Here is a 56556-nt window from a genome sequence, read left to right as displayed (position 1 = left end):
GTGTCAGGGGGTTGTTAGTACTCAAGAGGCCCTGTGTAACTATTGTTTGGCAGATTTAAACGTGTTTGATTTGAATAAATACAGCAATTTATTACACCGCCCTGATATTGTAGAAATGTTTCCAAATTGCGAATTTGATAAGCTCTTTGCCTGCGCTTTTTACCAACCCCCTTTTGAGCACTGGCTTAAACGCCTCAAATTTAATAATCAAATTCATTATAAAAAAGCACTGCAACAAGTAATTAAATGCCAACTTGCTCTATTTTTTGAAAATTTAGCTACCCAGCCCGACATTTTTATCATTCTACCCTTGCATCAACGCCGTTTTTTAACACGAGGGTTTAATCAGGTCAGTCAAGTATGGCAGCCTTGTTTAGCCAAACACGCTTGCATTAGTAATGCGCTTACACGAAATAAAGCCACGCAAGCACAGTCCCGACTATCTAAAGCCAAACGGATTCAAAATGTAAAAAATGCCTTTGTATGTACACAAGATATGAGCGGAAAAACAGTAGCAATAGTCGATGATGTAATGACCACAGGCGCAACGCTCAACGCAGCTACCCGAGTATTAAAGGAAGCGGGCGCTAAACAAGTGTGGGCTTTTGTTACTTGTTTAACGCCACTTTAACAGTGTACTTAATCGCCTCTCACTCTAAATGTATGCCCAAAAAATAACGCATTACTGAGTAATCGACTTGTGCCGTACCAGTATCCTCTAAAAACGGGGTTATCGGTCATTGCAATAACACTGCCACGCCCGTATGAGTGAGCAATCATGGCTGCTGCACCGGCAATTTGCTGCTCATTTACGCCATCGGTAAACCCTGCTAGTAGTGGTTTTTGTGGGTAAGTGAGTATGTTTACGAACGGTGCGGATGATTTTTCTAATAACCAAGTGCTATTTTTAAATACTGGTAATGTTTCGCGATTAAGCGAAAATGTAAGTGGATGCGTGGTGTCCACATCGGTATTAAAAATAGCGCCGGCTATACGTTGTCGCCCAGCTAAATGATCTTTATCTGCGTAATTTAGCCCTTGAGTATTAAAAGCGCTGGCTACATCTTGCCTAGATAAATAATTAGCCTTAAGTAATTGCTGATCAGCTAAAAATTTAGCGCCGCCTTTGTGGCCCCAAATTACGCCGCCTTTTCTTACCCAGCTTTTAATGGCAACTTTATCACTATCAGGTAAGCCCGAATAATTGCCATTCGCTAGTACAATGTGGCTGTAATTATTTAAATCTAGGCTACCTAAACGCTCCATTTCTACTATGGTCGGAGAAATACCGACAAAGCGGTCTAGGTAATACCAAACTTCGCCTGCTTCGTATTGGCTTACACCTTTACCGCCCACAAGCAGTACTTTTGGCTCGTTTAATACTGCCATAGTGCGCGACCCTAAATCGGCGCCTTTACTAGTAAGACCGGTGGTAATAGGCTTTATCGCAATACCAAATTGGGTTTGCGCATCGTTTAAAATAGCCACCCAATCAGGGTCCGTTTGCAACCCAGCAGGAACGATAATACTGCCAGGTGCAAAGTCTATTTCGGTGGTGCTGCTTTTCGCTGTTAATGCGCTTAACGCTACACGCGCTTTAATGCCTTGCTTTAACAAGCTATTTAACATTTTAGGTGCTAAGTAATCATCCCAGGCAAAACCAAATGCATAGCTTTTCTTTAACGCAGCAAATGATGGTTTAACGGTTTTTTGCCACGCAGTACTTGCAACCTCTAAACCCCAACTACTTTTTACTTTTGCAAACTCTAAATTAAACGCATGGGCAAGGGTCCAGCCCGACACATCATAAAATGTGTTGTCGGCAAAGCTTTTTTGCTCGCTGAAAATAGCCTTAACTAATCTAAATTGAGGTTGTGCCAGCGGGACAAAGTAACTATTTGTAGAAAAGTTTTTACCATTGGCCTTTAGCGTTTTGGTAAGTGGGTAAGCATTTATTTGATGCTGCTTTAACAGGTTTAAAAATAGTTTAATGCGGGTGCTGTCTTTAGCGCCCTCAACCACATAGCCTTCAAAACTTTCATCATGTGCTAAATCAATTGCTTGGTTATAAAATTTTGCCTGATAGGTTAATAGCGCCTCACGGTTATCTACCGCTGCTTTAAAGGTTGATAGGCTGGTTAATAACTGATTTTTAATAGTAAAAGGAAAGGTAAGCGTACCGTTTATAGTGTCTTGTACATGCCCACGTGAGCTTGCTTGCTCAAATAAAATACCTATACCGCCGTTTACATCAGGGTAGGTTGAACCCTTGCCGTAATAAAAGTCGTCAAAGCTTTCTTCGGTAAAATAAAGGGCATTATTTTTGTCTAAGGTTTTAGCATGGTAATTGGCTATAGCTTTAGTAAGCGTTACGTTTTCATCTGGGGTGATTGGGTGCTTGCGACTAGCAATACCTGGTTGAAAAAAGTAGCTGCTGTTAGGGCCCATTTCATGAAAGTCGGTAAGGATATTTGGCTTCCATTGATGAAATTTAGCAATGCGTGCTCGCGACTCTGGGTGTTGTAGCAATAACCAATCGCGGTTTAAATCAAACCAATAGTGGTTTGTACGGCTACTTGGCCAGCTTTCTACGTGTTCACGCGTTTTTGGGTCGCTTGATAAGTTCATCCCCCGATTACTATTAGCCCAATTGGCAAAGCGAGCCAAGCCATCGGGGTTAAGTGAAGGGTCGAGCAAAATAACGGTATTATTTAATAGCTTTTCTATTTCTGGGCCTTGCGCTGCAGCAAGGTAATACGCAACCAATAAAGCGGCATTGCTGCCTGATGACTCATTGCCGTGCACACTGTATCCCATCCAAACTACAGCAGGCTCATTTTGTGTGTTTTTAGCTTGCTCACTGTTTGCTAAACGGGCTAAATGCGCTTGGCGAATTTGCTCTAAATTAGCGAGTTTTTCAGCGCTGCTAATACTTAGCATCACAAGCGGACGTTGCTCGTGTGTGCGCCCTATTACTTCAAAATTTATACGATTACTTTTTTGCGCTAATATTTCCATATAACGCACAAGTTGGTCGTGCCTTACATGCCACTCACCTACTTCGTAACCAAGTACGTCTTGTGGGGTGGGTATTGTTTTATCAAACTCTACATCTTGTTCAAAATAATACGAAAGTGGTTTTGCCATACTTGAAAAGCTAAGCATTGCCACCATTATAGTTACTATCCAGCGCATATAAATCACTCTAAAAATGTTTGTTATTTGCACGCTAGCATTGCTTAAAATAGATGCCAACTTTTTACGCTCAACACTAGCCGCAACACGATGAGCGGAGTATGATATGCAGTATCCGAGTAATTTAGTCAAGTATAGACGGTTTTATGATTTCTATTTCCGAAACAGCACAAGCGCATTTTGCTAAACTTTTAGCAGATCAAGCACAACAAACTAATATTCGAGTGTTTGTTGTAAACCCTGGTACATCACAAGCGGAATGTGGTGTTTCTTATTGCCCAGAAGACGCCGTAGAAGACAGCGATATTCGTCTTAACTTTAATGGTTTTGATGCCGTAGTAGATACAGAAAGCGCCCCTTTTTTAGAGGAAGCTGAAATTGATTTTGTTACCGACAAAATGGGCACTCAGTTAACGTTAAAAGCGCCTAATGCAAAGGCACGTAAACTAGGCGATAACGCATCGCTAAATGAGCGTGTTCAACACATGCTTGAAACCGAAGTAAACCCACAGCTAGCTAACCATGGTGGCCAAGTTAGCTTAGTTGAAGTAACCGCTGAAGGTATTGCTGTACTTCAATTTGGTGGTGGCTGTAATGGCTGTTCTATGATCGATGTAACCCTAAAAGAGGGCATCGAGAAAGAAATGGTTGCTAAATTTGATGAAATCACCGGTGTTGCCGATATTACCGAGCACCAAGCGGGCGATCACTCTTATTACTAAGCAATAATGTTAAAGCCGCTTATTTATCGCTTAGGGAGCAACCCTAAGTTGAGTTTAACGCGCTTTTTTCGCGGCTTAGCACTGTTTGTGCTAGCCGTGATATTTATTGCCCTTGGCTACTACACTCATTTTAGTTTGCAAATTATAGGCGTGGTTATTTTAATCCCGGCATTATTTTTTGCTGCATGGGGGTATAGCGGTATTTTTGCCAATCGTTTCTCACAAGTTTTAAAAGATATGGGGCCAAAAAATCACGACCCCGACCTATGGAAATGACGCGTTCGCTTAATCGAGTAGCTGATTCGTTGCTTTTAACTGCAAGTACTTAATAATTAACGTAACGCCGCGCATAAACATAAAGCAACTCATAGCCAGCCATAATGCATTATTTTGCCACTCTATAAACACCCAAAACACCCCAAAAAAGCCAACAGCAGCCGAAAGAATCATACTGTTACGCATATTTTTTGCCCGTGTAAGCCCTACAAATACGCCATCAAACAAAAAGCAGCTCATTGCTAACATAGGCAATACGATTACCCATGGTAAGTAATTTGTCGCCGCTTCTATTACTTCGGGCACATTAGTTAAAAGCTTAATAATAGCACTGCCAAACACAGCAAAAAATACGCTGTACAACACGCCAAAAAGCATTCCCCAAAACACACTTATTTTTACCCATAACCTGATATTATTAACGCTTTGCTGGCCTTTTGCTTGGCCAACTTTGGCTTCGCTAGCATAGGCAATGCCATCAAGCGCAAAGCTTACTAACATTAAAAAGTTAAGTAATACTGCATTTGCTGCAAGCGTTGTTTCGCCTAAGCGCGCACCATAAAAAGTCATAAAGCTAAAGCACAGTTGCAAAATTAAAGAGCGAATAAATATATCTCTATTTAAACTAAGTAGCTCTGTCATTTTGCTGATACTAAGCCAGTTTGGCACGCTTAGCGCCACGCCTTGCCTTTTAGCGAGCTTAATCACTAGTAACAACGCAAAAGCCAACGCGCAGTAATCTGCAATTAACGACGCCCATGCTGCTCCCGCTACTGCCCAGTCTAAATACACCACAAAATATATATCGAGCACTATGTTGGTAATATTGGTCACTAACAGCAAGTAAAATGGCCCACGTCCATAATGTACGCCAAGCATCCACCCTAGCAGCACTAAATTACACAGTGCGGCAGGGGCACTAAATATACGAATACTAAAATACTGATATGCTTGCGCTAAAACCTCGCTATTTGCGCCTGACAAAAAAGCGATTGCTTGTTTTATCAAGGGGGAGAAAGCAATAAGCGCTAACGCCACACACACAGCCAGCAATAAGCTACGTTTTAAAAGCGCAGCCAACTGTGTTAAGTTATTTTGCCCGTATGCTTGGGCTACTAACCCTGTGGTACTCATACGCAGAAAACCGGCGAGCCAAAATAAAATAGAAATAACAGTTGAGCCAAGTGCAATGCCCGCTAAGTAATGTGCACTACCTAAGTGGCCGATAACAGCAGTATCAACAATTCCTAACAGTGGGACAGTAATATTTGATAATATCATTGGTCCCGCTAGCAACAGCAAGCTTTTATGGTGTGCCTTATTATGTTTAAGAAATTGTTTCATTTAGTTTTAATTACTCTCATTTGTTTTTCAGTACGCGCTCATGCGGCGGTTATTCTACAGTATCACCATGTAAGCGAAACCCTTCCGGCTGTGACAAGTGTAAGCGCAAATACCTTTACCAAGCACATGAGCTATTTAAAAGAACACAATTTTAATGTTATAGCGCTAAATGAGCTAATAAACGCTATACAACAGGGCAAAAACTTACCTGAAAAAACAGTCGCTATCACCTTTGATGATGGCTATAACAACAACTACGAACAAGCAGCGCCAATTTTAGAAAAATTTGGCTACCCCTATACTATTTTTGTAAACCCTACCCTTATTGATGAAGGCAAAGGCTACATAATGGGGTGGGAAAAATTAAAAGAGCTCGCTGGCAAGGGAGCGTTAATTGCAAATCATACCGCCCAACATGACTACCTGCATATCAAGCTAAAAAATGAGAGCGATGCGCAATGGCGGGCACGTATAAAACAAGATATTTTGCACTCGCAACAACGCATTAAAGAAGAAATAGGTCACGACTACAAATACCTTGCTTACCCGTATGGCGAGTTTAACAACACACTACAAGGGCTTGTAAAAGAACTTGGTTTTGTTGGTATAGGCCAACACTCAGGCGCGGTTAATAGTAATTCTAATTTTACACGTTTGCCCCGTTTTCCAGCCTCTGGCTTTTATAGTAAATTAGATACGTTAATCACAAAATTAAACTCACGAGCGTTTAATATAAAAAATCTAGACTACCAAGACAGTGTAACCTCGCAAAATCCTCCAACACTGAATATTGAGTTTGAAATGGGCGATTTTCATAAAAGCCAGTTTGCGTGCTATGTATCAAGTGTAGGGCAGGCTAAATTAACGTGGATAAACGACAGGACTGTAAAAATTGACTCGCCAAAGGCGCTAAATAAAGGTCGCTCACGCTTTAATTGTACCGCGCCTTCTATCAAGCATGCTGGTAGTTACTATTGGTTTTCACAGCCGTGGGTTATTCAGTAGTAATTACAACCTATATTTAAAACGGTACGTAACAAGCTATAACTCGTCTTACACCTTTATAGCTTGATGCAATAAGCGCTGCGTTACTTTATCAAGCGCAACAATTTCATTAGCGGCACCTAAATCTACTGCCGCTTTGGGCATTCCCCACACTACAGAAGAAAACTCATCCTGGGCAATGGTGTAACCCCCCGCTTGTTTAATACTTAGTAAGCCCTTTGCGCCATCGCTTCCCATACCGGTGAGCAGCGCTGCCACAATGTTTTTTGCGCCACACTCAAGTAACGAGTTAAATAATACATCTACCGCCGGTTTATGGCGGTTCACCGGTTCAGAATCATCAAGTTCGCAATATAAACTCACCCCTCTTTTTTTTATGCTTAAATGCAAACCGCCTGGGGCTATATACGCACACCCTGCACTAAGCTTGTCACCGTGCTGCGCTTCTTTTACGTTAATGGCACAAGTGCGGTCCATACGCTGCGCAAACGAGGTACTAAATACCGGAGGAATATGCTGAGTGATCACAATTGGCGGGCTATTTACTGGCATTTTTATAAGGACTTCTTTTATTGCTTCTGTGCCCCCTGTCGAAGCCCCAATAGCAATAACCTTGTTTAATAAAAATTGTGCATTGGTGGGCAAAGGCTCGCTCACTGTCGTGGCTTTTTTAAAGCTTCTTACCCTAGCACCTGCCGCCACGCGCACTTTTTGCTGCACGACATACGCATATTGACTCATTTGCTGCTTAACATTCACAGTCGGCTTGGCAATAAAGTCCACCGCACCAAGCTCAAGCGCTTCTAAGGTGATAGGTGAGCCTTGCTGGGTTAATGTAGAAATCATCACAACGGGCATAGGTCTTAAGCGCATTAGGTTTCTTAAAAAACTAATGCCGTCCATTTTTGGCATTTCTACATCGAGGGTAAGCACATCTGGATTGAGCAATTTAATCATTTCTCGTGCTTGGTAAGGGTCTTCGGCACAGCCAACAACCTCGATATCGCTCGCCTGAGATAGTATTTCGCTCAACAAACGCCTTATCAGTGGTGAATCATCAATTATCAGAACTTTAACCATGAGGGCTCCTAAAACAGCTCTATGTTAGTCTCGGTGGCTTTATCTTGTTGCTTAAGGTTTTGCAGGTAGCGCACTTCGCGTTTTTCAATTGTATTGTTATGCAAATTCTTCAGCTTTTTTACGTGAACCTTGCCCGTATGCGGATGAAAAAAAATTTTCCGTGGCCACGGCCCTCCCATATCTTGTGCTACAAGATTAAGCGACTCTTCCTGAATATACGCATTGGCAAAGCTAATATTACCTATCCCTATGTCGGTCATGGCGCTAATTATTTTTCCGCCACCAAAGAGCTTTATTTTTAAATTTTTTCGTGCAGCGCCACCTTTTAACACTTCGTTGATCAGGTATTCCATTGCCCAATTTCCGTAGCGACAACTTAAACTATGTGCACTGTTTAACTCTAAACCTTTTTTTACCGGCAGCATAAAATGATTTACGCCTCCTATACCGGCTTTTTCATCATATACACACGCGGCTATACATGAGCCTAGTACTGTAGAAATAAGCTCATCATTTTTAGAGACATAAAATTCGCCAGGTAATATTTTTGCCACCACGCTTGTGCGCCCTGCATCCCAGTAACGTTTTATATGTTCAAACCCTGGGAGCACCGGCCTAAACTGTGCGTGCATTGTGTTGCTTTTGATACATAGTTTTCCCTAAATTTTTAAACTCAGAATGCTCTTTTCCCATACTCTCTGAGTGCCCTAAAAACAGATAGCCGCCTCGATTAAGTGCATTTGCATAACGTTTAAACAAGGTGTCTTTTGTTTCTTTATCAAAATAAATAACCACGTTACGGCATAAAATTAAGTCAAACTGCCCTTTCATAGGCCATTCTTGTAAAAGGTTAAGGCGTTTAAAAAAAATGTGTTTATTTAGTTGTGGTTTCACTTTATATGTTTGCCCATCTTTGCTTTTTAAAAACCACTTTTTAAGTACATTGTTTTCTAAGCCATTTACATTAGCCGCGGTATAAATACCCGCTTGTGCTTTGGCTAATACATTAGAATCTAAATCGGTTGCTAAAATTTTTACATCCCACGAACTTGGGAATAAATCGGCAAGGGTTATTGCTAAGCTGTAAGGCTCTTCGCCTGTAGAGCAACCCGCTGACCATACGCGTACTCGTTTTGTTACTTTATTACTGCTAAGTAACTGCGGCACTATGGTGTTTTTTAAAAACTCAAAGTGGTGGGGTTCTCTAAAAAAGGAGGTTAAGTTAGTGGTAATAGCATTAATAAATGCGTCAAACTCAGCCTCTTTATTATTGTTTAAGTACTCTAAATACTGCGAAAAGTTTTTAAGTTTATGCTCTCTTACCCTTCTTGCTAAGCGGGAATACACCATTTCGCGTTTATGATCGCCAAGCACAATTCCGCATGCGTTATAAACCAACGTGGCAATATCTTTAAAATCTTTATCGGTACATAAAAATTCTTTCATTGTTATACCATCCCTTGTAAAGCAGGCTTGCTGGCATCTTAACTAGCAAGCCAATAGTGACTAAAACTCTTCCCACTCATCTGCTGAGTCTATAAAGTTTTCGCCTTTGGGTTGGGTATTTTTTAAATAGCCACTAGGTTGACGCGCTGGGGGCGCTGAGCGTTCAAAGTGCGTATTTGGCAATGTATTCATACCTTGCTGCCCGAGAGAGAAAAAGTGCAGTAATTGGCGCATCTCATTGGCTTGCTCAGCCATGGACTCACCGGCAGCAGAGGCTTCTTCTACAAGTGCCGCATTTTGCTGGGTCATTTCATCCATTTGCGCAACGGCTTTATTAACTTGCTCAATGCCTGCGCTTTGCTCTTCAGAGGCCTCGGTTATATCCGAAATCATTTGCGTAACACGTTGTACGCTTGAAACAATTTCTCTAAGGGTTTCGCCCGACTCATTTACAAGCACAGAGCCATCGGTGACTTTTGCAACGCTGTCTCTAATGAGCTCTTTAATTTCTTTGGCCGCTCCTGCTGAGCGCTGCGCTAGGTTGCGCACCTCGCCAGCAACCACAGCAAAACCTCTGCCTTGCTCACCCGCTCTAGCTGCCTCTACAGCCGCGTTAAGCGCCAGTAAATTAGTTTGAAAGGCAATTTCGTCAATAACACCTATAATGTCAGCAATTTTTTTGCTCGATTCGTTAATAGCCGACATACTCGTTACTGCTCTATTAACCACTTCTCCGCCTTGAATTGCTTTGTCGCAGGTTTCTTCGGCCAAATCGTTAGCAACTTTTGCGTTATCTGCATTTTGCCTTACGGTACTGGTCATCTCTTCCATACTCGACGCAGTCTCTTCAAGCGATGAAGCTTGCTCCTCGGTACGCTGACTTAAATCTGCATTACCTTGTGAAATTTCCTCTGCACCACTGGCAACAAGTGTGGCTGAGGAGTTTATGCGATTTATAACATCTGTGAGTTTATCTGCCGTGGTATTAGCATCTTGCTTGAGCTTATCAAACGAGCCTTGATACTCTTTCTCTATGCGCTTTGACAGATCGCCATTGGCCATTGCATCAAGCATTTGAGCGGTATCGCTAACGGCATCATCCACAATTTCCACTAAGCTATTTAAACCCTGCGCCAAGCGTAAGAAAAAGCCTTCTTTACCTGTTTCATCTACACGCGTATCTAAATCGCCTTTACCAGCATTACTCACTAATTGCGCAATTTCTTTTTCTATGGCGACTTCACTTGTTCTATCTTCCCACTCAACTACGGTGCCTATACGTTCTTGTTCTGGTGTGAAAATAGGGTTTGCCACTAACCCAAAGGTTCGTCCGCCTACTTTTATTTCAGCGCGATATGTTGTTGTAAGCTTAGCTAATAAGTTTTGCTGGTGGGCCGGGTTTTTGTGGAATATATCTATATTTTGCTTAATTAAATTAGTGCTATCAAAGTTTGGCAGCTCTTTTTTCAAATCATCTTCAGCAATACTCATCATCGATTTAACCGCGTTGTTCATATAAACAATCACATTTGAGGCATCGGCTATCATGGTGTTTGTTGCTACGGTATCAAGCGCCTGTTTTACTCTTAAGTTTTCTTGAGCTTCAGCGCGCTCTTGCTCTGCTTTTGCTACACTATCGGTAATATCTTCCCACTCAACAATGGTGCCTAAGTGTTTACCTTCATGATTTATCCATGGTGTGGCAATCAAACTAAAAATAAGCCCTGCTAAACGTAACTCAGTTTTGTAAGGTTGCTTTAAGTTTTTTAATAGCTCGCGTTGATGAGCTGGGTGCTTATGAAAATCATCTACACAGGTGCCGATTAAATTATCGACAGAAAAACTAGGTAGCACACTTTGCAAGGCCGTTTCACGTGCTTTGAGCATTGACTTAACTTGATCGTTTACAAATACAATATTGAGATCTTTATCGGCAATCATTACATTGGCTTGGCAAACGGTTAACGCACTTGCTAAGTCCGCAGCCTTTTTAGACTCACGCTCTAGCTGTTTTTGCGCGGTGATATCACTTGCGTATTTAATCACTTTATAAGGCTTGCCATTTAAATCAAATATCGGGTTATAAGAGGCTTGAATCCATATTTCTTGCCCTTGTTTACCTATGCGCATGTACTCGCCCGAGTCGTATTCTCCACGCCCAAGCTTTTCCCAAAACTGTTTATACTTGTTTGTTTTAGCGTATTCTGGGTCCACAAATAATTTATGGTGTTGGCCTTTTATCTCGCTAAGTTGATAGCCTAAACCGTTTAAAAAATTGTCATTGGCCGTAATAATTGTGCCATCAAGATTAAACTCTATCACCGCCTGCGATTTACTAATTGCCTCAAGCTGACCTTGTGCTTCAGCGGCCTGTTTTTTTTGCTCGGTAACATCTGTGGCAAATTTAATTACTTTTAGCACTTGGCCTTGGCTATCAATAATCGGGTTATAGGTCGCTTGAATCCATACCTCACGACCTCCATTTGCAAGGCGTTTAAACTCGTCAGAAATGAACTCACCACCGCGTAAACGTTGCCAAAAATTTTTATACTCGCTGCTTTGTGCTTCGTCTGGTTCAACAAACATAGAGTGGTGCTGGCCTTGCACTTCTTCTAAGCGATACCCCATTGCATTTAAAAAGTTTGAATTGGCGGTAATTATTCTGCCACTCGGTTCAAACTCAATAACTGCTAATGATTTATTTAATGCATTAACGATTAAGTCATTACTTGATTCTGATTGCTTCGGATTAATAAACCATCCCATGCCCATCACCACCTTTATGTTTGTTTTTGTTGCTACATAGCACTGCGGCTATATATCCATTGTTCTTTGTAAGTCAATTAACGAGACCATTTTTTCACCTACGTTTACCAGCCCTGCCACATACTCACAATTACTCGAATCAGACAGGCTAGGGACGGGCTTGGCGTCTTGCTCTGCAATGCTGTAAACATCAGAAACCGCATCTACTGCGATGCCCATTACTTTTGAATCGTTTTCAAAAGTAACTTTTACAACAATAACAACCGTTAATGGCCCATATTCAGTACTTGGCAAACCAAAACGTAAGCGCAAATCTATTATTGGCACTATGGTGCCGCGAAGGTTTATCACTCCTTTAACAAAATCGGGAGCGTTGGGCAGTACGGTAATTTCTTCCCAGCTTCTGATTTCTTGCACGGTTAATATATCTACACCGTACTCTTCATCAGCCATAATAAAGGTTAAAAATTGCTTAACGCCTTGCTGTTGCTCTAAATCAATTTTGTTATTTAACTCGCTTTGTGCGCTAATCATGAAGCCTCCAGAGGTGTTTTAGAGTCTATGATTAGCTCTTGGCTACCTGGTTTTTTAAGCCCAGATAATTTTATTAAGCCGCTAATATCAACAATTAACGAGACACGCCCGTCGCCTAAAATAGTTGCTCCAGACACGCCATCCACTTTTTGATAATTCGCCTCTAAACTTTTTATTACTACCTGCTGCTGTGAAAGTAAGTCATCAACCAGCAAGCCCACTTTTTGGTTGTCGGTTTCAACAACCACCAGCAAGGTTTTGTCTAATGACTCTATGGCGTTTTGATGATTAAAAATTTGATACAAGCGTAAAATAGGGATGTATTCGTCACGCAGTCTTAGTACATCTAAGTCTTTACCCACTCGGCTTACTTTAGTGATATCAATCTGTAGCGATTCAACAATAGAAATAAGCGGAATAATATAAGTATGCTGCGCAACCTTAACTAATTGACCATCTAAAATGGCAAGCGTAAGAGGTAGCCTTATTGTAAAAGTAGAGCCAACGCCAGGTGCTGATGAAACCTCAACTGAGCCATTTAAAGATTGAATATTGCGCTTAACAACATCCATTCCTACACCACGCCCAGATAAGTCGCTAACCGCATCGGCGGTAGAAAAACCGGGCATAAAAATAAGCTCATTGATTTCATCATCTGTTAAATTGCAATCAGCGGTAATTAGCTCATTAGCAATGGCTTTTTCTTTTATTTTTTGCGTATTTAAGCCTTGTCCATCGTCCATTATTTCTATCACGATATTACCGCCTTGATGAAAGGCATTTAAGGTCACGGTGCCCACGGGGTCTTTACCTGCGGCAACTCGTTGTTCAATTGTTTCAAGGCCATGGTCGAGCGAGTTTCTGACAAGATGCACCATGGGGTCGGATATTTTTTCCATTACCGTTTTATCAAGCTCGGTTTGCTCGCCTAATAATTTTAACTCCACCTGCTTATTTAGTTTTTGCGCTATATCGCGCACTAAGCGCGGAAACCGGCTAAATACAAAGTTAATCGGTAACATACGAATACGCATAACATTTTCTTGCAGGTCTCGGGTATTGTGCGCCAGCTGCGCAAGGCCTTCTTGTAATGACGTAATGGTCGATTCGCTAATTTCTTGTTCGCTCAACTGATTTAACATGGCTTGTGTTATCACCAGCTCACCGACCATGTTTATTAATGAGTCTACTTTGTCTATTCCTACTCTTATGGATGTAGACTCCGGTGCTGATGTTGGCTTTTTATCGGCTATGGGTTTGCTTTTAGGTTTATCGGGTGCTTTTTTGGCATCGCTAATAGGCTGTGTTTGAGCTGTGCTGTGGTTGCTCTTTTCGTCCGTGTTTGCGGTGTGAGAACTGTCTTCATCAAATAACCCGCCACAGAGCTCTATTTTTATATCGGCATCATCCTCTACCCACTCAAACACCTCTTTAATGGCGGCTTCTTTTTCGCTGGTATTTAAAAAAAAGCGCCAGTGCAAGTAGCACTCGTCACTGCTTAAATCTTTAATATCTGGGATATCGTCTAAAAATGCCTGCGTTTCAAGCTCGCCGAGTTCAGCTAACTCGCTGATCATAAATAAAGGCTCGTTGCCTGTTTTAAAAAGGTGATGATGCGGTTTAAAATCAATTTGAAAAGTATTTACCTCAGCAGCAGCCGTTACTTCGCTTGCCTCGGTTGGGGCTGAATCGGCTTGCATTTCGAGTACAATTTCAAACTGTTTTTTTAAGGTCGTAGCGTGTGATAAATCAGGCTCTTGCTCAGCTTGCAGCTCACCAAGTAACCCGCGCAAGCAATCAACAGCTTTAAGCAATAAATTAACATGTTCGGTGGTTAGCTCGCGCTCGCCTTGGCGTATTTGATCGAGTAAGGTCTCAAGCACATGAGTAAACTCAGCGACAGAGTTAAAGCCAAAGGTGCCACTGCCCCCTTTAATTGAGTGCGCAGCTCTAAAAATAGTATTTATTGTTTCTAAGTCTTCTTCGCCGGGCTCTAAATTTAATAGCTCGGCCTCCATTGTATCTAGGCCTTCAAAACTTTCTTCAAAGAACACTTCAAAAAATTGACTTAAATCTATACTCACGCCGCACTCCTCAGTTAACGAATTACTTTTTTAAGCACCGCTAGTAACTGATCCGGGTTGAATGGCTTTACAATCCAGCCTGTTGCGCCAGCTGCTTTGCCTTCTACTTTTTTATCCAATCCTGACTCGGTAGTTAACATTAGCAGCGGCGTAAATTTGTAATCAGGAAGGCCTCTGAGTTCTCTGATAAGCGTAATACCATCCATAATGGGCATATTTACATCTGAAATGACCGCATCAAAACTTTGCTGCTTGGCAATCGCAAGAGCCTCGCTGCCATCTTTTGCTTCGGTAACATCAAAACCTGCGGTTTTAAGCGTAAAGCTCACCATTTGACGCATTGACGCAGAATCATCAACCGCTAAAATTTTCTTCATATAAACCTCTACCCTTTACTATCAAGTATTAAATATTGACTTAAGCCAAGTTGATTAATGGCGTTTTGAAGTGCATCACTGTTACCTACCCATACAATTTTATGATGTATGGTAAGTAGGTGTTTTTGCAAAGCACACAAAAGTTGAATTGACGCGGTATCGGCTGAAATAACCTCACTGACATCTAAACAAATATCGTTGTTGCTATTGAGTTCTTGTAATAAATCTTGGTGAAGAGTCTCTACATGCATAATTGCAAGTTCGCTTGGAAGTTTTAGCATTTTTTCAGGACTTTCCCTGTCAATTCAATTCATAACAAAAGCTTAGCCTTAGTTATTAAAATTGCCATAAAAGGCTCAAAAAAATTAATAAAACTTTTAAAAGTGGCGCTAAAAAGCAAAAAAGGAGCCTAAGCTCCTTTTAAAATTCGTGAAAAGTGAAAAACTAGTTTTTATAGTAATCCGCTATTTGTTTAAATTCGCTAATAAGTTGAGTGGTATTAATAAGGGGGACATTGCCCTGTTGGAACTCAGGCTTAAATATGGCTCTTACCGCTCCATTTGCATCAACTAAAGCCACCGAAGCACTATGATCGACCGCATATTCTGATTCTTGTGAGTCACTAATGGCATAAATTAAGCCAAGCTCTCTCACCACTGGGAATAAGTTTTTGTGCTCACCTGATACAGCTAAAAAATCAGGGTTAAAATAATCAATATAGGCCTTTCGTTTTACCGGTGTATCGCGCTGGGGGTCTACCGACATAAACCAAATTTGCAGTGGGTATTCGTTATGTAACTTTTTATACACGCTGTTTAGTTTAGCAAGCGTTAATGGGCAAATATCTGGGCAGCTGGTATAACCTAAAAATACTAAGTTCCACTGCCCCATAAATTGCGCCTTGGTAACTAACTCACCGTTTTGGTCATTAAGCGTAAAATCTGAAAGAGGCTTTGCTTGCTCATACACTAAAGCTTGCACATCGGGTGCACTATTTTGCTCTGAGCAAGCAACAAGTAAAAACGAAAAAATTACAACTAAGCTAATCCGTAACTGCTTCATAAAGGGAGCCATTTATCTATAAATAAGATCACGAAGAGTACCATTAAATGCACAATTGAAAAGCGAAATAAGTCCATGGCATTACTATTATCAGGGGCTAGCTTTAGCTTAACCGCTTTATATAAAAAGAGTGCATTGAGCACACATGCGCCGACTAAATAAATACCGTCCGACATACCAATTAAATACGGTAACACGCATACAAGCGCCAGTAATATGGTGTAAGCCACAACACACGTTTTGCAAAAATCGATACCATGAGTCACTGGCAACATGGGAATTTTAGCGCGTTCGTAATCGCTTTTGCGTGCTATTGCCAGTGCCCAAAAGTGCGGTGGGGTCCACGTAAATATAATCATTACAAGTAACCATGGTGCGGCTGCCATTTGATTTGTTTCAGAAACCCAACCCAATAAAGGCGGCATTGCGCCAGCTAAACCACCAATCACAATGTTTTGCGGTGTGGCACGCTTTAAAAAAGAGGTGTAAATAAAAGCATATCCCACTAATGCAAACAACGTAAGTACGGCCGTTAGGGTGTTGGCCCAAAGCATTAGCATTATAAAACCGGCAACCCCTATCACACCTGCAAAGCTTAATGCATGGGTTTTACTAAGCCGGCCTTTGGCTACAGGGCGGTGGCGTGTTCGCGCCATTTTTGTATCTATTTCGCTATCAACAACATGGTTTATTACCGCCGCAGCGCCAGAGAGCAACCCAATGCCTAATAAACTAATAAATTGTACTGCAATGCCTCGCCCTACATCAGGCGCCAGTGCCAAGCCAACCCAGGCAGTAAGTACCAACATAGCCACTACTTTAAACTTGCTAATAGCTAAGTAATCTTGCAGTAAATTATAAGCACGTTGAATAAAAGGGTGTGCGCTAATAACTTGTAGTTCTTTTTTGTCGAGTGTGAGTGCCATAATTATTCCCCTTTAAGTGCGTGCTTTTAGGTAGTAACACAACCTAACCATAGTCAATAACAAGATAGCTGCCATTAAATTGTGTGCCAGCGCCACTCCTAGCGGAAAATGCCAATGCACCACCGCAAGCCCCAAACTAATTTGGCACAGTAGCGCAACGAGCACGCTGACAGTACAGTGTTTTATTTTTGCAGATTGCGCCTGACTGTATATACGCCACATAATTAGCGCCAATACAACACATGTAACTAGCGCCCAAATTCTGTGTAATAGGTGAATAGACATACGCGCCTGTTGCGATAATACTCCGTACTCATAGTTACTGTGCTCAAGCGGTAGCTGAAACACACTACTGAGTGAAAATGGCTGCGCATAACTACACAGCGGTAAGCCATTACAGTGTGGCGCTGCATAATTTGCTGCAAGCCAACCACCTAATGCAATTTGAATAACCAATACAGCCAATGCAACTAAGCTCAATGAAAAGTAGCGTTTAGCGCTACTATCTCCGCCCTCTATGGGTTTACTGGTTAAACGCAGATATAAAAGAGTGATTAGCGATAAAATACTAAACCCCCCCAGTAAATGCCCCATTACAATGAGCGGTTGCAAGTTCATAGTAACGGTCCACATACCCAGCGCTGCCTGAAATATAACTAACAACAATAATGCTAGCGGTAATTTAACCGGCGTGTTTGAGTTATGGCGCTTTACAAAAGCCAACCCAAATAGCGCTAAAATAAGTAACCCCAGCGCACCTGCAAAGTAACGGTGGATCATTTCTTTCCACGCTTTGGCGGTTTCAAACATCATATCTGGGTAACTTTGGGTAGCCAGTGCGATATCGGCTTCATGTTTTGGTACAGTTAAAAAGCCATAGCAACCTGGCCAGTCAGGACAACCAAGCCCTGCGTCACTCAAACGTGTATATGCGCCTAGCCCTACCACTAATAATGCGAGCAACCCTGTTGCAAGTACCCAGTGTTTATAATTTTTATACATAGGAATCTCCCATTAACAATGCGCTATTAGTTAGCTTGAACGAGAATAATTAAGTAGTTTTTTTAAATCTTTTAATAACCCTTTTTGTACTAAGCGGTTTTCTTGAGGCTGCTCTTTAAAGGGATACTCAAGCACCACTAACCCCCTATGATCAATTAAATATAAGCTAGCGGGCTGTAAATTCTGTTGCGCGTTAAAGGTTTTCCAAGGCATGTTCTTAACATTAGGCGCCCCCATTACAGCCATATCAACCTTGCCTTGGTTTTTTCCTAAGGCGATATATAAGTTATCAAGCGCATTGAGCTGCTCATTACACGATGCACTACATTTATTGGAGTAATTAAGTGCAATTGTCCATTGCTTAGGGTTATGTTGCTGCCAGTTTTCAAGCTTTACTTCGTGCTGTAAAAAATCGCCATTATTGGTAATAGCGCTTGGCAACCAGTCTAGTTTTAGCGCACCGTATGCGAGTACGAGTGGTACAGCGCAACATACAACAAACAAAACTAAGGGATTATTTTTCATTGTTAGTCCTCTTTTTACTGGCAAAAATGGCCACCACCACACAGGCTAAGGCTATTAAAAACCATTGCACTGCATACGCTTGGTGCTTTTGCGGACTCATCACCACCGCTGTATAATGCGGTATTGCTAGCGCATCTCCAGTACCTTGACGATAAGCCATAAAGTTAAATAACGATTGATTACTCTGCTCACTTAGCTTTTGTAAATCTATTGATTGAATTCGTTTTTGAAAGTCTTGTTTTGTCGAATTGGTTTGTAAGTTAAAGCTCGCTAAGTTTTGCTCTTTTATTTGCGCTTTAAACGTAAGAGTACTTTTAGGAAGTTGGATGTTCGGTAATTCGCTGCGTGAAATAGGCGCTTTTACCCATCCTAAGTTAACGAGTAAAGCGCCGCTTGCTTGGCTTGGCTTAAATAAAACCAATAAATCGTAACCCACTTGCCCTTGGTAAACTTGGTTATCTAAAAGCCAGTATTGCTGATTTATTATTTTTCCAACAAGCTCAACCACTACACCTGTTTTATTCCATTTTGAAGGCATGGCCTGTAATTGCTGCCAGCTCATTACGCCTTGGGTTTGCATGTTAGCTATAGCTGTTAACTGTTGCTGCTTTTGCTCAGCCCTTGCTAATTGCCAATACCCTAAACGTACACATACCAGCACCACAGCTACCACAACGCAAAGTGCGATAAATGAGCTAAGCTTTTGTTTACGCCTTAAAATTAACTGCATAAAGGGTCAACCCAGTGATTATTAAAATTATTATTGTGCTGCTGTTACTATTTATACTTTTCAACTTGTTTAGAGCGCTATTTATTATGGTGACCGATAAATCTGGCGGTCGGCCTATGTCGCATTTTTTAGGCCGTCGCGTACTGTTCTCTGTGGTGGTTTTGGTGATGGTGATAGCCGCTGTAAAACTTGGTTTTATAAAGGCTAATCACTCACCAATCGCCGTTACAACACATACACAAAAACAAATAAACACAGCCACACCACATCAACAAAATGCCAATACCAAGCCGCTGCTTGAAACGCAAAGTGTTTATCTTTCGTAAAATGGCCTTTTAAAATACGCACAAATACAACAAACAAAATAATGGCGCCAAGGGTCACATGCATGCCATGAAAACCTGTCAGCAAAAAGAATGTGTTCCCGTAAATGCCTGCATCTAGTGTTAAGTTTAAGTCGTTGTAGGCATAAATATATTCTTCCACCTGCAATGCTAAAAAGCACACACCCAATAAAATGGTTGCCCCCAACATCACTTTTAGCGGTTTACGTTTATTGTTTTCAATGGCTACGTGAGCAAAGTGCAAAGTAACCGAAGACGCTAATAAAATAAGCGTATTAATAAGGGGTAAGCCTTGCCATCCCATTGCTTGAGTGGTTTCACCTGCTGGTGTGGTTAGTAGTGGCCATACGGCCTCAAAGGAAGGCCAGAGCACCTCGTTGGTCATCGCATTATTCCCAGCGCCGCCAAGCCAAGGCACAGACAAAACACGGGCGTAAAATAATGCGCCAAAAAAGGCCATAAAAAACATAACTTCAGAGAATATAAACCAGCTCATGCCCTGTCTGAACGAGCGGTCCATTTGCGCTGAATATAAGCCCTGGTCTGACTCGCTAATTACATTTTTAAACCAGCTAAAAATCATATACAGCAACACTGCAATGCCTGCATATAGCAAATACACACCGCTGCCCCCTGCACTTTCTAAATTCATGACTGTTAACGCCGCACCCACTGCAATAAAAAATAACGCCACCGCGCCCACTATGGGCCAAGGGCTTTGCTCGGGTACGTAGTAGTTTTCATAATCTTGATTCATGTTACTTGCTCCTAGTTTTACACTAGACATGCAGGCTAGTTATTACTTGCTACTAGCTGCTCACTAATATCAAATACGGTGTACGATAAAGTTAGCTCTTCTACATCGCTCGGCAATGCGGTATCAACATAAAAAAGCAGCTTAAACTCAAGTTCTTCACCCGCTTTAAGGGGTTGTTTATCAAAGCAAAAGCACGCTATTTTATGTAAGTACTTGGCTGCCTTTCCGGGCGATACAGAAGGTACCGCTTGCATTACTTTATCGATATCACTGGTGTTTTTTGCGCTAAACATTACCTCACGCATAGCACCCGGTTTCACATCAACACTGTATTCTTTAGATTTAACAATAAACGGCGCACCACTTTGCGCATGGGTTGTAAAGCTCACACCTATTTCTCGGTTTTCAGTGATTTGTGTACTTTGTTCAGCTTGCTCAAGCGACGGCTTGCCATTAAGCCCAGTTATGTCGCAAAACACGTCATATAAGGGCACTAAGGCAAATGCAAAAGCAAACATACCTATACAAATAAGAATTAGGCGCTTTAATAGCGGTGCGTGTGTCATTATTTAATTTCCGGCGGTGTAGAAAAAGTATGATACGGCGCAGGAGAGTCTACTTCCCACTCTAAACCTTCAGCACCATCCCATACTTTTGCAGGGACTTTATCGCCCCCTCGAGCACATTTAATTACCACAGCCACAAAGAGTAACTGCGATAAACCAAAGGCAAACCCACCTATGCTTATAATCGCGTTAAAATCAGCAAACTGCAGAGCGTAATCGGGAATGCGGCGCGGCATACCTGCCAACCCTACAAAATGCATAGGGAAAAACAGCACATTAACGCTTACCAACGATAACCAAAAATGCCACTTAGCCAAGGCAATGTTGTACATATTGCCCGTCCATTTAGGCAGCCAATAATAAGCCCCTGCCATAATAGAAAATATTGCTCCCGTAACTAACACGTAATGAAAGTGCGCCACCACAAAGTAAGTATCGTGATACTGAAAATCAGCTGGTGTTATAGCCAACATCAAGCCCGAAAAGCCCCCTAAGGTAAACAGCACAATAAAAGCAATACTAAATAGCATGGGTACTTCAAAACTTATTGAACCTCGCCACATAGTGGCCACCCAGTTAAAAACTTTTACCCCTGTAGGTACCGATATGAGCATGGTCGCGTACATAAAAAATAGCTCGCCAGCAACAGGCATACCGGTCGTAAACATATGATGCGCCCACACTATAAAGCTTAGTAATGCGATAGAAGAAGTGGCGTATACCATGGAGGCATAACCAAATAGTTTTTTACGAGAGAACGTAGGCACGATAGTCGAAATAATACCAAAGGCGGGTAAAATCATGATGTACACTTCGGGATGGCCAAAAAACCAAAATATGTGCTGAAACATTACCGGATCGCCGCCACCTGCTGCATCAAAAAAGCTGGTTCCAAAGTATTTATCGGTCAACACCATAGTAACCGCTCCGGCCAATACAGGCATAACAGCAATTAATAAAAATGCGGTTATTAGCCATGTCCAAACAAATAATGGTAGCTTCATCCATGTCATGCCTGGGGCACGTAAGTTAACAATGGTCACAATCACGTTTATTGCGCCCATAATTGAGCTAATCCCCATAATGTGCACTGCAAACACAAACATTGCGGTGTTATCGTTACTGTACGTTGTAGAAAGCGGCGCATAGAACGTCCAGCCAAATGCGGGGCCGCCTCCAGGCATTAATAACGATGCCAATAAAATTAAAAAAGCGAAGGGTAAAATCCAAAAGCTCCAATTGTTCATTCTGGGCAGTGCCATATCTGGCGCACCAATCATGAGCGGTACCATCCAGTTAGCAAGCCCCGTAAAGGCTGGCATTACAGCACCAAACACCATAATTAAGCCGTGTACTGTGGTCATTTGGTTAAAAAAGTGAGGATCTACCAATTGTAATCCTGGCTGAAATAACTCAGCCCGAATAACCATAGCCATTGCACCACCAATTAAAAACATCGTCAGCGAAAAAATTAAGTACATGCTGCCAATATCTTTATGGTTTGTTGTATATAACCAGCGTTTAAAACCTTTGGCTGGATGGTGGCCGTGGTGAGCGTCATTGGCGTGTGGTTGTTCTACTATGCTACTCATTAGTTCGCCTCCCCATCAGCATCAAGTGCTGCCTGAATTTCACTAGGTTGGATAACATCACCCGTATCGTTACCCCACGCATTGCGTTTGTAGGTAATTACTGCCGCAAGTTGCTTTATAGATAACTGCTTTGCAAATGCCTGCATTGCGGTGCCAGGACGGCCATGAATTACAATATCTATATGATCTTTTATATCACCAAGCACAATGGGGCTGCCTTTAAGCGCTGGAAACACACCCGGTAACCCCATACCTGTTGGCTGATGACACGCAGCGCAACTTGCCATATACACTTGCTCACCTAGCGTCATTAACTCTTCTTTAGGAATCGTTTTCTCAAGTAGGGCTGCATCGGCTAATGCCGCTTTCTGCTTAGCTTGCTTAGCATCTGCAAGCCACGCGTTAAAATCCTCTTGTGACTTAGCTTCAACTACCACGGGCATAAAACCATGATCTTTACCGCACAGTTCGGCGCATTGGCCACGGTAAATACCCTCTTCGTTGATGTTGGTCCACGTTTCATTAATAAACCCCGGGTTGGCATCTTTTTTAACGGCAAAATCAGGTACCCACCAAGAGTGAATAACATCATCAGAGGTCATTAAAAAACGCACCTTTTGATTAATTGGCAGTACTAAAGGTTTATCAACCTCAAGTAAGTAATTAGGGTTTTTATTAGCAAGGTTGGCTATTTCGTCTTGAGGGGTAGACAAAATAGAATAAAACTCCACGTCTTCGCCCATATATTCATAATGCCACTTCCACTGTGATCCAGTGATTTTAATGGTTAAGTCGGCCTTACTGGCATCTTCCATTGCAATCAAGGTTTTAGTGGCAGGGATTGCCATGGCAATTAAAATAACAAACGGAATGGCAGTCCAAAGAATTTCTACTTTGGTACTTTCATGAAATTGGGCAGGAACTGCCCCTTTAGATTTACGGTGATGAATTAGTGCCCAAAACATAATTGCGAACACTATCACCCCAATCACACAACATATTAAAAATATTGTCATGTGTAGCTGATATACATTATTACTTATATCGGTTACGCCCTTGCGCATATTGTATTGGCTATTAGCCAGCACTTGCTGCGGGAACATAATCAATACAAGCCACAAGGCAGAGGTCAGTTTACCCATGTGACGGCTCCTTTGATGCTATTGCGAATGCAAAGCGAAGAGGCATACGGCTTAAACGCCAATTCGTTATTTTTATTATTTAACCAACCTAATTTGTTTTGATTGGTATAGCTGCGTCAACAATGAATGTGTATTTGTGTGTTCTCAAAACCAAAAAGCTGTGAGTTATTGTTAGCCCAGCACATTAATGATTAGCTAAAAAACGTACAACAAGCAAGTTTTAGTATAAAAAACAAACAAGTTGTATTTTAAAATAAGCTTTAATTACGCCAGCTTAAACACAAGTTAGTTGCTAAATAGCGAGTAAAACTAGGGGGTGCATCATATAAAAGAGGAGTTAAGTGCGAGTGCAAAAAAGTTTACAGGCTAAATAATTTTAGGGCGCTTTGAGGTAGCGGAAGGTCTTTCTTAAAACAAAAATGCACACTTAAAAGTGCGCATTTATAAAAAGTTACTTAAAAATAGTTAAAAATTACATCCAGTCGGCATTTCTTATTACGCCAACAGCTAAACCTTCAATATTAAAAGATTCGTTTTCAAGGTCTACCTCTATAGGCGTAAACTCTTCGTTTTCGGCGTGTAATAATACTTTTCGGCCTGCTTTTTCGAGGCGCTTTACGGTTACGTCTTCATCTACCCGCGCAACCACAACTTGGCCGTTTTCAGCTGTTTGAGTACGGTGTACAGCAAGTAAGTCGCCGTCCATAATGCCTATATCTTTCATACTCATACCGTTAACACGCAGTAAAAAGTCAGCGGCAGGTTTAAACATAAGTGGGTCTATTTTGCAGTGGCTCTCAACATGTTCTTGCGCCAAAATAGGCGAACCCGCTGCAACTCGACCTATTAATGGCAGACCTAGTTGCTCTGGCTCTTCTTCTTCAACCAATTGAATACCACGGCTTGCGCCTGGCTTCATTTTAATAACACCTTTTTTGGCAAGCGCTTTTAAGTGCTCTTCTGCGGCATTAGCACTTTTAAAACCTAGTGTTTGCGCAATTTCGGCACGTGTAGGAGGCATACCAGTGTCTTTAATAAAAACTTTTATTAGTTCGAGTATTTGAGCTTGGCGTTTAGTTAATGGTCGCATACAACTGGTTTTCCATACAGTACATTTAACTGTGAGTATATACAGTTAAATAAAAATCGCAAATTTAAATTGCGCTTTAAAATAGCTAAACACACCGCACTTGGATATATTTTAGGTAATTACAGACGTTCAGTATTTAAAATGCTATAAATTTGCTTTCAACATAAAGGAGTAATTATGAGTATTTGGCACCAACCCATCACTTTAGCGCTTTGCAAACAGTTAGAGGAAGGCATTGACGGCCAAGGCACATTAATGAAAACCATGGGTATTGAAGTCACAGAAATTGGTGACGATTACCTAGTTGCCACAATGCCAGCAATTCCTGAGCATCATAATCCTATGGGGATGGTTCACGGTGGTGCAAATGTAGTACTTGCCGAAACAGTAGCAAGCTATGCTGCTAATTTTGTTGTCGATTTTACAAAGTTTTATTGTGTAGGGCAGGAAATTAGCGCAAGCCATTTAAAAGCATCTCGCAATGGTACTTTAACTGCAACCGCTAGGGCTTTTCATATAGGTAAACGTAGTTCTGTGTGGGAAATAAAAATAACAAATAGCCGCAATGAGCTGTGCTGCGTATCAAAAATGACCGCAGCAGTTGTAGAGCGCAGATAATTACTTATTGTTATTTTTCGATAGGATAAATAGTAATTTCCATACCTGCACCAATCGCAGATATACGTAGCAGTGTGTCTGCATGTAAGGCTTGGTTAAAACATTTAGGCGACGTGCCCGATTCAAAGCCAATATCAAACGTTCTTCGCGAGCAGCTGAGCCATTGTTTAAGCGCATTACGTGAACACGACTCAATAAGCTCGCACAAATGGTTAATCGCTTTATCTGGTGTTGATATTTCACCTGAGGCTTCAATACGCGCAAGTTGACGATATTCGTCTTTGTCATAATGCAAAACCGTCGCGTTTTTCTTTAAGTCTGCCACTAAGGCGCTAATATCATGTTTAGACTCAAGCTCTAGATCTACATTTAAAAATTGAATTTCCGACATTGTCTGCTTTTTACCCTCTTATAGTTTCATCGCAAACTTTAACGCAGTTTTACTTTTATACCAAATCAACTAAGCGGTAAACATGGCTTTATTAATAGAAAATACCTATTTAAACGCCATTGGCACCTAATTTGCCTTATTAAACGGGTTAGGCTAGTTAAGAACAAATTTAGCGTTTATGTATGAAAGTTATACACACACTGTGTAATTAAAAGCTGTAGGAGAACAATAATGGTAGATCATGGTCCGCAAATTAAAAATGATGAACAGTACGATGCACTTCGCGATGAAGGCATGAGCAAACAAAAAGCCGCGCGAATTGCTAATAGTAATACTCATAAAACCGCAGTTAAAGGCGGCAAAGCCTCAAAGTATGAGAAGCGCACTAAAAAACAGTTATACGATCAAGCAAAAGAGGTAGGCATTAGTGGCCGCTCAAAAATGAGCAAACAAGAGCTAATAGATGCCCTGCGTGAGCATTAAACGCAGCCTCACTGATTTTTTATCGCTCCTTTTTATTATTTTTATAAAGTTAGAGTAAGCTTATGAATAACTGCGACAAAATGTCGCAGTAAAAGCATGGGCAGCTGTAATACACTAACGCTAAAAATAATAAGAAGCACAAAATGAGAAAACAACTCTTTAAGCGCGCACGAAAACTTCATAAGTGGCTAGGCTATTTACTTGCCTTACAAATTTTAGCTTGGCTTTTAGGTGGCTTAGTAATGAGCGCGATACCACTTGAATACGTACATGGTAAGCACCTTGCAAAACGCACACTTACAAACCCATTTACACAAGCAGACTACTCCACATCACTCGATAATATTACGTCACAAGTGGCTAACCCCACTCAAATAATATTTGAGCACTTTTTAACTACCCCGCTTATTACTGTTATTAACAGCACCGAGCAGCAAAGCTTTAATGGCTTTACGGGCCGCCCTTTTAAGCCACCCACTAAAATACAAATCACCGCTAATGCACAAGCTCATTTACTCATCGACGCTAAACCAGTAAGTACCACATTTTTAAAACAAGGGACACGAGAGGTGAGATACAAAACAAATGTGTGGCAAGTACAATTTAACGACACCTTTAATACTACGCTGTATTTAAATGCAGTTAACGGCAAAGTTATTACCATTCGCAGCACGCTATGGCGCATCTTCGACTTTTTTTGGATGCTGCATATAATGGATTACGACGAGCGAGAAGATTTTAACAACCCGTTACTAATCAGCTTTGCAGCCACCAGCGTGCTATTTTGTTTATGCGGTATTATTTTATTAACACAAAACGTTAGGCTAAAAAAACTTACACGTGTTGGTCAATCAAAATAGGGTTTCCGTCTGGGTCGGTAATAATAAAACTTTTATCACCCACAGACTCAACGCTTATATTAGCGCTTTGAAAATACTCACTGAGAGCAACAACATCTTTAAAGTTTGTAACGGTTTGTGCATGCTGATCCCAACCTGGGTTGAAGGTCAGCATGTTTTTATCAAACATACCCGAGAACAAGCCTATTAAATGCTCACCATTTTTCATCACTAGCCAATTTTGTTCTATCTCACCTGCAAACTCACTAAAACCCAGTTTTTCGTAAAACGCTTTAGAGGCTCTCATATCTTTAACTGTTAAGCTTATTGAAAAAGCACCTAGCATGGTCATCTCCTCGCTATTTTTTATATCAGTATAGAGTGAACTAAACATTGCAGATTAAAATTTGTTCACGCTTTATCTTATAGCAGCAAAACTTTAAACTAGCGCCTCCTGTAGTTCACGTATGTGATGGATATGCTTAAATTTATTTTAGCCTTTGTGGCTTGTTGTATTTGTTTTTCGGCATCGAGTGAGGAATTTACCCGTTTTTCAACGGCTAAAAGGCACTTAATTAAAACCCTGCCTAATAACGCCAAAAGCCTCTACTGCGGCTGCGACATTAAAAAACAAGGTAAAAAACTAGTGCCAGATCCAACGGGTTGTGGTTATGTGCCTCGTAATACATTTACCCGCTCAGGCAAAGTAAACCAGCGCGCTTTACGTATTGAATGGGAGCACATAGTGCCCGCATGGGAATTTGGCCACCAGCTACAATGCTGGCAAAACGGCGGACGTAAAAACTGTCGAAAGGTCAGTGCCAAATTTAGAAAAATGGAAGCCGACATAAACAACTTAGCCCCCGCTATTGGCGAAATTAACGCCGATCGCTCTAACTACCGCTTTGGAATGCTGAGCGAAAATGCCACTCAATATGGCCGCTGCCAGGTAAAGGTTAACTTTAAACAACGCGTAGTAGAGCCGCCATTTTATGCCCGCAAACGCATTGCCGACACCTACGCTTATATGCAAAAAACATATGGCTTAAAAATATCAGCCAAACAACAAAAGCTATTTGATGCGTGGCAAAGGCAAGTGTTTGCTAATAAAAGTAGCGCAAGCAAGCTCTAAAAAAGCCTAGTTTGTACACTCATTTACATAAATCAGGGCCAAATACGTTGAATATATAAGCGGGTGTTGTAGTATTTTAAACAACTTATTTACAAAAAGTACCTTTGTATGTTTAAAAATAATAAAGCATCACTCGCTATTATCGCTGCACTTTCAGGCCTAACACTTGCTGGCTGTGGCGGTGGTAGCAGCATGAATGAAACGCCCGCTCCAGTCATCACACCTCCTGCAAGTACAGCCCCCACATGGACGGCAGGTGTATTTGAGCCATCGGATGAATTAAAAAATTTTTGCGAAAACCCACGCACAGGTAACGATCCGTTTAATAATAATGAGCCTTACCCAGACCAAGCCGGTTCAGCACTTTACGAAAAGCTTTGGCTTCGCTCGTGGAGCAATGAAACCTACCTTTGGTATGATGAAATAGCCGATAACGACCCTGAAAACTTTGCTGCAGTGGCCAGTTATTTTGCCCAACTAAAAACCGAAGAACTAACCGACTCTGGTGATAAAAAAGATAACTTTCATTTTTCAGAGCCCTCCGAGGACTACTTTCAAGAAGCACAATCAGGTGTAACCTCAGGCTATGGCATAAACTGGGCATTTATAGGCGACCCAGCTGATAGAATTTTGCGTGTTGCCTACCTAGAAGATGACTCACCAGCAAGCCAAATTGGTTTTCAACGTGGCGATACGGTGCTCGAAGTTGATGGCGTAAGCATTAATACCAGCACACAAGCAGGCGTAGATACCCTAAACGAAGGCTTATTTAGCCCCACTAATGGCGACTCGCACACCATCGTTGTGCGCAGTAACGATGGCGCTGAAAAAACCTTTAACGTAACGGCTGGCAACATAGAACAAACGCCTGTACAAAACGTAAAAACCATTACCACCGAAAATGGCACTAGCGTAGGATACATGCAGTTTAATAGTCATATAAGTATTGCTCAAGAAGGCTTAATTGCGGCGGTTAATAAATTTAAAACCGATAACGTAGAAGAACTTGTTATTGATTTTAGATACAACGGAGGCGGTTTATTAGCGCTTTCTTCGCAGCTTGCCTACATGGTAGCCGGCAGTGCTAATATCCAAAACCGTATTTATTACCAAACTCAGCGAAACGACAAGCAGCCTGTAGAGTCGCCTTTTCCGTTTATAGATGAAGAAATTGATTACTCAACCTTTTTTAGCACCGGTGATAACCTACCCGACTTAAACTTATCTAAAGTGTATGTGCTTAGCACATCAGGCACCTGCTCGGCATCAGAAGCCTTTATTAATGGTCTAAAAGGCATTGACGCCGAGGTAATACTCATTGGCGACACGACCTGCGGTAAACCATACGGTTTTACTCCAACACATAACTGTGGCACCACTTATTACACCATTCAATTTAGCGGTATCAACAGTAAAGGGTTTGGTGAATATGCAGCAGGGTTTACGCCTACGCCAACACCGCAGTTTGATGCGGATGTGAAAGGTTGTGTAGTGAGTGATGACTTCGACAATCAATTAGGCGATCCAAACGAAGGGTTACTCTCTACTGCGCTTTACCATATAGATAATAACGGCACGTGCCCTGTTAGCACCGCCTCTGCGAGTATCAAAACGCAAATACAAAGCGCGGCTGGCGATAGCAAGCAACTATTACCTCTAAACGGACCTAATGACTTTAACCGTGGCAATATGGATTTAACATGGCCTACGTTAAATAAGGATAAGTAATGGCTAAACTACTGGCAATATTAACCTTATTATTTATTGGAGGCTGTAACAGTATGAATACTGCCACTGCCAAGCCTGCACTACTTACCGAGGTAAACCCAGGCGTTATAGCCACGCTCCAGCAAGCGATTATACAAGCGAAAGGCGGCACACTAGTTACACTGGCCGACACCGTTTTTACTAAACGCAGCGAGCTGTTACTAAGCCATGGAAATAGTAAAGACTCAAATGGTATGCCCATAATGGGCGCGCATAATATAAAGTCTGAAAAGTTTGTTTTACAAATAATTGCCGAGCAGTGCGTGCTTTATTATCCTAAAAAAGATCTTACTATTGAGCTTAAAAACGTAAGTTGTAAAGCGCAATAAAATACTATTAAAAAGGCACACAGCATTAATACTGTGCGCCTTTATCATTTTTCACTTGGTTTATAAGTCTTGATGCGGACCAAACACTTCGTAATGAATATGCTCGTTTTTAACGCCTAGTGCCAATAACTGGCTTTTCACAAACGCCATAAAACCAGCGGGGCCACATAAGTAAAAATCACCATTTGTAAGGGGTAGCTGTGTTTGTATGACCGTTAAGTCCATCAACCCTGTAAAATCAGCCCCATCACTGCCTTGATTAAGCCATGTCACAGCTTGTAAACAGTTATAAACCGTACTTAATTCATTTAAATAGCGTGCAAACGCGTGCTGCTGGGTATTTTCGCATGCATGTAAATACATAATATTTTGCTTAGGGTTATCGCTTAATAACGTTTCGAGCATCGCAAGCATTGGCGTTTGCCCAACACCTGCTGAAATAAGTACTGCTGGGTTTGTGTTATTACGTAAAAAGAAATCTCCTGCAGGCGGGTATAATTCAACTATGTCACCTTGTGATAGTGAGTGTAAATAATTAGACACCACACCAGGCTTTGGCTGTAGTTCTTTTTTAACGCTAATACGGTAGTTTTTACCGTTACTTTTTTGCGAAATAGAATACTGGCGAATTTCTTCATATTCAGCGCCCTCTGGCTTAACTTTAATACCTAAATATTGGCCAGGTTTATGGGTAATAACGGCCTCGCCATCGACCGGCGTAAGTGTAAAGCTTGTTACTAGCTCAGATTCAATCTGCTTATTGGTTATTTCAAATTGACGAGTATCCGCCCAACCACCCAGTGTGTTTTTACTATGCTCATACAAAGCCGCTTCTTCGGTAATACAAATATCAGCAAGCAGTGCGTAAGCTTCACGCCATGCGTATTCTACATCTGGCGTAAACTGCTCTGGTATTAGCTCTTTTAAAGTGCCAATTAAATGAGCACCAACAATGGGGTAGTGCTCTGGTAAAATATTTAAACTGGTGTGTTTATGGTTAATGCGCGCTAATGCCTCTTTTAACACCGCTAAGTTATCAATATTTTGGGCGTATGCCGCTAAGGCGTTAAACAAAGCAAATTGCTGGCGGCCGGTGTCCTGGTTGGTCATATTAAAAATATTTTTAAGCTCTGGGTTATGGCTAAATAGTCGCTTATAAAAATGATCGGTCACAACCGTGCCAGCCTGTGCTAACAGCGGAACAGTGCTTTTAACGATTTCAATGGTTTTATCAGATAACATAAAATAGTCCTGTAGGTAAGCTAACCACGACGCCCATCAACACGACGCCGCGTTAATATAGGTGTGCAGTAAATTAAAAATAATAAAAAAGCCACTAACCACAGCAAGGCACTTATTTGCCAAGCAAAGTGTGGCCAAATAATTAAGGGGAGTATTGAGCGCGTAATCGCTGCTACCAGCACTAGCAAAAAAGCAACAGATATATATTTAGGAGTATTAAGCGTGCGCCCTGTATGACCAAGCGATACACGGGTCATCATAGATAAAATCATCATCCCTATTGTGCCAATATTGATAAGGTGGAGCGCGTCTTTGAAGGGGATTACGCTTGTGTAAAAGCTCAGTGCAATTAGCAATAGGCCAACACCTAAAGCAAGATAAGAAAAATGCAAAGACCATAATAAAGGCACTTTTAGCACGTTTGCATGCCACCAAAGCTTTGCACGAATTAAGTGAAGCGCAGCCACTATCGCAACAATGAATGCGGGGCTAATTGAGCTTAAAAATAACTTGCTGATAAAAAATAAAGTTATTGCCAGTATTGATAAATACAGCAGTGCTTTATCAATTTTAGGAGTGCGTATTTGCTCACTAAATGCTAAGCCCCTAGCAGTAAAAAAGGGAAGCACCCTTCCTGCAACAATGCCGACCAGTAAGCTAATAACGAGTACCGCAGTGTCAACCACAGCCAATGCAAGCTGCATGTTGTTATTTAAAACAAGGAGTAAATAAAGTGTATTGAGGACGCACAACACGCTTAAAATAGCTAAAAACTGATAGTTATTTTTACTGCGTGCTGTAAATAGCATATTAGCCAGTGCCGTAATTGCACCTACCCACCATGCTAGCTGTAGCAAAATGACAAGCCATAAATTAGCGTTAGCAAAATTTGGCATCTCTATAAAAAACGCTAAACGCGCACTTACCCATATTAAAGTAAGTAGCATAAGTGCTTTACCACTTATGCTTTCAACGCCCGTCCACGTTTGTGCCGCCGTAAGTAAAAAGCCTACAGCTACTACGCCAGCAAAGCCAAATAGCATTTCGTGCGCGTGCCAAAGTGTGGCTGGTATTGTTAAATGCCAATTAGCATGGCCTGTTAAAATAAGTAACCAATAACCTATTGATAAAAATGCCAGCAAACCGCCTGCTAAAAAGTAAGGTCTAAATGCAAGCATCCATAACGGCCATTTAGTAACTTGATAAATAGCTATGCGTGCCGGCACTGGCTCTGTTAAGTTTATTGGTCGCATTAGCGTACTTCCTGCCCTAAACCATGCTGGGCAACACAACGCAGTACATAACTAACTTTTAAAATAGCTGCCACTACAATAGTGCCAATATGCGCTGATATTTGTACCTGCATCGAAAAGTACTCTGCATATGGGTAGCTAATTAAAATGCTCACAACCATACAAACAGCGCTAAGCCCTAGTACGGCATTAGCAGTAAATAAAAGCGATTCAAAAAATGAGCCTAACTCAATATTGTTGCTTACATTATTTATTGTAAGTGTGTTCATAACGACCCCGTAACTATTAACGTTACTTAGCTACTACACATACTGTGCCAACATAATAAAGCTTTACTATTCAGTGCTTTAAATAAAAACACTTTACAATTTGAGTCTTTATGACACACTCCAATTTAATTCATAAAACACGAATAGGTCATTTTGACATGAACCAACAATTCAACCTTACCCAAGTGGCTTTAGAGCTTGCCCAAAGCACCCTGCACGAGCACAGCTTTGATCAATTATTGGCAACGGTTGAACGTGTAATACCTAGCGATGCCAGTGCATTACTTGTCATGCAGGGCGAGCAACTTAAGCCCTTAGCCATTAAAGGTCTGATGCCCGACAGCCTTGGCAGACGCTTTAAAATAGCAGAGCACCCACGATTAGCGGCCATTTGTAGCGCAAGCCACGCATTACAGTTTGCATACGACTGCCCCCTGCCCGACCCATACGACGGCCTACTGCTGGCTAAAACGGGCGATATACCTGTGCATGCTTGTTTAGGCTTACCCCTTTACGATAAAAATGCACTACTTGGCATACTCACGTTTGATAGCCTTAACGCACATGCCTTTAGCAGTATCAGCACAGATACACTAAGCACCTTACAAACACTGTGTAGTGCACATTTTAAAACGGCTCTAGAGCTTGCCCATTACAAACACCATGCGCAGCACTCAAGTGCACTTGTGCAAGAGTTAACGCGTGACGCGCTTACTCGCGATGGCGGTGAAATAATTGGCCAAAGCCCAGTAATGCAAACGCTTAAAAACGAAATAAAACTGGTTGCGGCCTCTAACTTTAGTGTGCTGGTGTTAGGAGAAACGGGCGTAGGAAAAGAGCTAGTAGCGCGCAATATTCACTTAAATTCTGCCCGTAAAGATCAGCCACTCATTCATTTAAACTGTGCATCACTTCCCGAAAACCTTGCAGAGAGTGAGTTTTTTGGCCACGCCAAAGGCTCATTTACTGGCGCACAAAATGCCCGCCAAGGTAAGTTTCAGCTAGCTGATGGCGGCACATTATTTTTAGACGAAATTGGCGAGCTGCCATTGGCTATGCAAAGCAAATTATTACGTGTACTGCAAAGTGGTGAAATTCAAACCGTTGGTGAAGACACACCAAAATACGTAGATGTTCGAGTAGTGGCTGCCACTAATCGTGATTTAAAGCATGAGGTAGCACAAGGCCGCTTTAGAGCCGACTTATACCACCGGCTAAGTGTTTATCCTATTACCGTGCCGCCACTTAATAAACGTGAGCACGACATAACCCTACTCGCGGGTTATTTTATTGAGCAAACAGCCCGTAAATTAGGTATTAAACAATTAAAGCTAAGCACTGAAGCGCAAGTATTGCTCAACCAATACAGTTGGCCTGGTAATGTACGCGAGCTTGAACATGTTATTAGCCGCAGCGCATTAAAAGCTAAGCAAAGCCAATGGCAAAACCCTATAGTTACGATTACTAGCAAGCACTGCGATTTAACCCCACAGCTAAGTAATACAGAGCAGGTTAGCACGCAAAGCACCGTTAACTCTGCCTTCAATCAGCCATTAAAGCAGGCCGTTGAATCTTTACAGTTTAAAATTATAACCGAACAACTAAAGCTGCATAATTATAACTGGGCAGCCACTGCACGCATGCTTGAGCTCGACAGAGCCAACCTTGTACGCCTTGCTAAACGTTTAGGTATTAAGGTTAAAAAAACCATTTAACCTGAATTCTGGTTAAGAGATTTAAAAACGCTATAAATAATAACGATATTTAAGCTTGTTTCTCTCTAGCTAGAAATTTTTGGTGAAAACAAGGCGAATTTACGCGTCAATAGCTGGCCTATTGCAAGTAAATTCAACGCAGTTAGCGCTAAAAATAGCTGCTTGAGATAGATTTATTATCCAGAACTCAGGTTATTTAAGGGTCTGGGATTTATTAAAGTGCGCTTTTAATAAGCTTGCAAATGCTTGTACTTTTGCAGTGCGATGCACTAAATGGTGTGTTACAAGCCATACATCAGTTTGCCAACTCAGTTCACTATGTAAAATAGGTACTAAATCAGTATATTGGGCTGCTACCCCGTGCTGTAAACCGCCTATACCTAAGCCTTTAATTATGGCCCGTGTTGCTTCGGAGGTTTCTGAAACCCGTAACTTTATTTGCTGCGCCGGAATGTGCTTATCAGCCCACTCAAAATAAGGAACACGTGCATTAAAACCCGCCACACCCGATACAAAGTTATGATGCTGTAAGTCATTTAATGTTTTAGGCATACCATACTTGTTTATATAGCGTTTGTTGGCGTAAAGGCTCGATGTAAGCTTAGTTAAATGCTGAGCGATATAATCCCCCTCATCTGGCCTTGGCCCTGCGCGCACTGCAATATGTGCTTGGCCATGATCTAGCCTTAACCGCTTTTGTTCTAAAATAACTTCAAGCTGCACCTGAGGGTGTAAAGCCTGAAACTTTTCGCACACATCGCCCAGCACATCCATAAACCCACTTACCGTGGTAAGTAATAAACTTCCGCGTAACATACTGTCGGCAGCGGCAATATCGTTATGTAATTGCTCAAGTGATGAATCTATAGTTTGCGCTGTAGTAAATAATTTAGCGCCAATTTCAGTTACCTTATAACCCCGAGCATGGCGATGAAATAAACGCGTATCTAAGTTTTTTTCAAGGTTATTAATACGCCTCAGAACTGTACTGTGGTGCACATTTAAAACCTCTGCAGCAGCTGTAAGCGTACCAAGCCTTGCCACCTCAAAGGCAACTTTTATGTCTTGCCAATCATCAAACTTTATTACCATGCTACCCGCCTTCTACTTATGTGCATATACGCACACAAGTGTTGCGTTTATTCGGGTTTTCTACAAGTTAAAGTTTGCTACATTAGTGTCACATCCAGCAAATAAAAGGTCTCAATTATGTCAGCACCAAAAATTATCGCGCTCGCGGGTAGTCTGCGCAAAGATAGCTTTAACCAAAAACTCATTAACGAAGCAGCACGTTTTGCTCTGCAAACAGGTGCCGAAGTAGAAGTAATTAAACTCGCCGATTTAAATTTGCCGTTATTTAGCGAAGACATTGAAGGGCAAGGTACCCCAGCCAACGCACAACGTTTAAAAGACAAGTTACGCGCTGCTGATGGTATTTTACTGGCAAGCCCAGAGTATAACGGCTCCATTACTGCTGCACTTAAAAATGCAATTGATTGGGCGTCACGTACTGAGCAAGGCGCTCTGCCTGCATTTCGCAACAAAGTAGTGGCATTATTTGCTACATCACCTGGTGGGCTTGGTGGCTTGCGCGGCCTAAACCATGTACGCGATATTTTAAGTGGTATTGGCTCATTAGTACTTGCCGATCAGCTTGCTGTGCCTTCGGCATTTACTGTATTTGACGAAGATGGAAAAATCACTGATCCAGCCACTGCTGAAAAAGTTAGCGTATTAACGCAACAGCTCGTTTCTGTTGCTAGTAAATTAAGCTAATTTTTACGATTGTGTCGCTGCTAATTTAGCAGCGATAAAATCAGTGTGCGCTACATATAAAAGCCCAGCCACTTTGCGTATTACATACTCTTCTTGGGGATCTATCTCCCCATCGGCATACGCCAATCGCCATAATAGCTCAATAATTTCAATGCGCTGCGCCGCACTGCAGTGATCGTTAATCTGCTTAGAAAATTGAAAGTAATCAATTGCCCCATCTAAGCTGCCTGCGGCATTCGTGGTCAGCTCCTCAACTTCTGAATCTGTTAAATTAAAGTATTTTTTTAAGGTTACAGTCAGGGTGTGTTGTTCATTATGGTCAAGCTTAGAATCAGCACGCATTACTTCAATAAGCAGCGCAGCAACCGCTGTTTTTAAATCATGCTGCTCTATGCTTGGCTGTTGCTCGTCAAAAGCGGCAAACAGTTGTTTTATTTGTTTGAACATCACATATTCTCTTTTTGGGTGTTAGACTTAACTTAAATACATCGTGCTTAATATTTTATTAATGGGTATTAAGTTCGCAAATTAAAGGATACATTTTTATGAAAGGCTTATACACACCGCATTTAATTGCTGGCGCTGCATTGCTAGCCTTTTCTGGTATAGGGAGCGCCTTTGCAGAAGTGGGCGAAAAAGAAAAGTCATACGACTTTGATAACAAAGTGCATTACTACCAAACCAAAATTGGTGAAGACAACTACAAAATAGAAATACAATCAGACGATTACAAACACTTTGCTAATCAAAGTATGTTTTTACTGCGTCACGCAGACAGACTATGCCGCGGCAGAACCTTTATGTTAAAAGTGCTTGAAGGCGTGCAAGAGTACGAACGTTTTCCTACTAAACCACGCGCTTATCAACCACCATTAAACGTTTTACTACAATGTGACGCCCCCGAGAAAAAAGAAAAATAGTTTATTTTTCGTAGCCCCACGGCGCAGCGGGTGGAGTAATTGGTTTAGTTAAATCAAAATCCACCTTAAACTCGCGCCCTTGGCGAATTAGCCTATAAGTAAACACCTCAGGATAAATATACATTTGCCATGTATTACCTGCCGACTGTGCAATACCTTGTGCTACAAATAACTCTTTAGAGTATTGATCGGCTGGGAACGACTGCATTTGTGCAAAACCCGCATCAAGTGTGTGACCGCCATACATAGTTGAAGCATCGTCGCTACCATCTTTATGGCGATGATCGTGCTTTAAGCTCAAACCACTACCCGTTTTAGTAATGATCCACGTACGTGATGCATCATCTCCCACATGAAATGGTACTTGCAGCTCGCTATCTGTACATTTACGTACATGCATAATTAATTTTTTATTTTCAAATGAGCTCGGGCCTTTTGCGTTATCTACGCTTACTTTGCCCTCAAACGCTTTACCACAATGCGCTGCAATATTATTAAAAAACGCATCATGTGTAGGTATAGACACCAAAGGCGCTGGGCGCGCAAAAGCTGCTGATGAGGCAAGTAATAAGGTTGCTGCCGTTAATAATTTCATAAAGTACTCTTATAATAGTTTTTTAATACCATAGCGGTTTAAGCTAATAATGGGAAATAGCTGCGGTGAGTGGCTTTTCTGCTCTGTTTTTCATTAATGTTAAAAGTGAATGATGGAAGTCTTGAAAAATTACCTCACCCCATATTCGCGAATAAACACCAAAATTTGTATTATCTTGCACGGTTGTTTTTAAAGTTAAAATGGTATTGCCGCTTTTATCTTCACTTAACGCATACCCACCGTAAAGAGGTGAGAAGTATTCGCCGCCTAGCTTTACGTGTTTATCGAGTGCGTCATCGGGAATGGCATCAGGGTCTATCTCAAATCTATAAAGCATCTGTTTATTTGGCTGCCAATCCGTAATCACTTCCTTAAATATAACCCCTTTTTGCCATTTACTGGTTCTAACAGCCCCAACACCCGTAGCATTCATATTTGCCTCTAAAGGTTTAGGTACACCTATTAATTGAGTGAGTGAAAATGGTAATTCTTGTGGCTCTATCTTGCTTACATTTGCAAGCTGCTGCCATACACGATTTATAGGCGCTTCAATAACTATAGAGTTGGTGACTTCATATGTTTTTGATAAGTGTAAATAATTCACCTCAATAGGTGAGAGCAATACAGGAAGCAAAGCAATTGAAAGTAAAGAGCGGTTAGCATTTTTTGTTTTACGGTGTTTAATAAAGCCTGCCAGTAAACCGCCCATACTTGCAAAGAGCATAAAAGCAGGTAATGCCATTGCCACGCAAATGCTACCTTCAAGTAACGTAATAACACTTACAAGTAAAAAAACAAAAATTGGCTGCCAAGCAATTGTCACCATTTGCCTTTTAGTTAATGTTTTTGAGCTTTTAAATTCAAAATGAATACGAATATAGCCAATTGCAACGGGCACTAAAAACATAAAGGAAATAGACACAAGGCTGCTTAAATTGTATGTATCAAGTAGATCTACAAACAGCCGCATAAATATGCCGTAAAGCGTACCGAGTAAAATACCAATTGATTTAGGGGATTGAATTTGCATTATATTTCTTATTATTTGAGTAACCATTGAACGTAGCAGATGCGCTATATCAGTTCAATTAAAATACACAGACCACTACTTAGACTAAAGGATAACAGCCCTACTTTTATAATGCTTCATCTAATTAGAACAAGCATAAAAAATATAAGCACTTGATTTAAAATAAAATAAAGTTAAGTTCATTTTCTTGCTGAGAAATTCAACTTGCAGGTTTAGCGTTAAATAACGCCATACACGACCTTTTGCCTATACATTCCTGAGTAAAAGCTGATCTACCCTGCTCCTTCACTATTCATTTGCTTTAACAAAAGCCGTATTAATAAATAAGCAACGAGTAACAGGAGGGACTATGTCAGTAACCCCAAAGGGTCACAATTCGGATCACAAAGATACATTGCACGACAATACCAACAGCTATCAAAACAACCATAAACCCAGCTCAGAGTTTAATACTCGCGACGAGTATCTCGAACATGAATTACAAATTATGCAGCCTAAGCGCTGGCGGCCTAATTTACCATTTAAAGACTACCGTTTTGAATTTGAAGACACAATTCCAGCCATGGCCGGCACCATTGGTAAAGTGGTTATGGTGGGGGCTATTGCCGCTACTTTTGCAGCGCCACTGGGTTTAAGCGATGCGTTTGTGTTAGAAAATGTACGCTATGAATTACTGATTGTTTCTATTTTTATTATTTTGTTTTCGGGCTTTATTTTACCCACGGCTAACTTAGCCGGTACTCACGGCCCACTTATTCCGTTAATCCCCATCGTTGTTGCCGCTGGCGGCCATCCTATGGCATTTGGCTTACTCATTGGTGCCTTTGGCTTTATTTTAGCAATAACCAAAGGAGGAAGTTTGCTCGCACGCTTAACCAGTAAAGGGGTATGCGGGGGCTTACTTATATACTTGGGCTTTATTGGTACTATTTCGCAAGTTAAAAAGCTGTTTGCATGGGCTGAGGCCATTGATATGGCGCACATTGCATTTATTGTTATTTTGGCAACCATTTTATTGTATGCGTTACTTGAGCATTTTAAAAAGCGCTGGCTAGCTGTGCCGCTTAGCTGCCTTATTGGCGGTGGAGTTGCCTTTGCACTCGGTGCGCCGTTTGAATTTAATACCGCGCCGGGCTTACCTAATATGAACCCAGCTTATTGGTGGGGCGAAAACACGGGTTGGATGCTTGGCCTACCAACACTTGAAAGCTTTGTGGTTGTGCTGCCGTTTGCGGTACTGGCTGTAGCTATGTGGTCGCCGGATTTTTTAGGACATCAAGTTTTTCAAAAAATTAGTTACCCGCAACGTACTGAAAAAGTACAAATGAACATAGACGACACCATGCTAAGTGCATCGGTTAGGCAAACCTTTGGTTCACTTGCTGGTGGCGCTAACTTTACCTCATCGTGGGGAACCTACATTGTCCCTGCCGCTATTGCTAAACGCCCTATACCGGCTGGCGCCATTTTAACAGCCGTATTTTGTATTATTGCGGGTTTATGGGGTTACCCAATGGATTTAGCCATTTGGCAACCTGTGCTGTGTGTTGCGCTTATTGTTGGTGTGTTTATTCCGCTGCTTGAGGCAGGTATGGAAATGACACGCGAAGGTAAAACAACGCAATCGGCCGCTATTGTTGTGTTTGCGTCAAGCTTGGTTAACCCTGCGTTTGGTTGGTCACTAACTATGCTGCTTGATAACTTAGGCTTAATTGGCTGTAAAGAGCGCAGTGCTAATTTAACTAAAATGAGCCGCTGGGTTATTCCGCTCATTATGTTTGTGGTTTTAACCACAGTAATGGCTATTGTTGGTATGCTGCCAGGCATACCTGCGCTAATGGCAGATTTTAGACACTAATAATTAGAAGAGTTAAACATAAAAAAGCGCGGCTTATATACTCAGCCGCGCTTTGTTTTCATATGTAATTAATTGCTTTTCGTTACTGCCAAGGGCGCTCAGCAGCAAGTTGTTTTTCAAACGTATCAATTTGTGGGTTTAGCGTTTCGGTCACACCAATAAAGTCTAAGCCACTTAATAAACGCTCTTTTACGTCTTTACGAATATCAAAACTAATTGGCGCAAATTTATCGCTTGTGAGTGTTTGGTTTTCAAGATCGATTTGAATGTTTATATCGTCGTGTTGCTCACTAAGTACAAACAATTGCTCAAGCGTATCCGCCGGTAGCGCAATGGCTAACATTTGGTTGTTGCCACAGTTATTAAAGAAAATATCGGCAAAGCTTTCTGCTAAAATTACTTCAAAACCATATTGCTTAAGTGCCCACGGCGCATGCTCGCGTGATGAGCCACACCCAAAGTTGTCGCGCGTTAATAATATTTGCGCGCCTTGGTAGCATGGGCGGTTTAAAATAAAATCAGGGTTTGGCTCGCCGTTTTCTAGGTAACGCCAATCGTAAAACAGTGCTGCATCAAAGCCATCACGGCTAGTTGATGTTAAAAACTGCTTTGGAATAATTTGGTCAGTATCTACATTGTTTTTATCAAGTGGGGCCATTAAGCCACTAAAAAATACGCTCATTAGGCTTCTCCTCTTATATCAACAAAGTGACCATGTATTGCAGCAGCTGCTGCCATTGCAGGGCTTACTAAGTGCGTACGCCCGCCACGGCCTTGGCGGCCTTCAAAGTTACGGTTAGACGTAGATGCACAGCGTTTTCCCGCTTCTAATCGGTCGTCGTTCATTGCTAAACACATTGAACAGCCCGGTTCGCGCCACTCAAAACCTGCCGCTTTAAAAATATCGGCTAAGCCTTCGTCTTCTGCTTGCTTTTTAACAAGGCCAGAACCCGGTACAATTAACGCTTCTATGCCAGCCACTACCTGTTTGCCTTCAACAATTTTTGCCGCGGCACGTAAATCTTCAATACGGCTATTAGTACACGAACCAATAAAGACCGTATCTACTTTTGCGCTTGATAATTTATCGCCCGCTTTTAAGTCCATGTATTTAAGAGCACTGCGTATAGCATCAGCTTTAATTAAATCAGGTTCTTGATCAGGGTCGGGTATGCATTCATCAACGCCAATTACTTGCTCTGGGCTGGTGCCCCACGTAATTTGTGGCTGAATGTCGTCGGCTTCAAGCTCAACACTTAAGTCAAACTCAGCGCCTTCATCTGTTTTTAAAGTTTCCCAATATTCAACTGCGGCATCAAAGTCAGCACCTTTTGGCGCAAATGGGCGACCTTTTAAGTAATCATAGGTAATTTGATCTGGTGCTATTAAACCTGCTTTTGCACCCATTTCAATACTCATGTTACATAGCGTCATACGGGCTTCCATTGAAAGTGCTTCAATGCCTTCACCACAAAATTCAGCAACATAGCCTGTACCACCAGCAGTACCTAATTTACCAATAACCGCCATAATTAAATCTTTAGAGGTGACAGTTGGGCGAAGCATACCGTTAATTTGAATTTTTAACGATTTTGCCTTTTTTTGCTGAAGCGTTTGCGTTGCTAATACGTGCTCAACCTCAGACGTACCAATACCGTGCGCTAGTGCGCCAAACGCGCCATGCGTAGAAGTATGGCTATCACCACATACAATGGTAGTGCCAGGCAAGGTAATACCTTGTTCAGGCCCCATTACATGCACTATGCCTTGGTTAATTGAATTTAGATCGTAAAGTACAATGCCAAACTCTTTACAGTTTGCATCTAGCGCCATTAACTGGTTTTTAGATACTTCGCTTGCGGCATCAAGTGATCGGCTTTTAGTCGATACGTTATGATCCATCGTTGCAAAGGTTTTTTCTGGGCAACGTACTTTACGGTTTTTTTCACGTAGGCCTGCAAAGGCCTGCGGTGATGTCACCTCATGCACTAAATGACGATCAATATAAAGTAAATCAGTTTGCTCGTTTATGCTGGCAACGGTATGTGCTTGCCAAATTTTGTCGTATAACGTTTGGGCCACTTGCTAATTCCCTACTTTGTTAAGTCGCAGCATAACGGTGCTGCGCCTTTAATAATTAAATACGTGAAACGATGGCGGCTGCCACATCGCTTGTGCTGTATCCACCGTGTGGGTAGATATCTGGCGTGCCAACGCCTGCTTCAACGGCTTCGGCTACGGCTTTTTCAATGGTGCGTGCTGCTTCGTCTTGCCCTAATGAGTAACGTAGCATAAGTGCGGCACTTAAAATTTGCGCAATAGGGTTTGCAACACCTTTGCCTGCAATATCAGGAGCGGAACCACCAGCAGGCTCGTACAAACCAAAGCCCGATTGATTTAAGCTGGCCGAAGGTAATAAGCCCATTGAGCCTGTGATCATTGCACACTCATCTGACAAAATATCACCAAATAAGTTATCGCAAAGTAACACGTCAAACTGGCTAGGCTGTTTAACTAGCTGCATAGCTGCGTTATCTACATAAATGTAGTCTAGGCTTACTTCTGGGTAGTCTTTGCTTACTTCGGTAACGACTTCACGCCATAATACGCTTGATGCAAGCACGTTTGCTTTATCAACCGAGGTTACGTGGTTACTACGTAATTTTGCCGCTTCAAAGGCAAAGCGGGCAATGCGTTCAATTTCTTTACGTGAGTAAGTTTGTGTATCAAATGCTGCTTCCTCAGCGCCTTGACCACTTCGGCCTTTTTCACCAAAGTAAATGCCGCCTGTAAGCTCGCGCACACACAAAATATCAAAGCCTTTTTCGCTAATATCTGCACGTAATGGCGATGCAGCGCTAAGTGCTGGTAAAAGTTGTGCTGGGCGTAAGTTACAAAACAAACCAAAGTGCTTACGAAGTGGTAAAAGCGATGCACGCTCAGGTTGCTCGTTAGGGGGTAGGTTTTCCCATTTTGGGCCACCTACTGAGCCAAATAAAATGGCATCGGCGTTTTCACACGCGCTTAGCGTTTTTGGTGGTAATGCTTCACCAAATTCGTCAATAGCTGCGCCACCAATGGCATGATGCTGACGGTTCAGGGTAAAACCAAACTTATTGCTTACAGCATCAAGCACTTGCTCTGCTGCTGCCATTACTTCTGGGCCAATACCGTCGCCTGCTAATACGGCAACGCTGTAGTTTGTTTTACTCATCCTGCTTTCCTTTGTTGTTTTAAATCAGACACTTTTTGTGCACGATAAATTAAGTTGTAAACACGGATCATGGCGCGTACCGATGCCTCTACCACATCCGCAGCAATACCCGCACCGTGATAAGGGCGGCCATCATATTTAGCAATAATGTTTACTTGACCAAGCGAGCTAGCGCCTTGGCCAGTGGCTTCTAAGTTGTATTCAATCATTTCAACGCTCATACCTGTTAAGCGCTCAATAGCCGCAAATGAGGCTTCAACAGGGCCATTACCTGTGGCTGCTTCTTGTTTTGCTTCGCCATCAATTAACATTCCAATAGTAGAGCTGGCTACCGACTGTGAGTTAGACGCTGAGTTTACAAACTCTAACTGGTATTTTTCGTCTTTGTCGTTAATTTGATTAAAGTAAATCATGGCTTCAAGGTCGTAATCGTATACGGTACCTTTTTGATCAGCTAACGCTAAAAAGCTCTCGTATAAGCTGTCCATGTCGTAATCAGCTTTTTGGTAACCTAACTCTTCTAAGCGATGCTCAATAACATGACGACCCGAACGCGAAGTCATATTTAATTGGTTATTTGGCACACCGACGCTTTCTGGCGACATAATCTCATAAGTATTTTGCGCTTTTAATACGCCATCTTGGTGAATGCCCGAGCTATGTGCAAAGGCGTTTTCGCCCACAATGGCTTTATTTGGCTGTACCGGCATATTACATATTTTTGCCACTTGGCGAGATGCGCGATAAATTTCTTCGCTTTTAATATCGGTGTGTACGTTTAAGTGGTCTTTGCGCATTTTCATGATCATCGCCACTTCTTCTAACGAACAGTTACCCGCACGCTCACCAATACCATTTATTGTACATTCAATTTGACGAGCACCCGCTTGTACCGCAGCTACCGAGTTAGCCACAGCTAAACCTAAATCGTTGTGGCAATGCACACTTAAACGCGCTTTATCAATATTTGGGACGTTATTCATTAAATGATGGATCATTGCGGCGTATTCGTCTGGCGTTACAAAGCCAACGGTATCGGGTAAATTAATAGTTGAAGCACCCGCATTAATTGCCTGCTCAACAATTTTACATAAATCCCAATGCGGCGTACGCCCTGCATCTTCACACGAAAACTCAACATCATCTGTGTAGTTACGCGCTAATTTAATTGATTTAACCGCCATGGCCGTTGCATCGTCTAGGCTCATACGTAATTTGTGTTCAAGGTGCAAAGGACTTGTGGCAATAAAAGTATGAATACGGCTTTGCTGTGCTGTGCGAAGCGCCTCACCACAGGCTTCAATATCTTTTGCTACTGAACGTGCTAAACCACAAATAATAGGGCCTTTAACCTCGGTTGCAATACGTTGCACCGAGCGAAAATCAGCGGGGCTCGAAACTGGAAAACCCACTTCCATCACATCCACGTTCAAGCGGCTAATAGTATGCGCTAGTTGAATTTTATCGTCTTCAGTAAGGCTTGCTTTTAGTGCCTGCTCGCCATCACGTAAGGTGGTATCAAAAATCCATACTTTATCTTTGTCTTGCATAACTGCCCCTCATTCCTCGATTACCCAAATTTCAATTTATCCCAGCCGCGAGATAATAAAAAACCCCGCAATTGCGGGGTTTTTAGTGCTTAACTCGATGCAAACACACTAATCCCCGCTCACTGACCATAGCAGTAAGAGGTTAAGTTTTAGTGTAATTAAACGAATATTTTGCATCTTGTTTCTTGTGTGTGTGTTCAGTGAGGCCTATTTTTATCATTACAGCGCAGTGGGTGCAAGCATAAATATTCCAAACTAAGGAATAAAAACCCCACATTAAAGAAATTTATATACCTAAAAATAGCACATTAAGGTTTTATAAATCACACAACTGCACTTTTTAGCTTAAATTAATGTGTTGAGTAAACTTGCGTGCTTAGATTAACTTATTGCTAATTTTTTAAGCTAAACCTGATTATTTGTTTCACGAATATAATGCCCTGCACCGCGGGTGATATAACGCAGCTGCCAAATAACACGCTCAATTAATTCATCACGTTGCTGACCTTCAATGTCGAGTGCTTCAGCACCGGCATTAAATACCAGCGTAACCATGGCTTCGGCCTGAATATAAGCGTGGATTGAATCACACTTGGTTTCGCTTTCTAAATAATGCGCAAGTTCTAAAATAAAGTGTTTTACTTCGCGTGCTACAGCGGCTCTAAAGGCTTTTGAGGTGCCAGAACGCTCGCGCAGCAGTAATCTAAATTGGTTGCTTGAGTTATCAATAAACTCCATAAAGGTAACAACCGAGGTATTTATTACGCTACCACCACTGGCTATTCGTCTGCGAGCTTGGCGCATAAGCTGACGAAGGGTTAAGCCGGCTTCGTCGACCATGGTTAAACCTAGCTCGTTCATGTCTTTAAAGTGACGATAAAAAGAGGTGGGGGCAATACCTGCTTCGCGGGCAACTTCGCGTAAGCTTAAATTAGAAAAACTATGATCAGCACTTAGCTGATTAAATGCCGCCTCAATTAAGGCTTGTCGTGTTTTTTGTTTCTGTTGTGCTCTAACACCCGACATCCACAGCTCCCTGAGTAATTTTATATGAAGTTTTAATGATAATTAGCCGAATTGTCTAGTCTAATACTTGACGCCAAGAGATTGAAACACTATTTTAGCTTACAGTTGTACGCTGAGAGTAAAGACGATGAATAAACCACCGATTATTTGGACAAACGTCCTATTTTTTAGCCTAACCTTTTTGGCGGCTGTCACCCTTGTACCTTGGTACGGCATTAGTTACGGATTTACCAGCGCGCATTGGATTGCATTTGTAGGCTGTATGTTTTACGCAGGCCTATCTATTACTGCCGGATACCACCGATTATGGGCGCATAAAGCCTATAACGTTCACCCTGCGATAGAATTTATTTTTGCACTTGGTGGCGCATTTGCTTTGCAAAACAGTGCGTTGCACTGGAGTAGCGATCACCGTATACACCACGGTCAAGTAGATGACCCAGTAAAAGATCCTTACGCCGCAACTAACGGTTTTTGGTACAGCCACATTGGCTGGATGCTACGTGATTACCAGGGCGATAGTTATAACGATTACAGTAATTGCCGTGATTTACAGCGCAACAAAATTGTTATGTGGCAACATAAGCACTACCTAAAGTTAGTTATTGCGATGAATGTTGGCCTACCGCTTGTACTTGGTTTATTGGTAGGTGATGTGTGGGGCATGCTACTCCTTGCCGGTTTACTGCGTTTAGTATTGAGCCAACACTTTACCTTTTTTATTAATTCATTGGCTCATATTTGGGGTTCACGCCCATACACTGAAAAAAATACCGCGCGCGATAATGGCTTTTTAGCGTTATTTACTTATGGCGAGGGTTACCATAACTTTCATCATATTTTTGCAAGCGACTACCGTAACGGCATTAAGTGGTTTCATTACGATCCAACTAAATGGATGATTCGCTCTTTAGCAGCGCTCGGTTTAGCCAGTAAATTAAAGCGCACTCCAGTTGAGCGCATAGAAAAAGCCAAAGCCGAAACGCTAATGAGTAAAACGCAAACGCGCCTTTCAAAATTGCCTTTAGCGCAAGATAAGCTTACATTATTACAACAAGAGTACGATTTACTGCTGAAAAAACTGCAAAATTACTGTTCACTACAAAAACAAGTGTTAGAAGCTAAAAAAAATAACATGGCAAAGCAGTGTGAACAGTCAGCATTAATGACACAATACCATGAGCTGGAAGCCGCCTGGGAAAATCAAAAACAGGCATGGCTAGCACTTAATGCGAGGTTATTAAAAGCCTCTTTTAATTAATTAGGAGTGGCTGTGGCCAAACAACCAGAACAAAAAAAAGCACCTGTAGTTTACCAATATGACGCAATAATTATTGGTACGGGCCCTGGCGGTGAAGGCACCGCCATGAACCTATCTAAAAACGATAAAAAAGTAGCGGTAATTGAACGCCAACAAGCTGTTGGCGGTGGCTGCGTACATTGGGGGACAATTCCTTCAAAAGCATTACGCCACTCGGTTAGCCGGTATATTGAATACAAAGCTAACCCATTATTTAATGTTGGCGAGCGCCCTAGTCGCTTAACATTTCCTGATATTTTAAGCCATGCAAGTTCTGTTATTTCTAAGCAGTCAAACTTACGTAGCAGCTTTTACGACCGTAATCGTATTCATATGTACCAAGGCGATGCGAGTTTTGTAGATAAACACACGGTTGAGATTAAGCGCCTTGATGGCTCAGCAGAGCGTATAACAGCAAAAACGATTGTGATTGCTACCGGCTCGCGCCCATATCGCCCACCTGAGGTAGACTTTAGCCATTCACGTATTTACGACAGCGACACTATTTTAGGCCTAGAGCACGACCCACAACGCGTACTTATATATGGTGCCGGTGTTATTGGCTGTGAATACGCTTCAATATTTAAAGGCTTAGGCGCGAAGGTAGATTTAGTAAATACCCGCGACCGCTTATTGGCCTTTATGGATGCAGAAATCTCTGACGCGCTTAGCTACCACTTTTGGAATAGCGGTATTGTTATTCGCCATAACGAAGAGTTTGATCGTGTAGAAACACGGGACGATTGTGTTGTTATGCATTTAAAATCGGGCAAGCGTGTAAAAGCCGACTGTATTTTATTTGCTAACGGCCGCACAGGTAATACCGATACACTAAACCTTGAAGCTATTGGCTTAAAAGCCGATGGTCGAGGCCAGCTTAAAGTCAACGAAATGTACCAAACTGAGGTAGACAACGTTTACGCAGTAGGTGATGTTATTGGCTATCCGAGCTTAGCTAGTGCAGCGTTTGATCAGGGCCGTATAGCTGCCGATGCGATTGCCTGCGGTAATTGCGAAGATAAGCTGATTATAGATATTCCAGCAGGTATTTATACCATTCCTGAAATGAGCTCAGTAGGTAAAACAGAGCAACAGCTAACCGCTGCAAAGGTACCGTATGAAGTGGGCCGTGCACAGTTTAAGCACTTGGCTCGTGCGCAAATTGCGGGCACAGAAGTTGGTAGTTTAAAAATACTGTTCCACAGTGAAACCAAAGAAGTACTTGGCGTGCATTGCTTTGGCGAACGTGCCTCGGAAATTGTTCACATTGGCCAAGCCATTATGGAGCAAAAAGGCGCTGGCAATACAGTTGATTACTTTGTAAATACCACATTTAACTACCCAACTATGGCAGAAGCCTACCGAGTTGCGGCGTTAAATGGATTAAATAGGTTATTTACTTAATCCAATTACTACACAGCAAAAAGCCCGCTAATTAGCGGGCTTTTTAGTAGCTATTAATACCACTGCTGTTATTTGTGGTATTGCGCGCTTAGCTCATGTACTGCGTTAATAAATACACCGGCGTTTTCTGGGTCTACATCTGGTGTAATGCCGTGGCCTAGGTTAAATACGTGGCCATTTCCTGTGCCAAAATCTTCTAAAATAGTGCCTACTTCCTGGCGGATACGATCAGGCGTACCGTGAAGCATTGACGGGTCCATATTACCTTGCAATGCAACTTTATCGCCTACACGACGCTTAGCGTCGCCAATATTAATAGTCCAATCAAGACCTACTGCATCACAGCCTGTGGCTGCAATTGCTTCAATCCACTGGCCACCATTTTTGGTAAATAGCGTTACCGGCACTTTACGACCGTCGTATTCGCGAATTAAACCATCAACAATTTTATGCATGTATTGCAGTGAGAACTCGTTGTAATCGCGCGGGCTTAATACGCCGCCCCATGAGTCAAATACCATTAGTGATTGAGCACCGGCTTTTACTTGCGCGTTTAAATAATCAATAACCGAATCAGCGAGTTTATCGAGTAATAAATGCAGTGTTTGCGGCTCTGCAAACGCCATTTTTTTAATTTTACCAAATACTTTACTGCTGCCACCTTCAACCATGTAAGTTGCTAGTGTCCATGGTGAACCCGAAAAACCAATAAGTGGTACTTCGCCCTTTAACTCACGGCGAATTGTGCTTACTGCGTTCATTACATAGCCAAGCTCGTCAGTTGGGTCTAGCTTTGGAATTTTTTTAACATCAGCAAGTGACGAGATAGGGTTTTCGAACTTAGGGCCTTCACCGGTTTCAAAGTACAAACCTAAACCCATTGCATCGGGAATCGTTAAAATGTCGCTAAATAAAATAGCAGCATCTAATGGGTAGCGACGAAGGGGTTGTAGTGTTACTTCACATGCTAGCTCAGCATTACGGCACAGGCTCATAAAATCGCCCGCTTGTGCACGTGTAGCACGGTACTCTGGTAAATAGCGTCCTGCTTGGCGCATCATCCATACCGGTGTTACATCAACGGGTTGTTTTGCAAGTGCACGTAAATAACGGTCATTTTTTAATTCGCTCATAGCTTAATAATCCTGAGGCTTATAGAAATTGTTCAAGATTGTACCATCATATTCTTCGGCTCTCTATCGCTATGCTTGTAAAACATGTGTTATAGCTAACCGGCCCTACTTTGTTGCTTATTTAGTCACGTTTGTGCACTAAATAATCAAAAAGAACTAACAATAAAAACTTTTTGTTAATATGTTTGCAACATTACAAAAACCTTGGTATTGTTTGTCCCGCGTTAACAAGAACAATAATAAAAATCTTAAACAACAATAACAAAAATATTTATAATAAAAATAACAAAAATCTTCTATAACAATAAGAAAGCTTGTATTAACAGGCCAAAACAAGAAATTAAGCCACCTTAACCGGTGGTTTTTTCTTGCCTGCAATAAAATAATAAATTACCTACAATAAATACACGTATACCCCAGCTCATACCTTTTACTTGTTGATATACACTTAAATAAAATATATCTTGATGTATAAGAAGATTTAAATTTAACCATAAAAGTGACCCAGCTTAGGAGAACAGTAATGCTGACGCGCGTAGAGAAAGCTCAACAAAAATGGGGTGGTAGCCATACTGTCATTGATAAATGGTTAAACGAGCGCCAAGAATTAATCGTACTTTATTGTAAAATGGCTGGGTTTTCGCCATACGATAAAAAAGATCACGCCTTACCAGAGCCAGAGCAGATTCAATCATTTTGCCAAATTTTAATGGATTACTTATCTGCCGGCCATTTTGAAGTGTACGATGACATTGCTAAAGCCTGTGAGAGCAAGGGCCTTGAAAGCCAACAGCTGGCAAATACAATTTACCCGCGCATTTCAAGCACAACAGATATTGCTTTAGATTTTAACGATAAATACGCAGAAGTAGATAAAGAGGACTTATTAGCAGAGTTTGATAATGATTTGTCGGTACTTGGCGAAACGTTAGAAGCGCGTTTTGAACTAGAAGATGAGCTAATAGATAATTTGTTTTCTAACCACACAGATTAATAAAATAGCCTACAAAAAAGGGACCGTTATGGTCCCTTTTTGCGTTATAAGTTACTGCTTATTGCGCTGGTGCTTCGTCATCTTGTATTTCAAGTAGTTCCACTTCAAAAACAAGCGTTGAGTTAGCTGGAATTTTACCTAGGTCACGATCGCCGTAAGCAAGTTCAGAAGGAATAGTAAACTTATACTTAGACCCTACAGACATAAGCTGTAAACCTTCAGTCCAACCCGCAATTACACGGTTAAGAGGGAACGTAGTTGGCTCGTTACGCGCATAAGAGCTATCAAACTCAGTGCCATCTAATAAAGTACCTTTGTAATGTACTTTAACTACATCTGTTGCTTCAGGCTTTTCGCCTTCCCCTTCGCTAAGTACTTCGTACTGTAAGCCTGACTCAGTGACTGTTACGCCTTCTTTTTTAGCATTTTCTTCTAGGTATTTTTTACCTGCTTCTTTGCTTTTTTCAGACTCAACTTTAGCTTTAGCTTCTTGCTTTGCACGCACTGAAGTATCTAATTCAGTAAGTACTTCACGGATTTTTTCTTCATCGATTTTTGCATTACCAGCAAGCGCGTCTTCAAAACCACGAATTAACAGTGCTTGGTCTAGCTCAATACCAATCTCTGATTTATCAGCTAGGTCTTTATTTAAAAAGTTACCCACTGATGCACCAATACCGTATGCTTGTTGCTGCTCTACAGTGTCTAATTTAACTTCAGCTTGTTCTTGTTTTGCTTCTTGATTACAAGCTGTAAGCGCTAAAACCGACGCTGCAATCAATGACAATCTAATCGTCTTTTTCATTTTAAATCTCCGACACACTTTGCAGTTGTCATTTATTGTATTATTACTAGTTAAAGATTAACGGCCTACATGATAGGCTGCTTGTTTAATAACTAACTAAATTAAAACCTAACCTATTATAGTGATTAGACAAACACCCTAGGCCTTCAACGTGACCTAGTCTAACCTCTCAGTCACTAAGAGTTAAGAGGAAATACCTGTAATATGTCGATATTTCGTACTTTTTTAATCGCTTTTAGCTGTTTATTAGCCCTAGCTTGTAGCGATCAAAAACAGCAAGCTGCACAACGCTTTGAACACGCAGCACAGGGTGCGTTTTCCTCGGCAGTATCTAACGATGGTAAATACAGCTTAGTCTCCTCCATTCACCATGGGGTCGCCCTGTGGGATAATCAACAGCAGGTGCTAAAATATCAATGGTTTCAACAACAATCACAAGAAAGCCTAGTGTATGCTGTGGCTATTGCCTTTGATAATAGCGTGGCCGTTACCGCAGAAAAAACCACCTTTGCCGTGTGGGATATTAACAGCGGCGAAAACCGTGGCTATTATAAAATTCAACAAGCCACTATTCGCGATATTGCGATAAGCAACCAAGGCCGCAGTGTTTTATACGGCAGAAGCGACGGTGTAGTGGTCTTTTTAAACCTAGAAACCGGACGCCGCATTGAGTTTTTAGGCCACCAAGACAAAGTAAACACCGTTGATTTATCACCTAACGGGCGCTATGCCCTAAGCGGCTCGAACGATTACGTTGCCTATTTTTGGGATACACGCACAGGACAAGTAATTCATCGCTTTAATCACCCTACGCGAGTTACCCAAGTAACTCTAGACCCACAGGGTCGCTACGCATTTACCGCAGATAGTATGAAGCAAGCACATGTATGGAAGCTGACTACAGGTGATCTTGTGAGTAAACTGGCGTATATTGCGCGTCAGAAAATTTTTACTGCGGTACGCTTTAATGAACAAGGCACATTGCTAGCAACGGGCTCGCCCAATAAGCGCGTTGATTTATGGCAGCTGCCCAGCGGCGAGAAAATTCAAACTTGGCAAGTCACACCACGTAAAGGCAGTAAGCCTAAATCGGCTGTGGTGCTAGATGTAACGTTTATAGATAACGGCAAGTCGTTATTAACCGAGAGCTCGAGCGGAATTGCAGAGCACTTTACAATACGAGAAGCAAATGAACACAATTGAACATCGTTTAATGGAGCTTGAGGCAAAAGTTGCTTTTCAAGACGAAACAATAGAAATATTAAATGACGAGCTAAAAGCACACCAACAGCAGCTTGCAAAAATGAAGCGCCAAACTGAGCTACTAGCAGAAAAGCTTAAAGAAGCACAGCAGCCATCGCTAATGTCACAAATGCAAGAGCCACCTCCACCACATTACTAAAATAAAAACCGGGTTAATCGCCCGGTTTAAATACACCAATAACTTGTTCAAATTGGCGAGTAGATGCCTGAACTGCGTTATCTGGCTGCGCCATTTTGTGGCCGCACTCTACGCACTCTACTTTTTCAACATCATGTTCTCTGTATAGCATCATGGTATCCATGGCTTTACATTCAGGGCACGATGCACCAGCAATAAATCGCTTCTTTTGTCTCACAACATTTTTCCTGTGGTTTGAACTGCACATATTTTATCGTATAACTTCCTAGGTTGATACGCTTGATAAGAGCAATACGTTCTATGGTATGATAGCGCCAACTTAACAAGGGCACAGTAAAGTAACGTATTCATGATCCAAATTTCAGAAATAGAACTACTTCGTGGCGGAAAAGCCTTATTAAAAAATGCATCGGCTACTTTATTTCCACAACACAAAGTAGGTCTTGTAGGCGCTAATGGCTGTGGTAAATCTACGTTATTTAGTTTATTAAAGTCTGAGCTACAGTTGGATGCCGGTGATTGCAGTATTCCTAAAGATTGGTCTATTGCCTCTGTAAAACAAGAAACTCCCGCCCTTGAAATAAGCGCCATTGATTATGTACTGCAAGGCCACCCAGAATACTACGCACTGCGTATTGCACTGCGTGAAGCTGAGCAAACCAACGATGGTGACACCCAAGCCAAAGTACATATTCAGCTTGAAAATATTAAAGGCTACAGCATAGAGTCAAAAGCGGGCGAATTGCTGCACGGCCTAGGCTTTGCTAATCACCAAATAGAAAACCCAGTAAGCGCCTTTTCGGGTGGTTGGCGTATGCGCTTAAACCTAGCTCAAGCACTTATTCGCGATGCCGATTTACTGCTACTCGATGAACCAACAAACCACCTCGATTTAGACGCAGTGTATTGGCTTGAGCGTTTTTTACGCGCCTATACAGGTACACTAGTACTTATATCTCATGACCGCGAGTTTTTAGACGCCGTGGTTGATCAAATTTGGCATGCCGATAAACAGCTCATTAATGTGTACAAAGGTAACTACTCACAGTTTGAGCGCCAAAAAGCAGAGCGCTTGTTACAACAGCAAGCTATGTTTGAAAAACAACAAGAGCAAATTGCCCACCTTGAGCAGTTTATAACTCGCTTTAAAGCCAAAGCCAGTAAGGCTAAACAAGCACAAAGCCGTGTAAAAGCGCTTGAGCGTATGGAAAAACTAGCGCCAGCCCATGCCGACTCACCGTTTGACTTTGAATTTGCCGAGCCAACAGCCCTGCCTAACCCGCTAATGACCCTAGATAAAGCAAAAGCAGGTTATGGCGATGTCACTATTTTAAATAATATCGCGCTAAACCTAGTCCCTGGTAGCCGCATTGCATTACTAGGTCGTAATGGCGCGGGTAAATCAACACTTATAAAACTTTTGGCCGGCGAGCTTGAGCCACAAGCTGGCAAAGTGGTGCAGCACCATGGTTTAAACATTGGTTACTTTGCGCAGCACCAACTTGAATCGCTAGATTTAAAAGCCAGTGCAGTGACTCATATTCAACGCTTAAACCCTCAGGCCACAGAGCAATCGCTACGTGACTTTTTAGGTGGCTTTGCCTTTGTTGGCGATAAAGCACTTGAGCCGGTGGCGCCGTTTTCGGGCGGTGAAAAAGCCCGCTTAGTGCTTGCCATGCTAGTATATCAAAAGCCTAACTTACTACTGCTTGATGAGCCAACTAACCACCTTGATTTAGAAATGCGCCACGCGCTAGTGATGGCACTGCAAGGCTTTGAAGGCGCCATGGTTACCGTATCGCACGACCGCCATATGCTCAAAAACACCGCTGATGAATTTTATTTAGTCGATGATGGCAAGGTGACTCAGTTTGGTTACGACTTAGACGCCTATTACCAGTGGCTACTTAACGCAAATAAAGAAGCCGCAAAAAGCGAGCTGTCAGACCAGCCTAAAGCGAATTCTGGCATTAACCGTAAAGAGCAAAAACGTTTAGAGGCCGAGTTTAGAAAAACCATTCAACCGCTTAAAAAGCAAATTGAAAAGCTTGAAAAGCAACTAGACAAATACTCTTCAGAGCTTAGCGAGGTCGAAGTCGCTCTTGGTGATAACACACTCTACAACGACGATAATAAAGCCCAGCTAAAAGAGTTAATTGCTAAGCAAGCCACGCTTACCCCTAAAGTAAACGACACCGAAGAAGCGCTCCTAATGGCGCTTGAAGAGATGGAAGAAAAAGAACAGGCCTTTGCTGATGAACTTGCTCAATAGCGATGACTTTTGGCAATTTGCGTGCGCTTTGTACGCAAAGCCTGGGCAACAACAAACCTTGCTGACTCTTCAAAACCAGCAAGGTAAAAACGTAAATCTGTGCTTATTTTTATTGTACTTAGATTCACTTAAGCTAAGCATTAACACCGAGCAACTCAGTGCGTTAATAGAATCAATTGACGAATTTGATACACAGGCACTTAAGCCTCTGCGTGCTACTCGAAAGTATTTAAAAGCCAACCAGCATACTATTAGCGACTATACAAAAATACGTGAAGAGTTACTAAGCGCAGAGCTAAAGCTTGAAAAGCAGCAACAGCAAATACTTGTTGATACAGCGAATAAACTTAGCTTTTTAGAAGCTGTAAAGCCAAACAATATTGAGCTGTATGTGAAAGCCACTTAGGCTGTCAGTTTTTATACCCTCTTCTAATGCCCATTCTCTTCTCTTAGTGCAAAAAACCTTTAAGTAATTTACTCACAAAGAGAACTAGAGACGCTGCGCTTTTAGAAAAAATAAAGGCCAAGCTAATATCGCTAAAAATATGAGTCTAGCCTCTGCTGGCTCGTGGCTACCTTTCTCATTTACTCCTCATTCTCTTCTCTTTGGGCAAAAACACCGATTATCACTCTTAGTCTCAATTAGAAGAAGAAGCTATGTCCAATAAGATCAT

General features: G+C 41.8%; 59 protein-coding genes (1 of these 59 only partly in view). 22 read left to right on the top strand and 37 right to left on the bottom strand.

The annotated features are described in order from the left end of the window. On the top strand, positions 1-631 hold the 3' portion of the coding sequence (locus tag CWC17_RS09245; RefSeq protein WP_138612679.1) for a ComF family protein. Its footprint begins 47 nt before the window's first position; only the last 631 of its 678 coding nucleotides appear in the window; its start codon lies beyond the left edge, outside the window; it ends in the stop codon at positions 629-631. An 8-nt stretch (positions 632-639) separates the two neighbouring features. Here CWC17_RS09245 and CWC17_RS09240 read toward each other — a convergent pair whose 3' ends face one another. Beyond that, on the bottom strand, positions 640-3195 hold the full coding sequence (locus tag CWC17_RS09240) for a M14 metallopeptidase family protein (protein WP_138612678.1): 2556 nt from the start codon (positions 3193-3195) through the stop codon (positions 640-642). A gap of 146 nt (positions 3196-3341) precedes the next feature. Here CWC17_RS09240 and nfuA point away from each other — a divergent pair, with 146 nt between their 5' ends. Then, on the top strand, positions 3342-3917 hold the full coding sequence (gene nfuA, locus CWC17_RS09235; RefSeq protein WP_055015452.1) for a Fe-S biogenesis protein NfuA: 576 nt from the start codon (positions 3342-3344) through the stop codon (positions 3915-3917). A 6-nt stretch (positions 3918-3923) separates the two neighbouring features. Next, positions 3924-4193, top strand: a complete 270-nt coding sequence (locus CWC17_RS09230; RefSeq protein ID WP_138541002.1) for a hypothetical protein — start codon at positions 3924-3926, stop codon at positions 4191-4193. A gap of 9 nt (positions 4194-4202) precedes the next feature. Here the strand turns inward: CWC17_RS09230 and dinF are convergent, their stop codons facing one another. Further along, positions 4203-5537: an MATE family efflux transporter DinF gene (gene dinF / locus CWC17_RS09225; RefSeq protein ID WP_138612677.1), complete on the bottom strand. Its 1335-nt coding sequence runs from the start codon at positions 5535-5537 to the stop codon at positions 4203-4205. On the opposite strand from dinF, the gene CWC17_RS09220 reads away from it, so the two are divergent. Then, the gene (locus tag CWC17_RS09220) at positions 5517-6542 is read left to right on the top strand and encodes a polysaccharide deacetylase family protein (protein ID WP_138612676.1); all 1026 of its coding nucleotides are present in this window, start codon (positions 5517-5519) and stop codon (positions 6540-6542) included. The two genes, dinF and CWC17_RS09220, sit on opposite strands and share 21 nt — an antisense overlap. A 48-nt stretch (positions 6543-6590) precedes the next feature. Here the strand turns inward: CWC17_RS09220 and CWC17_RS09215 are convergent, their stop codons facing one another. The 13 genes from CWC17_RS09215 to CWC17_RS09155 all read right to left on the bottom strand — a co-directional run bounded on the left by CWC17_RS09215 (position 6591) and on the right by CWC17_RS09155 (position 19074). Continuing rightward, on the bottom strand, positions 6591-7622 hold the full coding sequence (locus CWC17_RS09215) for a protein-glutamate methylesterase/protein-glutamine glutaminase (protein ID WP_055017969.1): 1032 nt from the start codon (positions 7620-7622) through the stop codon (positions 6591-6593). 8 nt (positions 7623-7630) lie between these two features. Beyond that, positions 7631-8254 carry a chemoreceptor glutamine deamidase CheD gene (cheD, locus tag CWC17_RS09210; protein ID WP_029774194.1) on the bottom strand — a complete coding sequence of 208 codons (624 nt, stop codon included), beginning with the start codon at positions 8252-8254 and terminating at the stop codon, positions 7631-7633. Next, positions 8238-9068: a CheR family methyltransferase gene (locus CWC17_RS09205; protein ID WP_138612675.1), complete on the bottom strand. Its 831-nt coding sequence runs from the start codon at positions 9066-9068 to the stop codon at positions 8238-8240. Before CWC17_RS09205 ends, cheD begins: the two co-directional genes overlap by 17 nt. 60 nt (positions 9069-9128) lie before the next feature. Next, entirely contained in the window at positions 9129-11834 is a 2706-nt protein-coding gene (locus tag CWC17_RS09200; protein WP_138612674.1) for a methyl-accepting chemotaxis protein, read from the bottom strand. Positions 11835-11882: 48 nt separating this feature from the next. Continuing rightward, on the bottom strand, positions 11883-12368 hold the full coding sequence (locus CWC17_RS09195) for a chemotaxis protein CheW (protein ID WP_055015456.1): 486 nt from the start codon (positions 12366-12368) through the stop codon (positions 11883-11885). Beyond that, the gene (locus CWC17_RS09190; protein ID WP_138540997.1) at positions 12365-14452 is read right to left on the bottom strand and encodes a chemotaxis protein CheA; all 2088 of its coding nucleotides are present in this window, start codon (positions 14450-14452) and stop codon (positions 12365-12367) included. Before CWC17_RS09190 ends, CWC17_RS09195 begins: the two co-directional genes overlap by 4 nt. A gap of 14 nt (positions 14453-14466) precedes the next feature. Beyond that, positions 14467-14829, bottom strand: a complete 363-nt coding sequence (locus CWC17_RS09185) for a response regulator (protein ID WP_029773320.1) — start codon at positions 14827-14829, stop codon at positions 14467-14469. Between the two features lie 8 nt (positions 14830-14837). Beyond that, positions 14838-15134 carry an STAS domain-containing protein gene (locus CWC17_RS09180; RefSeq protein WP_502704911.1) on the bottom strand — a complete coding sequence of 99 codons (297 nt, stop codon included), beginning with the start codon at positions 15132-15134 and terminating at the stop codon, positions 14838-14840. 139 nt (positions 15135-15273) lie between these two features. Next, on the bottom strand, positions 15274-15891 hold the full coding sequence (locus CWC17_RS09175; protein ID WP_138612673.1) for an SCO family protein: 618 nt from the start codon (positions 15889-15891) through the stop codon (positions 15274-15276). Further along, complete coding sequence (gene cyoE, locus CWC17_RS09170) at positions 15888-16817, bottom strand: heme o synthase (RefSeq protein WP_138612672.1); 930 nt, start codon at positions 16815-16817, stop codon at positions 15888-15890. Before cyoE ends, CWC17_RS09175 begins: the two co-directional genes overlap by 4 nt. A 12-nt stretch (positions 16818-16829) precedes the next feature. Then, a complete protein-coding gene (locus tag CWC17_RS09165) occupies positions 16830-17819 on the bottom strand; it encodes a COX15/CtaA family protein (RefSeq protein WP_138540992.1) in 990 nt (329 codons plus the stop codon). A 30-nt stretch (positions 17820-17849) separates the two neighbouring features. Then, on the bottom strand, positions 17850-18344 hold the full coding sequence (locus CWC17_RS09160; protein WP_055015462.1) for a hypothetical protein: 495 nt from the start codon (positions 18342-18344) through the stop codon (positions 17850-17852). Then, complete coding sequence (locus tag CWC17_RS09155) at positions 18334-19074, bottom strand: SURF1 family protein (RefSeq protein WP_138540991.1); 741 nt, start codon at positions 19072-19074, stop codon at positions 18334-18336. The genes CWC17_RS09160 and CWC17_RS09155 overlap by 11 nt, the downstream gene beginning before the upstream one ends. Before the next feature lie 14 nt (positions 19075-19088). Between CWC17_RS09155 and CWC17_RS19780 the strand changes: the two genes are divergently transcribed. Next, entirely contained in the window at positions 19089-19400 is a 312-nt protein-coding gene (locus tag CWC17_RS19780) for a DUF2909 domain-containing protein (RefSeq protein WP_138612671.1), read from the top strand. On the opposite strand, the gene CWC17_RS09145 is transcribed toward CWC17_RS19780, so the two are convergent. From CWC17_RS09145 to lexA, 5 genes are all read right to left on the bottom strand, one after another. After that, positions 19300-20175 (bottom strand): cytochrome c oxidase subunit 3, encoded by an 876-nt coding sequence (locus tag CWC17_RS09145; protein ID WP_138540989.1) that lies wholly within the window; start codon positions 20173-20175, stop codon positions 19300-19302. The genes CWC17_RS19780 and CWC17_RS09145 overlap by 101 nt on opposite strands. Positions 20176-20210: 35 nt before the next feature. Continuing rightward, a complete protein-coding gene (locus CWC17_RS09140; RefSeq protein ID WP_138540988.1) occupies positions 20211-20741 on the bottom strand; it encodes a cytochrome c oxidase assembly protein in 531 nt (176 codons plus the stop codon). Next, entirely contained in the window at positions 20741-22333 is a 1593-nt protein-coding gene (ctaD, locus tag CWC17_RS09135) for a cytochrome c oxidase subunit I (RefSeq protein ID WP_138612670.1), read from the bottom strand. Before ctaD ends, CWC17_RS09140 begins: the two co-directional genes overlap by 1 nt. Next, on the bottom strand, positions 22333-23475 hold the full coding sequence (gene coxB / locus CWC17_RS09130) for a cytochrome c oxidase subunit II (RefSeq protein ID WP_138540986.1): 1143 nt from the start codon (positions 23473-23475) through the stop codon (positions 22333-22335). The genes ctaD and coxB overlap by 1 nt, the downstream gene beginning before the upstream one ends. A 472-nt stretch (positions 23476-23947) precedes the next feature. Then, positions 23948-24565, bottom strand: coding sequence for a transcriptional repressor LexA (gene lexA, locus CWC17_RS09125; protein ID WP_004588213.1), 618 nt, complete (start codon positions 24563-24565; stop codon positions 23948-23950). Between the two features lie 177 nt (positions 24566-24742). Between lexA and CWC17_RS09120 the strand changes: the two genes are divergently transcribed. Next, positions 24743-25183, top strand: coding sequence for a PaaI family thioesterase (locus CWC17_RS09120; RefSeq protein ID WP_138612669.1), 441 nt, complete (start codon positions 24743-24745; stop codon positions 25181-25183). A gap of 10 nt (positions 25184-25193) precedes the next feature. Here CWC17_RS09120 and CWC17_RS09115 read toward each other — a convergent pair whose 3' ends face one another. After that, positions 25194-25574: a hypothetical protein gene (locus CWC17_RS09115; RefSeq protein WP_058547956.1), complete on the bottom strand. Its 381-nt coding sequence runs from the start codon at positions 25572-25574 to the stop codon at positions 25194-25196. 231 nt (positions 25575-25805) lie between these two features. Here CWC17_RS09115 and CWC17_RS09110 point away from each other — a divergent pair, with 231 nt between their 5' ends. Both CWC17_RS09110 and CWC17_RS09105 read left to right on the top strand, forming a co-directional pair. Then, on the top strand, positions 25806-26057 hold the full coding sequence (locus tag CWC17_RS09110; RefSeq protein ID WP_249929189.1) for a DUF7218 family protein: 252 nt from the start codon (positions 25806-25808) through the stop codon (positions 26055-26057). A 143-nt stretch (positions 26058-26200) separates the two neighbouring features. Next, positions 26201-26917: a hypothetical protein gene (locus tag CWC17_RS09105; protein ID WP_138612668.1), complete on the top strand. Its 717-nt coding sequence runs from the start codon at positions 26201-26203 to the stop codon at positions 26915-26917. Here the strand turns inward: CWC17_RS09105 and CWC17_RS09100 are convergent. Continuing rightward, positions 26892-27242 carry a VOC family protein gene (locus CWC17_RS09100; RefSeq protein WP_138612667.1) on the bottom strand — a complete coding sequence of 117 codons (351 nt, stop codon included), beginning with the start codon at positions 27240-27242 and terminating at the stop codon, positions 26892-26894. The two genes, CWC17_RS09105 and CWC17_RS09100, sit on opposite strands and share 26 nt — an antisense overlap. A gap of 126 nt (positions 27243-27368) precedes the next feature. Here CWC17_RS09100 and CWC17_RS09095 point away from each other — a divergent pair, with 126 nt between their 5' ends. The 3 genes from CWC17_RS09095 (at position 27369) to CWC17_RS09085 (ending at position 30124) form a co-directional block, all read left to right on the top strand. After that, complete coding sequence (locus CWC17_RS09095) at positions 27369-28028, top strand: endonuclease (protein WP_138612666.1); 660 nt, start codon at positions 27369-27371, stop codon at positions 28026-28028. Positions 28029-28136: 108 nt separating this feature from the next. Beyond that, positions 28137-29756: a S41 family peptidase gene (locus tag CWC17_RS09090; protein ID WP_138612665.1), complete on the top strand. Its 1620-nt coding sequence runs from the start codon at positions 28137-28139 to the stop codon at positions 29754-29756. Further along, entirely contained in the window at positions 29756-30124 is a 369-nt protein-coding gene (locus tag CWC17_RS09085) for a hypothetical protein (protein WP_138612664.1), read from the top strand. The genes CWC17_RS09090 and CWC17_RS09085 overlap by 1 nt, the downstream gene beginning before the upstream one ends. Before the next feature lie 60 nt (positions 30125-30184). Here CWC17_RS09085 and hmpA read toward each other — a convergent pair whose 3' ends face one another. Genes hmpA through CWC17_RS09070 form a run of 3 tightly spaced genes read right to left on the bottom strand, consistent with a single transcriptional unit; the run spans position 30185 to position 32888 of the window. Further along, entirely contained in the window at positions 30185-31366 is a 1182-nt protein-coding gene (gene hmpA, locus CWC17_RS09080) for an NO-inducible flavohemoprotein (protein WP_138612663.1), read from the bottom strand. A gap of 20 nt (positions 31367-31386) precedes the next feature. Then, a complete protein-coding gene (locus CWC17_RS09075; protein WP_138612662.1) occupies positions 31387-32619 on the bottom strand; it encodes an NnrS family protein in 1233 nt (410 codons plus the stop codon). Then, positions 32619-32888 (bottom strand): hypothetical protein, encoded by a 270-nt coding sequence (locus CWC17_RS09070; RefSeq protein ID WP_138540977.1) that lies wholly within the window; start codon positions 32886-32888, stop codon positions 32619-32621. Before CWC17_RS09070 ends, CWC17_RS09075 begins: the two co-directional genes overlap by 1 nt. Positions 32889-33046: 158 nt before the next feature. On the opposite strand from CWC17_RS09070, the gene norR reads away from it, so the two are divergent. Further along, positions 33047-34603, top strand: coding sequence for a nitric oxide reductase transcriptional regulator NorR (gene norR, locus CWC17_RS09065; protein WP_138612661.1), 1557 nt, complete (start codon positions 33047-33049; stop codon positions 34601-34603). Between the two features lie 192 nt (positions 34604-34795). On the opposite strand, the gene CWC17_RS09060 is transcribed toward norR, so the two are convergent. Continuing rightward, positions 34796-35695 (bottom strand): LysR family transcriptional regulator, encoded by a 900-nt coding sequence (locus CWC17_RS09060; RefSeq protein ID WP_138612660.1) that lies wholly within the window; start codon positions 35693-35695, stop codon positions 34796-34798. 117 nt (positions 35696-35812) lie between these two features. Between CWC17_RS09060 and CWC17_RS09055 the strand changes: the two genes are divergently transcribed. After that, positions 35813-36379 carry an NADPH-dependent FMN reductase gene (locus tag CWC17_RS09055; RefSeq protein ID WP_138612659.1) on the top strand — a complete coding sequence of 189 codons (567 nt, stop codon included), beginning with the start codon at positions 35813-35815 and terminating at the stop codon, positions 36377-36379. 3 nt (positions 36380-36382) lie between these two features. Here CWC17_RS09055 and CWC17_RS09050 read toward each other — a convergent pair whose 3' ends face one another. Further along, positions 36383-36826, bottom strand: a complete 444-nt coding sequence (locus CWC17_RS09050) for a tellurite resistance TerB family protein (protein WP_055015484.1) — start codon at positions 36824-36826, stop codon at positions 36383-36385. 98 nt (positions 36827-36924) lie between these two features. Here CWC17_RS09050 and CWC17_RS09045 point away from each other — a divergent pair, with 98 nt between their 5' ends. Next, a complete protein-coding gene (locus tag CWC17_RS09045) occupies positions 36925-37299 on the top strand; it encodes a hypothetical protein (RefSeq protein ID WP_138612658.1) in 375 nt (124 codons plus the stop codon). Position 37300: 1 nt separating this feature from the next. Here CWC17_RS09045 and CWC17_RS09040 read toward each other — a convergent pair whose 3' ends face one another. Together CWC17_RS09040 and CWC17_RS09035 are read right to left on the bottom strand one after the other, a co-directional pair. Further along, positions 37301-37894 (bottom strand): hypothetical protein, encoded by a 594-nt coding sequence (locus CWC17_RS09040; protein ID WP_138612657.1) that lies wholly within the window; start codon positions 37892-37894, stop codon positions 37301-37303. Between the two features lie 43 nt (positions 37895-37937). After that, positions 37938-38924, bottom strand: coding sequence for an SRPBCC family protein (locus tag CWC17_RS09035; RefSeq protein ID WP_138612656.1), 987 nt, complete (start codon positions 38922-38924; stop codon positions 37938-37940). Positions 38925-39273: 349 nt separating this feature from the next. On the opposite strand from CWC17_RS09035, the gene CWC17_RS09030 reads away from it, so the two are divergent. Continuing rightward, on the top strand, positions 39274-40782 hold the full coding sequence (locus CWC17_RS09030; RefSeq protein ID WP_055019719.1) for a DUF3360 family protein: 1509 nt from the start codon (positions 39274-39276) through the stop codon (positions 40780-40782). Between the two features lie 82 nt (positions 40783-40864). Here the strand turns inward: CWC17_RS09030 and leuD are convergent, their stop codons facing one another. The 5 genes from leuD to fabR all read right to left on the bottom strand — a co-directional run bounded on the left by leuD (position 40865) and on the right by fabR (position 46572). Beyond that, complete coding sequence (gene leuD / locus CWC17_RS09025; protein ID WP_096042466.1) at positions 40865-41464, bottom strand: 3-isopropylmalate dehydratase small subunit; 600 nt, start codon at positions 41462-41464, stop codon at positions 40865-40867. Next, the gene (gene leuC, locus CWC17_RS09020; RefSeq protein WP_138612655.1) at positions 41464-42864 is read right to left on the bottom strand and encodes a 3-isopropylmalate dehydratase large subunit; all 1401 of its coding nucleotides are present in this window, start codon (positions 42862-42864) and stop codon (positions 41464-41466) included. The genes leuD and leuC overlap by 1 nt, the downstream gene beginning before the upstream one ends. 55 nt (positions 42865-42919) lie before the next feature. Beyond that, positions 42920-43996 carry a 3-isopropylmalate dehydrogenase gene (gene leuB, locus CWC17_RS09015; protein ID WP_138612654.1) on the bottom strand — a complete coding sequence of 359 codons (1077 nt, stop codon included), beginning with the start codon at positions 43994-43996 and terminating at the stop codon, positions 42920-42922. Continuing rightward, positions 43993-45546 (bottom strand): 2-isopropylmalate synthase, encoded by a 1554-nt coding sequence (gene leuA / locus CWC17_RS09010; protein ID WP_055015492.1) that lies wholly within the window; start codon positions 45544-45546, stop codon positions 43993-43995. Before leuA ends, leuB begins: the two co-directional genes overlap by 4 nt. 405 nt (positions 45547-45951) lie before the next feature. Continuing rightward, on the bottom strand, positions 45952-46572 hold the full coding sequence (gene fabR / locus CWC17_RS09005; protein ID WP_055015493.1) for an HTH-type transcriptional repressor FabR: 621 nt from the start codon (positions 46570-46572) through the stop codon (positions 45952-45954). Positions 46573-46699: 127 nt separating this feature from the next. On the opposite strand from fabR, the gene CWC17_RS09000 reads away from it, so the two are divergent. Both CWC17_RS09000 and sthA read left to right on the top strand, forming a co-directional pair. Beyond that, positions 46700-47833: an acyl-CoA desaturase gene (locus tag CWC17_RS09000; protein WP_054983308.1), complete on the top strand. Its 1134-nt coding sequence runs from the start codon at positions 46700-46702 to the stop codon at positions 47831-47833. A 12-nt stretch (positions 47834-47845) separates the two neighbouring features. Next, positions 47846-49276 carry a Si-specific NAD(P)(+) transhydrogenase gene (gene sthA / locus CWC17_RS08995; protein WP_055015495.1) on the top strand — a complete coding sequence of 477 codons (1431 nt, stop codon included), beginning with the start codon at positions 47846-47848 and terminating at the stop codon, positions 49274-49276. Positions 49277-49344: 68 nt separating this feature from the next. On the opposite strand, the gene hemE is transcribed toward sthA, so the two are convergent. Beyond that, positions 49345-50409, bottom strand: coding sequence for a uroporphyrinogen decarboxylase (hemE, locus tag CWC17_RS08990; protein WP_055015496.1), 1065 nt, complete (start codon positions 50407-50409; stop codon positions 49345-49347). A 523-nt stretch (positions 50410-50932) separates the two neighbouring features. On the opposite strand from hemE, the gene CWC17_RS08985 reads away from it, so the two are divergent. Further along, a complete protein-coding gene (locus CWC17_RS08985; protein ID WP_055015497.1) occupies positions 50933-51403 on the top strand; it encodes an Rsd/AlgQ family anti-sigma factor in 471 nt (156 codons plus the stop codon). 58 nt (positions 51404-51461) lie between these two features. Here CWC17_RS08985 and fkpA read toward each other — a convergent pair whose 3' ends face one another. Next, the gene (gene fkpA / locus CWC17_RS08980; RefSeq protein WP_138612653.1) at positions 51462-52208 is read right to left on the bottom strand and encodes an FKBP-type peptidyl-prolyl cis-trans isomerase; all 747 of its coding nucleotides are present in this window, start codon (positions 52206-52208) and stop codon (positions 51462-51464) included. A gap of 204 nt (positions 52209-52412) precedes the next feature. Here fkpA and CWC17_RS08975 point away from each other — a divergent pair, with 204 nt between their 5' ends. Continuing rightward, complete coding sequence (locus CWC17_RS08975; protein ID WP_055017991.1) at positions 52413-53411, top strand: WD40 repeat domain-containing protein; 999 nt, start codon at positions 52413-52415, stop codon at positions 53409-53411. Continuing rightward, positions 53398-53610 (top strand): SlyX family protein, encoded by a 213-nt coding sequence (locus CWC17_RS08970; protein WP_055015500.1) that lies wholly within the window; start codon positions 53398-53400, stop codon positions 53608-53610. The genes CWC17_RS08975 and CWC17_RS08970 overlap by 14 nt, the downstream gene beginning before the upstream one ends. 13 nt (positions 53611-53623) lie before the next feature. On the opposite strand, the gene CWC17_RS08965 is transcribed toward CWC17_RS08970, so the two are convergent. Continuing rightward, the gene (locus CWC17_RS08965) at positions 53624-53827 is read right to left on the bottom strand and encodes a YheV family putative zinc ribbon protein (protein ID WP_004589620.1); all 204 of its coding nucleotides are present in this window, start codon (positions 53825-53827) and stop codon (positions 53624-53626) included. Between the two features lie 132 nt (positions 53828-53959). On the opposite strand from CWC17_RS08965, the gene CWC17_RS08960 reads away from it, so the two are divergent. After that, the gene (locus CWC17_RS08960) at positions 53960-55882 is read left to right on the top strand and encodes an ATP-binding cassette domain-containing protein (RefSeq protein ID WP_138612652.1); all 1923 of its coding nucleotides are present in this window, start codon (positions 53960-53962) and stop codon (positions 55880-55882) included. Next, on the top strand, positions 55866-56288 hold the full coding sequence (locus CWC17_RS08955) for a TIGR02444 family protein (RefSeq protein WP_138612651.1): 423 nt from the start codon (positions 55866-55868) through the stop codon (positions 56286-56288). Before CWC17_RS08960 ends, CWC17_RS08955 begins: the two co-directional genes overlap by 17 nt. Positions 56289-56556: the final 268 nt, after the last annotated feature.

This window comes from Pseudoalteromonas sp. S3785 (assembly GCF_005887365.1).
Classification (GTDB): Bacteria; Pseudomonadota; Gammaproteobacteria; order Enterobacterales; family Alteromonadaceae; genus Pseudoalteromonas.
This window is presented reverse-complemented; position numbering and strand designations above follow the sequence as displayed.

Excerpts from the sequence above, each read along its gene's own strand:
- cyoE (WP_138612672.1), bottom strand. The coding sequence starts at position 16,817 with ATGGCACTCACACTCGACAAAAAAGAACTACAAGTTATTAGCGCACAC.
- dinF (WP_138612677.1), bottom strand. The coding sequence starts at position 5,537 with ATGAAACAATTTCTTAAACATAATAAGGCACACCATAAAAGCTTGCTG.
- CWC17_RS09100 (WP_138612667.1), bottom strand. The coding sequence starts at position 27,242 with ATGCTAGGTGCTTTTTCAATAAGCTTAACAGTTAAAGATATGAGAGCC.
- CWC17_RS09050 (WP_055015484.1), bottom strand. The coding sequence starts at position 36,826 with ATGTTCAAACAAATAAAACAACTGTTTGCCGCTTTTGACGAGCAACAG.
- CWC17_RS09085 (WP_138612664.1), top strand. The coding sequence starts at position 29,756 with ATGGCTAAACTACTGGCAATATTAACCTTATTATTTATTGGAGGCTGT.
- CWC17_RS08955 (WP_138612651.1), top strand. The coding sequence starts at position 55,866 with ATGAACTTGCTCAATAGCGATGACTTTTGGCAATTTGCGTGCGCTTTG.
- CWC17_RS09145 (WP_138540989.1), bottom strand. The coding sequence starts at position 20,175 with ATGAATCAAGATTATGAAAACTACTACGTACCCGAGCAAAGCCCTTGG.
- cheD (WP_029774194.1), bottom strand. The coding sequence starts at position 8,254 with ATGCACGCACAGTTTAGGCCGGTGCTCCCAGGGTTTGAACATATAAAA.
- CWC17_RS08975 (WP_055017991.1), top strand. The coding sequence starts at position 52,413 with ATGTCGATATTTCGTACTTTTTTAATCGCTTTTAGCTGTTTATTAGCC.
- CWC17_RS09000 (WP_054983308.1), top strand. The coding sequence starts at position 46,700 with ATGAATAAACCACCGATTATTTGGACAAACGTCCTATTTTTTAGCCTA.
- nfuA (WP_055015452.1), top strand. The coding sequence starts at position 3,342 with ATGATTTCTATTTCCGAAACAGCACAAGCGCATTTTGCTAAACTTTTA.
- CWC17_RS08960 (WP_138612652.1), top strand. The coding sequence starts at position 53,960 with ATGATCCAAATTTCAGAAATAGAACTACTTCGTGGCGGAAAAGCCTTA.
- CWC17_RS09060 (WP_138612660.1), bottom strand. The coding sequence starts at position 35,695 with ATGGTAATAAAGTTTGATGATTGGCAAGACATAAAAGTTGCCTTTGAG.
- fabR (WP_055015493.1), bottom strand. The coding sequence starts at position 46,572 with ATGTCGGGTGTTAGAGCACAACAGAAACAAAAAACACGACAAGCCTTA.
- CWC17_RS09230 (WP_138541002.1), top strand. The coding sequence starts at position 3,924 with ATGTTAAAGCCGCTTATTTATCGCTTAGGGAGCAACCCTAAGTTGAGT.
- CWC17_RS09205 (WP_138612675.1), bottom strand. The coding sequence starts at position 9,068 with ATGAAAGAATTTTTATGTACCGATAAAGATTTTAAAGATATTGCCACG.
- CWC17_RS09165 (WP_138540992.1), bottom strand. The coding sequence starts at position 17,819 with ATGTATAAAAATTATAAACACTGGGTACTTGCAACAGGGTTGCTCGCA.
- CWC17_RS09195 (WP_055015456.1), bottom strand. The coding sequence starts at position 12,368 with ATGATTAGCGCACAAAGCGAGTTAAATAACAAAATTGATTTAGAGCAA.
- CWC17_RS08985 (WP_055015497.1), top strand. The coding sequence starts at position 50,933 with ATGCTGACGCGCGTAGAGAAAGCTCAACAAAAATGGGGTGGTAGCCAT.
- CWC17_RS09215 (WP_055017969.1), bottom strand. The coding sequence starts at position 7,622 with ATGGTTAAAGTTCTGATAATTGATGATTCACCACTGATAAGGCGTTTG.
- CWC17_RS09220 (WP_138612676.1), top strand. The coding sequence starts at position 5,517 with ATGTTTAAGAAATTGTTTCATTTAGTTTTAATTACTCTCATTTGTTTT.
- norR (WP_138612661.1), top strand. The coding sequence starts at position 33,047 with ATGAACCAACAATTCAACCTTACCCAAGTGGCTTTAGAGCTTGCCCAA.
- CWC17_RS09140 (WP_138540988.1), bottom strand. The coding sequence starts at position 20,741 with ATGACACACGCACCGCTATTAAAGCGCCTAATTCTTATTTGTATAGGT.
- CWC17_RS09035 (WP_138612656.1), bottom strand. The coding sequence starts at position 38,924 with ATGCAAATTCAATCCCCTAAATCAATTGGTATTTTACTCGGTACGCTT.
- CWC17_RS09040 (WP_138612657.1), bottom strand. The coding sequence starts at position 37,894 with ATGAAATTATTAACGGCAGCAACCTTATTACTTGCCTCATCAGCAGCT.
- CWC17_RS09105 (WP_138612668.1), top strand. The coding sequence starts at position 26,201 with ATGAGAAAACAACTCTTTAAGCGCGCACGAAAACTTCATAAGTGGCTA.
- CWC17_RS09240 (WP_138612678.1), bottom strand. The coding sequence starts at position 3,195 with ATGCGCTGGATAGTAACTATAATGGTGGCAATGCTTAGCTTTTCAAGT.
- CWC17_RS09175 (WP_138612673.1), bottom strand. The coding sequence starts at position 15,891 with ATGAAGCAGTTACGGATTAGCTTAGTTGTAATTTTTTCGTTTTTACTT.
- CWC17_RS09110 (WP_249929189.1), top strand. The coding sequence starts at position 25,806 with ATGGTAGATCATGGTCCGCAAATTAAAAATGATGAACAGTACGATGCA.
- CWC17_RS09200 (WP_138612674.1), bottom strand. The coding sequence starts at position 11,834 with ATGGGATGGTTTATTAATCCGAAGCAATCAGAATCAAGTAATGACTTA.
- CWC17_RS09045 (WP_138612658.1), top strand. The coding sequence starts at position 36,925 with ATGAAAGGCTTATACACACCGCATTTAATTGCTGGCGCTGCATTGCTA.
- CWC17_RS09160 (WP_055015462.1), bottom strand. The coding sequence starts at position 18,344 with ATGAAAAATAATCCCTTAGTTTTGTTTGTTGTATGTTGCGCTGTACCA.
- CWC17_RS09055 (WP_138612659.1), top strand. The coding sequence starts at position 35,813 with ATGTCAGCACCAAAAATTATCGCGCTCGCGGGTAGTCTGCGCAAAGAT.
- CWC17_RS09095 (WP_138612666.1), top strand. The coding sequence starts at position 27,369 with ATGGATATGCTTAAATTTATTTTAGCCTTTGTGGCTTGTTGTATTTGT.
- ctaD (WP_138612670.1), bottom strand. The coding sequence starts at position 22,333 with ATGAGTAGCATAGTAGAACAACCACACGCCAATGACGCTCACCACGGC.
- CWC17_RS09090 (WP_138612665.1), top strand. The coding sequence starts at position 28,137 with ATGTTTAAAAATAATAAAGCATCACTCGCTATTATCGCTGCACTTTCA.
- CWC17_RS09075 (WP_138612662.1), bottom strand. The coding sequence starts at position 32,619 with ATGCGACCAATAAACTTAACAGAGCCAGTGCCGGCACGCATAGCTATT.
- hemE (WP_055015496.1), bottom strand. The coding sequence starts at position 50,409 with ATGAGCGAATTAAAAAATGACCGTTATTTACGTGCACTTGCAAAACAA.
- CWC17_RS09120 (WP_138612669.1), top strand. The coding sequence starts at position 24,743 with ATGAGTATTTGGCACCAACCCATCACTTTAGCGCTTTGCAAACAGTTA.
- leuB (WP_138612654.1), bottom strand. The coding sequence starts at position 43,996 with ATGAGTAAAACAAACTACAGCGTTGCCGTATTAGCAGGCGACGGTATT.
- CWC17_RS09185 (WP_029773320.1), bottom strand. The coding sequence starts at position 14,829 with ATGAAGAAAATTTTAGCGGTTGATGATTCTGCGTCAATGCGTCAAATG.
- coxB (WP_138540986.1), bottom strand. The coding sequence starts at position 23,475 with ATGGGTAAACTGACCTCTGCCTTGTGGCTTGTATTGATTATGTTCCCG.
- fkpA (WP_138612653.1), bottom strand. The coding sequence starts at position 52,208 with ATGAAAAAGACGATTAGATTGTCATTGATTGCAGCGTCGGTTTTAGCG.
- leuD (WP_096042466.1), bottom strand. The coding sequence starts at position 41,464 with ATGAGCGTATTTTTTAGTGGCTTAATGGCCCCACTTGATAAAAACAAT.
- CWC17_RS09155 (WP_138540991.1), bottom strand. The coding sequence starts at position 19,074 with ATGCAGTTAATTTTAAGGCGTAAACAAAAGCTTAGCTCATTTATCGCA.
- hmpA (WP_138612663.1), bottom strand. The coding sequence starts at position 31,366 with ATGTTATCTGATAAAACCATTGAAATCGTTAAAAGCACTGTTCCGCTG.
- CWC17_RS09070 (WP_138540977.1), bottom strand. The coding sequence starts at position 32,888 with ATGAACACACTTACAATAAATAATGTAAGCAACAATATTGAGTTAGGC.
- leuA (WP_055015492.1), bottom strand. The coding sequence starts at position 45,546 with ATGCAAGACAAAGATAAAGTATGGATTTTTGATACCACCTTACGTGAT.
- CWC17_RS09115 (WP_058547956.1), bottom strand. The coding sequence starts at position 25,574 with ATGTCGGAAATTCAATTTTTAAATGTAGATCTAGAGCTTGAGTCTAAA.
- CWC17_RS09030 (WP_055019719.1), top strand. The coding sequence starts at position 39,274 with ATGTCAGTAACCCCAAAGGGTCACAATTCGGATCACAAAGATACATTG.
- CWC17_RS08970 (WP_055015500.1), top strand. The coding sequence starts at position 53,398 with ATGAACACAATTGAACATCGTTTAATGGAGCTTGAGGCAAAAGTTGCT.
- lexA (WP_004588213.1), bottom strand. The coding sequence starts at position 24,565 with ATGCGACCATTAACTAAACGCCAAGCTCAAATACTCGAACTAATAAAA.